Genomic DNA, 57015 nt, shown 5'->3' with positions numbered 1-57015 from the left:
GTTTTATTATGACTTAAGATAAGGGTGGGACGGTTGACTTGTTGGATCACATTCGCAATCGTAAACGTCTTGCCAGATCCGGTTACCCCCAGCAGTGTTTGGGATTTTTCGTTTTTGTTAATACCATCCACCAATTGCTTAATCGCACTAGGCTGATCGCCAGTAGGCTTATAGGAGGATGATAGTTTAAATTCCATGCATCAAAAGTACATAATCGGTAGGATTTATGGTGTACTTCCACTTAATTTTGGCTACTTAAAATATCTCCATGACGAAATTGATTTCCATTTTTGGTGGTGTGGCATTAGTGGCAACTTTTGCTTGTTCGCAAGCAGAAACTCCAGCCCCTGCGCAGCCATTTGTTCCTACGCCACCTGCCCCTCCTAAGGTGTATACGTTTACGGAAAAGCCAATTTGGGTGGATGAATTTGATATTCCCGGATTGCCAAACGATAAATTTTGGTCGTATGATGTTGGCGGTTCTGGTTGGGGAAATAATGAACTTCAATACTATACGAATGCAGATTTGGACAATGCCCATATTGAAAATGGTGTGCTTACGATTGAAGCGCGCAAGGAACCAACAGGGGCAAGGAGTTATTCTTCAGCCCGGATTGTAACCAAAGGAAAGCAAGATTTTTTATATGGAAAAGTGGAAGTTCGGGCCAAAATCCCAGCGGGCCGTGGAAATTGGCCGGCTATATGGATGTTGGCAAGTCAGTCGGATTACGGGTCGGCTTATTGGCCTGATAATGGGGAAATTGATATTTTAGAGCATGTGGGCTACAATCCGGGGGTCATGCATTTTTCAATTCATACCAAAGCGTTTAACCACGTGATTAATACGCAAAAAACGGCAACGACCCGGATGGATGATTTCGATAAGGAGTTTCATGTCTATACAATGGAGTGGACGCCTCAATATGTCAAGTCCTATATTGATGGAAAATTATATTTTACATTTGAAAATTCGGGGCGAGGTTGGGAAGAGTGGCCGTTTGATAAAAAGCAACATATCTTGTTGAATTTGGCGATTGGGGGAAATTGGGGAGGCCAAAAAGGGGTTGACGATTCTATTTTCCCTAATAAATTTTTAATCGATTATGTCCGCGTATACGGATTAAACCCATAAATATGAGATATCCAATAGCGGCGGAGGCCTTTGATCGATTGTTGTGTATGATGGATGATTTGCGCGAAAAATGTCCATGGGACAAAAAGCAAACCATGGATACGCTGCGCCATTTGACGATTGAAGAGACCTATGAGCTTTCGGATGCGATCATGGAAAATGATCTCACCGAAATCCGCAAGGAGATAGGGGATCTATTTTTACACCTCGTTTTCTACAGCAAAATTGGTTCTGAAAAAGGCGCTTTCGATGTGACCGATGTTTTAAACGGGTTATGCGAAAAATTGATAGGCCGCCATCCGCATATTTATGGGGATGTGGTTGCGGAGACGGAGGAGCAAGTGAAGGCCAATTGGGAAGCGTTGAAATTAAAGGAAGGAAATAAATCTGTTTTGTCAGGGGTTCCGGGATCTCTACCGTCTTTAGTGAAGGCCATGCGCATTCAGGAAAAGGCACGGGGTGCGGGTTTTGATTGGGAAGAAAAAGAGCAAGTTTGGGAGAAGGTGGAAGAGGAGTTGGGGGAGTTTAAGGAGACTTTTGTAGGCAAAGAATTAACGCCAGCTCAAAAGGAGGAGGCGGAAGGGGAATTAGGTGATTTAATTTTCAGTTTGGTGAATTTTGCGCGCTTTATCGATATTAATCCGGATCAGGCAGTTGAACGAACAAATCGAAAATTTATTTATCGTTTTCAGCATTTAGAGCGCCGTGCGGCCGAAATGGGTATGAATTTACAGGATATGACCCTCGCAGAAATGGATGTTCTTTGGAACGAAGCGAAGGTGACGCTGCCGGGGTCTTCAACCCCGGCAGCGTCTACCGGTGAACGCGAAAAATAATTACTTATTGCACAGAAAACTGATAAACTGTTTTCGATGTGTAGGTCTCCCCGGGACGTAGTACCGTCGAAGGAAAGTTAGGCTTATTTGGCGAATCTGGATAATGCTGTGTTTCAAGACAAAACCCAGATCTCTTCGTATAAACAGCGCCATTTTTACCCGTGAGGCGCCCATTTAAATGATTTCCTGTGTAGAATTGAACCCCAGGTTCAGTGGTAAAAACTTCCATAATTCGCCCAGAAATTGGATCTTCAACATGTGCGATTTTGCCATAAGCCCCAGGCGCTTTATCAAACGCATAGCAATGATCATAGCCACTGCCAAAAGCAATTTGCTCATCGGCAGCATTAATATCCAAGCCAATTTTTTTAGGAGAAGTAAAATCAAAAGGACCACCTTTCACCGATTTCACCTCACCTGTGGGGATTAGCACCTTGTCTACTGGGATAAAATGGGGTGCATTAAGTTGGATCACATGATCAAGCACATCGCGTTTAGCATTTCCCGATAAATTAAAATAGGAGTGGTTGCAAATATTTAGAACCGTTGCCCGGTCTGTTTTAGCGCTATAGTCCATCGAAATGGCATTATCTTCGCTCAACGTATATGTTACTTGAATTTCTAAATTACCCGGAAACCCCTCCTCTCCATCCACGGATAAATAACTTAAGGTAATACTGCCCTCTTTTTTACCGATCATTTTCCATACTTTTTTATCGAAACCTTTTAATCCACCATGTAGGTGTTGGCCATTATTTTGCGCCGCAAGTGTATAGCTTTTCCCATCGAGGCTGAATTTTCCTGCAGCGATGCGGTTCCCGTAGCGACCTACTATGGCACCAAAATAGGGCGAATCTTTGATGTAATCGGCCACATTTTCGAATCCGAGTACGACATCTTCCATGACTTCGTTTTTGTCGGGAACAATAATTTTGGTGATGATGGCACCGTAGTTCATGATGTGAACCTCCATCCCCTGCGTATTTTTCAACGTATAGAGCGTAACGGGTTCGTTGGCAGCTGTTTTGCCAAAGGGCTTTTCGGAAAGAAACATGTTGGTTTTGAGTGAGTTAGATTGCGCATTACCCATAAAAAAGGTGCAAGCAAAAATGGCTGTTGCAAGCCAAGAAACTGATTTTTTCATGGTAAACAGGTTATTGAACTTCCAATTTAAAGAATTTGCTTGAAAATAAAATAATTCCCCCTATCTTTGCACCCCAATTTAAAAATTGTTTAACACTTAATTTCAGCACGTTAGCCCAGCGCGTTGATGTATCTAGGGCAAGTACATATGACAAAAGTAAAAAAGGATTTCGACTGGGATTTAGTTGAAGGAAAAGGGTTCGGTGGTAACTATACTTCGGATCAAAAAGCACAAATGGAGGCAGCGATTGAAGCTACTCTAAACTCGGTAACTGAGAAGGAAGTTGTGAAGGGGGTTGTTGTGAGCAAAACAGACCGTGAAGTAATTATCAACATTGGATTCAAATCTGATGGTTTAGTATCTGCATCTGAATTCCGCGATATGCCGGATTTGAAAGCAGGTGACGAAGTAGAAGTGTACATCGAGAACCAAGAAGACGCAAACGGACAATTAACCTTGTCACGTAAGTTAGCTAAGGTAATGAGTGCGTGGACGAACATTGAGAAAGCTTTGGAAGAAGATACAATCATCAATGGTTTCGTAAAGCGTCGTACCAAAGGTGGTTTGATCGTAGATATTTTTGGAATCGAGGCGTTCTTGCCAGGATCTCAAATTGATGTGAAGCCAATTCGTGATTTCGATATTTTTGTTGGCAAAAATATGGAAGTTAAGGTGGTGAAAATCAACCATACAAATGACAACGTAGTTGTATCTCATAAAGTATTGATTGAGAAGGATCTTGAGGCACAACGCCAATTGATTTTGAACAACTTAGATAAAGGTCAAGTATTAGAAGGTGTGATCAAAAACATGACTAATTTCGGTGTGTTCATCGATTTAGGTGGTGTGGATGGTTTATTGCACATTACAGATATCTCGTGGGGACGTATCAATCACCCACAAGAGGTGTTGAAATTAGATCAGAAAATTCAAGTAGTTGTATTAGACTTTGATGAGAACAAGAAGCGTATCTCATTGGGTATGAAGCAATTGCAAGCACATCCATGGGAAGCTTTAGTAGCTGATGTGGAAGTGGGATCTAAGGTAAAGGGTAAAATTGTTAACGTAGCGGATTATGGTGCTTTCTTGGAAGTATTGCCAGGCGTTGAAGGTTTGATCCACGTTTCTGAGATGTCATGGTCTCAGCACTTGCGTAACCCACAAGATTTCTTGAAAGTAGGCGATGAAATGGAAGCAGTTGTGTTGACATTAGATCGTTCTGAGCGCAAGATGTCATTAGGTATCAAGCAATTGACTGAAGATCCTTGGAACAAAACAGATTTGTTGTCTAAATATGCAGTAGGAACGAAGCACAAAGGAACGGTTCGTAACTTAACTAACTTTGGTTTATTCCTTGAGTTAGAAGAGGGAATTGATGGTTTGGTTCACGTTTCTGATTTGTCATGGACAAAGAAAATTAAGCATCCATCTGAATTTGTTAAAGTAGGAGATTCTTTGGATGTTATTGTGATTGAGTTAGACGCGGACAATCGTCGTTTGGCATTAGGTCACAAGCAATTGGAAGAGAATCCATGGGATACATTTGAGAGTGTATTCACCATCGGTTCTACGCACAAGGCAACTGTTATTTCGAAGAGCGATAAGATGGCCACACTTGAGTTACCTTACGGTATCGAAGGATTGTCTCCGTTGAAGCAATTAACGAAAGCAGATGAGTCGGCTGCGGAAATAGGTGAGGCATTGGATTTTGTCGTTACTGAATTCCACAAGGACGAGCGTAAGATTATCTTATCGCACATGCGTACATTCTCAGGTGCGCCAGTTGAAGAAGTAAAAGTAGAGAAGAAGAAAGCTACAAAAACAACAGAGAAGACAGCTACAGCAACTGCGGAGAAGTCGACAATGGGTGATATCGGAGCTTTATCTGCTTTGAAAGAGCAAATGGAAGGCGTTGAGCGTGAGCAAGCGATCAAAAAGTTAGAGAAGAAATCTAAGAAAGCGGAATAGTTTTTCTTAGCGAAATAGTGAAAGGGGATTCGGAAACGAATCCCCTTTTTTGTATCCTGAGCTGGGCCTATAGACTTGCAAAATATCAAGAAAATAATTGCTTTTTTGGTGGTATTTTAACAACTTAGCGCCCTGACATTTCTAGGGTCTTTGGCCTAGTTAAAGTCAATCAAACTAAATCATTAAACAATGGGAAATAATTCACGAAGAAACTTTCTAAAAAAAGCTGGAATAGCTGCTGGAAGCTTTTATATCGTACCGCGTCACGTACTCGGAAAAGGGTATAAAGCTCCTTCTGACAAATTAAATATCATGGGTATCGGAGCTGGCGGTAAAGGCCAAAGCGATATTATGAGTTCATTCAACAAGGGCGCTGAAAATATCGTTGCGCTAGTTGACGTAGACGATCGCCGCGCAGCACAATCGCGGAAGAGTTTTCCCAATGCAAATTATTATAAAGATTTCCGCAAGGCATTAGAGAAAGAGGGCGACAATATTGACGCCGTTATTGTGTCTACGCCAGATCATACGCACACAACCATTGCGATGGAAGCGATGCGTCGCAAAAAGCACGTTTATGTGCAGAAGCCATTAACACACGACATTTATGAAGCGCGTATGATGACTGAGAAAGCCCGTGAAATGAAGGTGGTTACGCAGATGGGTAATCAAGGTTCATCAGGGGACGGCGTTCGGAAGATGACAGAATGGTTCGATGGTGGTGTGATTGGAAAAGTTTCTGAGGTTTTAGTTTGGACAAACCGTCCGGTTTGGCCACAAGGGATTTCATATCCAGCTGCCGGTCATGCGGTACCTGCGGAGTTAGATTGGGATTTATGGTTAGGACCTGCTAAATACCGTGAATTTAATCCTGCGTTTATTCCATTCAAGTGGAGAGGCTGGTGGGATTATGGTACAGGTGCCCTAGGTGATATGGGTTGCCACCTATTAGATCCTCCATTCAAAGTTTTGGGTATCCGTGATGCCTTGAACGTCGAATGTTCGGTAGGTTCCGTATTTTTAAATGACTGGGTTCCTGAGTGGATTCCAGAAGGATGTCCTCCATCATCGATGGTGACATTGAATTATGGTCCTTCCGCAAAAAATAAGTCCAATGTTAAGTTGACCTGGTTCGACGGTGGCCTTCGTGCTCCTCATCCAGCTGGAATTCCAGCAACTGAGATCATCGGAGATTTGGATGGAACTAACGGTGTTATTTTGATTGGAACAAAGGGAATCATGACGTGTGGTACGTATGGTATGTATCCAAAAGTTTTCAAAAATGGTAAGCGTGTGGATGAGGCAGAATTGCCAAAGGCAACATTGCCACGCGTTATTGGCGGAGATGGCGGTCACAATACCCAGTGGGTAGAAGCTTGTAAAGCTGGTTACGGTAACATGGAAGTTAGTTCTCCTTTTGATTATGCAGGTCCGTTTACGGAGTCTGTGTTGATGGGTAACTTGGCTATTCGTTCGTATATGTTGCGTGAAGGCGAAGGCCGTACGGCAAAATATATTGGGCGCCAACAGCTTGAGTGGGATGCTGCGAATATGCGTATCACCAACTTTGAACCTGCGAACCAATTCGTGAAGCGCGAATATCGTGCAGGTTGGACCATGTAATAAGTTTTCACAGGTTAAATCGAAAAGACGGGGGCCCTCTCCCGTCTTTTTTTTATTTTTGTCAAAATATTAAATATGCAGTTGGCAGAAAGTACCCCCACAGAAATTTTTAGTCAAGTAGAATCGTTTATACGTTCTCAAGGTTATCACATTGTTGATAAAGACCACAATCGTCCTTGGGGTGGATTTTTCGTCCTGCAAGAAGATCAAGCTGCCAAATTCGCGGCACAATTTTTCCCACACCTGTCCTTAGACGCCATTCAAATTACCCAAAAACTTAGTCCCAAGTTTCTTGTCGTAGCGCCATCGAAGCGCTTATCTTGGCAATACCATTTTAGGCGGGCTGAACTATGGACTGTGGTAAACGGACCAGTAGGGGTGGCGATTTCGCCAATAGACGATCAGCCAGAACCGGGGATTTACCAAGAGGGGGAATGCATCACCTTGCCCATTGGGCAGCGCCATCGGTTGATCGGTTTAGCTAACTGGGGCGTTGTTGCTGAGATTTGGCAACATACAGATAGCGAGTTTCCATCAGACGAATCCGATATCGTCCGCTTACAAGATGACTTCGGCCGTTAATACTTTTTTCTCGCCGGCCATCTAAAAATAATACAAGAAAACTTTGTAGTCTACAAAAGTTTCCATAGTTTTGCTACCCGATAAATCAACGGGTTTAGCAAATGAAATCACGTATTCTAGAAAAAGGAACGCAATTATTCTTTCGTTACGGCGTCAAGTCGGTGACGATGGATGCTATAGCGGCTGAATTAGGGATTTCTAAAAAAACGATTTATCAACATTTTCCTGATAAAGATTCGATGGTATATGAGGTCGTTAAAGCCTTCATAGAACAGGACGATATTAAATGGGATGAGCTCGACAGGCTATATCCAAACGTGATTGAAAAGATATTTCAGTCTTTTGAAATGACGAAGGATTTGTTTACGCAGATGAACCCACGTCTGCTGTATGAGATTCAAAAATACTTCCCGAATGCGTATCAACTTTTCGCAGAGCACGGCGAAAAATGCATTCATAAGAATTTGATTGCCGACTTTAAAAAAGGAGCCCAATTCGGGTATTTTAGAAAAGATATCGATTTTGAGCTGCTAGCTCGTTTACGGATGGCTGAAGTTAATCTCGCTTTTGACCCTGACTTTTATCCTACCAATAAATTATCCTTGTATGATACCCAACTTACGTTGATGGACATTTTCATGCGCGGAATTTTGACCGAGAAAGGTTTAACTCTTTATAATTCATACCAAAACAATTTACAATCATGATCCGCCTAAGAAAAATTTGTGCTGGTCTATTTTTACTTGGTTCGCTCAGTGCCAATGCGCAATCGTTTACGCTCAAAGAAGCAGTAGACTACGCCATTATACACCATGTTCAAGTAAAGAATAGCCAAATTGACTTGCAGAATGCAAGTGCCAAGATTAACGAGATTCGGGCCATTGGACTGCCTCAACTTAACGCAGGTGTTGGGTATGGCAACAGCCTTATTCTTCAGCGTGTGTTTATTCCCGCTAACCTTTTTAATCCAGCTGCTAAACCAGGGGAATTAATTGCGGCTAAATTTGGCGTGACCAATTCGGGTCAGTCAAGTGTTAACTTAAGCCAACTGCTATTCGATGGTACGTATTTGCTAGGCCTAAAAGCATCTGAAGTGTACAAAGATTTGTCGGTGAAATCCTTAACTCAGTCCAAGCAACAAGTGGCCGAAAATGTCATGAAAGCTTATTATGGGATTTTGGTAAACGAAAAACGCTTATCAATTCTGCAATTGAATGTAGGTCGCTTGGACACCTTATTTAAGGAAACTAAAGCGTTAAATGCGCAGGGTTTTGTTGAAAAGATTGATGTTCAACGCCTTGAAGTGCAAGCAAATAACTTGCGGACCGAATTAGAAAATGTGTACCGCCTGCAAGAATTAAGCTATTCTTTATTGAAATTTCAAATGGGCTACCCGATGGAGGAGCCCATGCGATTGAGCGAGACCTTAGAGCAGATTGAATTAAGCCAAAACTTACTTGTTGACCAAGATGTTCCCTTTAATTACGGAAACCGCATCGAGTATTCAATTCTTAAAACACAAGAAAATTTGGCTGAATTGGATTTGAAGAGCATTAAAGCCGGATACTATCCTCGTTTAGTGGCTGGGGCTAGTTATGGATATAACGCTGGTGCGAATAGCTTTGGCGACTTAGTAACTAAACCATGGTTTGATAATGCAACGATTAGTTTCTCCTTGCAAATCCCAATTTTTGACGGTTTCTCGAAGAAATACAAAGCCATCCAGTCGGCAAACAACCTACAAAAAGTACGTCAAAGCTTCGATTTGTTGAAATCATCCATTGACCTACAAAGATATCAGTCGGCAATTTCCTTGAAGAATTCCTTGGAGTCTTTGAAAGAGCAGAAGGCCAACTTAGATTTGGCGAATGAGATTTCACGTGTTTCACGCGTTAAATACACCCAAGGTGTGGGATCAAATCTTGAAGTATTAAATGCGGAGACATCGATAAAAGAGTCGCAAGCAAATTATTTTACTGCGCTTTACAATGCGTTAATCGCCAAAGTAGAGTTAGCTAAATCAAACGGAACCTTATATTCAGAACAATAATCATGAAAAAAATAACTATCCTCCTAAGCGCGATCATCTTATTTGCGGCATGCAATAAGTCGGTCGATAAGAAAACAGAATTGGCCAACTTGAAATCAGAAGCCAAAGAAATCAATGCTAAAATTGCTTCGTTAGAGAAGGAGTTAGGTGCAGGAACGGAGTCGGCTACGAGTAAAGTGGTTGCTGTGGCTGTAAGTCCAATGGCAGCAACAACCTTCAAGCACTTTGTGGAAGCACAAGGAAATGTTGTCGCTGAAAATACAGTGTTGGTAAGTCCACAAACAGGTGGTGCGATTATTACGTTGCCGGTGGTAGCGGGCCAACAAGTTTCCAAGGGACAATTAATCGCTTCATTGGATAACAGCATTTTGACTGAATCGATGGAAGAGGTTAAGCATCAGTTGGACTTAGCAAAAACATTATTTACGAAGCAAAAGACACTTTGGGACCAACAAATTGGAACGGAAGTACAATACTTAAGCGCGAAGTCAAACAAGGAATCGTTGGAGAAGCGTTTGGTGACTTTGCGTGCGCAATTAGGCTTGTCTCGCGTGGTGGCGCCTATCTCTGGAACGGTTGAATTAGTACGTCAAAAAGCAGGCGAAATGGCTGCTCCAGGTATGCCAATTGTACAAATTGTGAATTTAAGTAATTTGAAAATTGCCGCAAAGATTGCCGATGCGTATGTTGGTTCCGTTAAAGTAGGTGACCCGATTGTGATCAAGTTTCCAGACATCAACAAAGAAATTACAGCGCGTATCTCTTTAGTGTCCAAAATGGTTAATCCATTAACACGTACGTTTGATATCGAAGCTCGTATTCCAAACGCAGGTGGGGATTTGAAACCAAATCAATTAGCTGTCATCAACATCAATGATACATCGAAATCGAATGCATTAGTGGTCGATGAAAACATCATCCAAAAGACTGAAAAGGGGAATTTGGTATATGTAGCCGTAGAGGAAAATGGTAAAAAAGTCGCGAAAGCACGTTTTGTAACGATGGGTCTTTCATATAATGGTCAAGCAGAAATTGCCACAGGCTTACAAGCAGGTGACTTATTAATCACATCTGGCTACCAAGATTTAGTAGACGGACAAGCAATTTCATTCTAGGCCAACCATGGAAAAAAATAAAAAGAACGAGCAACTGCCCGAGGGGAAAGGCTTGATTTATAATATGGTCGGCTGGTTAGGCGAAAACCGTACCACTGTTTACATATTTACATTTATCATTTTTGTGGCCGGTTTAGGTATTTATTCAAGCCTACCGAAAGAGCAATTCCCGGATATCGTAGTTCCTCAAATGGTGGTACAAACGGTATATGCAGGAACAACGCCTGCGGATATTGAAAATACGATCAACAAACCGATTGAAAAACAATTAAAATCGATTACCGGAATTAAGAGTGTAAAGTCCAATGCATTGCAGGATATTTCTGTGATTATTGTTGAATTTAATACGGATGTATCTGTTCCTGTGGCGAAGCAACGTGTTCAAGATGCGGTTGACAAAGCCAGCAATGACCTGCCGAAAGACCTAACACGTGACCCAGCGGTTGCCGAGGTGAATTTCTCCGAGTTTCCGATTATGAACATCAACATCGCGGGTGATTATCCCTTAGATAAGTTGAAGAAATATGCGGAAGATTTGCAAGATGAAATCGAGGGAATGCCTGAGATTACGCGTGTAGATATCGTAGGAGCACTGAAGCGTGAGATTCAGGTGAACTTGGATTTATATAAAATGCAGAGTTATGGCTTGACATTTTATGATATTCAATCTGCTGTTCAAGGTGAGAATGTGAACATTTCTGGCGGTGATTTAGATGTGAATGGCGTGCGCCGTTCACTACGTGTGGTGGGCGAGTTTAAGTCGGTGGATCAATTAGCCAATCTGGTGGTGGGCTCATCCACAGGTGCGCGTGTTCGTTTGAAGGATGTTGCAGATGTGCGAGATGGATTTGAAGAGAAGCAAGATTTTGCACGTTTAGATAATAAGTCGGTGATTACCCTAAACGTAATTAAGCGCAGTGGAGCTAATCTAATTAATGCAGCTGATCGTATTGAAAAGACCATTGAGGAGTATCGTGCGAGTCGTTTCCCTGCAGGTTTAGTCGTTTCTGTCACGGCCGATCAGTCTGAGCGTACGCGTGGTGATTTAGCAGATTTGATCAATACGGTAATCCTTGGATTTATTTTTGTGGTCATCGTGTTGATGTTTTTCATGGGAGTGCGGGATGCGGCATTTGTTGCCCTTTCAGTACCATTGTCAGCCTTATTGACATTCTTATTCATGCCAGGTTTAGACTTCACGCTGAATACGATCGTTTTGTTTGCCTTCCTATTAGGCTTAGGAATTGTGGTGGATGACGCCATTGTGGTTATTGAAAACGCGCATCGTTTGTTCAATAACTTTAAGAAATTGACGATCACAGAGGCAGTCAAGTTGGCCGCTTCTGAAGTGTTCATCCCGGTATTGACGGGTACATTGACAACGATATCTCCATTTTTACCGTTGTTATTTTGGCCGGGAATCGTAGGGGAATTCATGAAATTCCTACCTATTACCTTGATCATTACTTTGTTTGCGTCTTTGTTTGTGGCCTATGTAATGAACCCAGTTTTTGCGGTTTCATTTATGAAGCGTCATGATGAGGAGGCGAATAACGTTAAGGATCCTAAGTTTGCGGATATCCGTCGGACAGTTGTGATTTTACTAAGTCTGACTGTCTTTGGATATGTGCTGGGCTTGGGATTAGGTCATTTTGGCTTTGGAAATTTCGGTTTATTGGCCTTAGTTCTTTATGTGTTTAACCACTTTGTCGTTACACCAAAATGGGTAGTTCCATTCCAAGAAACAACATTGCCTGCATTTAAAAATGCGTACCGCCGGGCTATTTCATGGGTATTGGAAGGTCGCCGACCGGTTTACGCTACTTTAAGTGCGTTTGGGTTGTTGGTATTAACAATTGTCCTGATGGGTATTGTTAAGCCGTTGGTTATTTTCTTCCCGGCTTCTGATCCAGATTACATTTATATTTATTCGAAAATGCCGATTGGTACAGATTCGAAAGTGACGGATTCGGTAACGAAAATTGTTGAGCAGCGTGTGTTTGCGTTCATCAAAAAGGAAAATGCAGGCAAGGCCGTTAATTCGGTGATATCGAATGTGGGTAAAAATGCTGGGGATCCGATGCAACCAGATCGTGGAGCGACTCCGCATAAAAGTAAAGTAACCATTGCTTTTTCACCTAAGCAGGAACGTGGTGAAATTTCTTCAGGTGTATTGTTGGAAAAACTTCAGAAAGAGTTTTTTGAGAAACCGATTCCAAGTGTGGAAATGGCGATTGAGCGCGAGGCGAAGGGGCCGCCAACAGGTAAACCGATTTCGATTGAAATTGCCGGAGATGACTTTGCTGTTCTTCAGGATTTGGAGCAAAAAGTTCGGAAGATCATTCAGAAGTCGGGCATTGAAGGAATTCAGGAATTGAAGTCTGATTTGGTGACGAATAAACCTGAAATCATTATCGATGTAAATCGCGAGAAGGCGAGTCGCGAAGGTATATCTTCAGCACAGGTTGCGATGGCGGTTCGTACGGGTTTATTTGGAGCGGAGATTTCGAAGTTCCGTGACGTAAAGGACGAATATCCTATTCAATTGCGTTTGAAAGGTGATTCTCGAAATCAAATTGAGAAGTTATTGTCGATGAATATTACGTATCGTGATATGAACATGGGGGGTGCATTGCGTCAAGTACCTTTGAATTCAATTGCTGATATTCACTATGCGACATCTTTTAGCCAGATCAACCGGAAGAATCAAGAGCGCGTGGTTACCTTAGGTTCCGATGTGGTTCAAGGGTATAATGCGAATGAGATTGTGGGTGAGTTGGAACAATTATTTGAGACGATTGACATGCCTCAGGGATATAAAATCCGTATGGGTGGCGAGCAGGAGCAGCAAAAAGAGTCAGGTGAATTCTTGGGAGTAGCCTTTTTGGCGGCCTTGGTATTAATCTATTTGATATTAGCTACGCAGTTCAATTCAGCGGTTAAGCCATTTATCATATTTGCGACGATTTTACTTTCCTTGATTGGGGTATTGTTGGGCTTTATGGCGTTTGGTATGACATTCTCAGTGATTATGTCGGGTGTGGGAATTATCGCATTGGCAGGTATTGTTGTGAAGAATGGAATTTTGTTGATTGAATTCATTGAGGAGTTGCGTTTCAAGCGTGGCTATGATTTGAAGGAAGCGATCATTGAAGGGGGTGGAATTCGTTTGACGCCTGTTTTGTTAACTGCTTCGGCGGCCGTATTGGGCTTGATTCCGTTGGCCGTAGGCTTGAGTATTGATTTTGTGGCGATGTTTACGGAATTGAATCCACATATTTTCTTTGGTTCGGAGTCGGCAGATTTCTGGGGAATTTTGGCGTGGACGATCATCTTCGGATTGACGTTCTCGACCGTATTAACCTTGTTGATTGTACCGTGTATGTATTATATCTCGGAGCGAATTAAGCAGAAGTTTTTTCCAAAAAGAGTTTAATTTTTGGTGGTTCAACTAGATTGTGAAAGCCCTCGAACAATGTTCGGGGGCTTTTTGTTTGGTGGATTCAGGTCAGAACTAGGGGCCTCAATTTTGTCAAAAGCGAAAAATCAGGTTAACTTAGATTTTCAAAAAAAATCATCATTTATGAAATATTTATTGGGATTGCTTTTACTGCCACTTGGGCTAATTGCCCAAGATCGCACCTATGGTAAACTATGGGCAACGCGCTCACAAGTTATGGCTCAAAATGGCATGGTTGCGACGTCACACCCCTTGTCGACGCAAGTAGCCCTGGACGTATTAAAAGCGGGGGGGAATGCTATAGACGCTGCGATTGCGGCGAATGCGATGGAAGGTGTGGTGGAACCACATGTAAATGGGATTGGAGGGGATTTGTTTGCAATCGTGTGGGATGCCAAAACAAAAAAACTTTATGGGTTAAATGGTTCAGGTCGTTCGCCAAAATCATTGACCTTAGCCGAGTTTAAAAAGCGTGGTTTGACGCATATTCCTTCCTTGGGGCCTTTACCTGTTTCGGTACCTGGTGCGGTGGATGCTTGGTTCGAGTTGCATAAAAAATTCGGTTCGATGCCTATGAACAAGGTGTTGAATTCGGCAGTTTCGTATGCACGGAACGGTTTTCCGGTGCATGGCGAATTTGCTTCGGCGTTAACGCGCGTGGAGGCAAATTATGGAAAATTCCCGAATGTGGCTCAGCATTATTATCCAACTGGGAAATCGCCTGTGGAAGGTGATATTTTCAAAAATCCGAACCTCGCAAATACGCTTGAAAAAATTGGTCGGGATGGTCGGGATGCATTTTACAAGGGAGATATGGCGCGGACGATGGATGCCTTCATGAAGAAGAATGGAGGTTTTTTGAGTTACGATGATTTGGCGACGCATACATCTACGTGGGTGGAGCCGGTTTCTGTGAATTACCGCGGATATGATGTGTGGGAGTTGCCGCCTAATAGCCAAGGGATTGCTGCCTTGCAGATGTTGACGATTTTAGAAGGCTATGATTTTTCCAAAATTAAGTTGGGTTCTGCAGAGCACGTACACTTATTTACAGAGGCCAAAAAACTGGCTTTTGAAGACCGTGCGAAATATTATGCGGATCCGGAGTTTGCCAAAATCCCAGTGGCAGAGCTGATTTCAGAATCGTATGGAGCTAAACGCCGTGCATTAATCAATCCAAACCGCGCGGGTCGCCATTACGAGGCGGGAAATCCGGCCTTAAAAGAAGGCGATACGATTTATTTAACTGTGGCTGATAAAGACGGCAACATGGTTTCGTTGATTCAAAGCAATTATCGTGGTTTTGGGTCAGGCATGATGCCGGATGGATTGGGATTTATGTTCCAGGATCGCGGAGAATTATATAATTTAAAGGAGGGGGAAAACAATACCTATGCGCCGGGGAAAAGACCATTTCAAACCATTATTCCAGCCTTTATGACGAAGGATGGGGTTCCGGTTATGAGTTTTGGTGTAATGGGTGGAGCCTTTCAGCCGATGGGCCACGTACAGATTGTTATGAATGTGGTGGATTTTGGGATGAATGTGCAGGAGGCTGGGGACTTTCCGCGGATGAATCATGAGGGGTCTTCGGAGCCAACGGGCGAGAAGATGGAGACTACAGGTGGTATGATTACCTTGGAACATGGCTATCCGTATGAGGTGATTCGGGAATTATTGCAAAAAGGACATCAGGTTGGGTATATAAATGGTACTTATGGAGGTTACCAGTGTATTCGTTGGGATCCAGTGCGTAAAGTTTATTTCGGAGCGACGGAGTCGCGGAAAGATGGGCAAGCCGCAGGGTACTAAACTTTCCCTTACCCCCTTACCTTTGGCAATCCTCCAAGGTTTGCCAAAGGTAGGTGAAAAAAAGTAATTTGAAGATGCAAAAACTGATATTCGAACGCGTGTATACAGGCCATGAATGGCTCTCAAATCAAGCGATATCCATCGAGGATGGTCTCATTAATTCACTGCATAACGAAGTTGGAGGAATCTCTGATGGGTTTCTAGTTCCGGGCTTCATTGACTTGCAAGTATATGGCGGTGGAGGTCTGCTTTTTTCAAATCACCAAACCGAAGCGGCCATTCAAGCTACTTTTGACGAACATGTAAAAACAGGAACGGTTGCTTTTCAAATCACTTTAAATTGTTCACCTAAGCAATCCATGTGGTCTGCTATAGAGGCATGCAAATCGTACATAGGTAAGGGTTTGGTGGGATTACATTTGGAAGGACCTTTTTTTAACCCAATTAAGCGTGGTGCGCATACGGAAGCATTTGTCCAGGAACCCACCAGGGAATTTGTGCAAGAAATTATAGATCGTACGCAAGGACTGCCCACGTACATGACCATTGCACCTGAAATGTTTGCGCCGGAAGATTTAAATTTATTGAAAAATAGCCACATCATGTGTTCAATGGGCCATTCAGATGCGACCTATGAACAAGCCCAACAGGCAGGCATATCTCGGATTACCCATTTATTTAATGCGATGTCCCAATGGCAAAGCAGGTCTTTGGGCTTAGTTGGCGCCAGCTTTCGCTCAGATGCCTGGACAAGTATCATCGCTGATGGACTACATTGTGATTTTGAATCTTTGCGTTTGGCAAAACAATTAAAGGGTGAAAAGCTCTTTTTGATTACAGACGCTGTGACGCATGATGAATCGGGTCCTTATATTTTCACTAAAAATGGTATCCGGTTTACCAATGAGGCAGGAGTCTTGTCTGGTTCAGCCTTGACGATGGATGAAGCGATTCGGAATTGTGTCCAAAAAGCAGGAATATCGCTGGAAGAAGCTGTTCGTATGTCAACAGTTTACCCAGCTGAAGTAGCGAATTTGGTAAATTTAGGATCAATTGGCGCCGGGAAAAGAGCTTGTTTTGTTCATTTTTCGGATGATTTGCACGTGAAGCAGGTTTGGTATGATGGGGAAGCTTTGATAAATTAGAAGATGATTAATTTTCCATCGAAACAACCTCAGGTTCAAACGACCATATTTACAAAAATGTCCCAACTCGCTACGGAGGAGGGTGCTTTAAATTTATCCCAAGGTTTTCCCGGTTTCGATTGTTCAGAAGAGCTGCAGGAACTCGTTAGATTTTACGCTAAAGGACACAATCAATACGCACCTATGACCGGTGTTCCAGTGTTCCGACAAAGTATTGCCAACAAAACTAACTCATTTTACGGAGTCACACTCGACGCAGACACCGAAGTTACCGTTGTTTCTGGGGCGACGGAAGCACTTTTTGCGGCAATTCATTGCTGTGTTTCTGCGGGGGATGAGGTGATCATGTTTGATCCATCATACGATGCATACGACCCCATCGTGCGTCTAGCAGGTGGTATTCCTGTGCATATTCCACTAAAATCATCCAATAGTTTTCAGATTGACTGGGAAGAATTAGGTCGTAAAATCACACCCAAAACTAGAGCGATTATGGTCAATTCGCCCCATAATCCCACGGGGGCAATTTGGTCCATGGAAGACCTTGAGGCATTCGCTTCCCTGGTTAAGGGAACCAATATTCTAATCGTTTCAGACGAAGTTTATGAGCATATTGTATTTGATGGGGCAAAGCACGCTTCCGTACTTTTACATCCTGAATTACGCCAAAGAAGCTTTGTTTGTGGGTCTTTCGGCAAGACGTATCACATTACTGGCTGGAAAATTGGTTATTGCTTAGCACCCCCATATCTGACCCAAGAGTTTCGAAAATTGCACCAATGGGTCACTTTTTCGAGTGCGACCCCTTTGCAATATGCATTGGCCGACTACCTAAAGACACCTGCGCATTACTTGGGTTTATCCTCATTTTACCAACAAAAACGTGATTTGTTTGCTTCCTATTTCAAAGGTTCCCGGTGGAAGATTTTACCTTCACATGGTAGCTTTTTTCAGTGTTTGGATTATTCGGAAATTAGTGATGAATCCGATGTGGATTTATCGGTACGACTAACCAAGGAGTTAAAAGTTGCCTCGATCCCTGTTTCCGTATTTTATGAAACACCCCCTGAAGACCGGATTTTGCGTTTTTGCTTCGCCAAAAATGACGATGTTTTGAAAGAAGCCGCTCAAAAACTTGCGCAATTATAAGTACTTAAGCGCTATTTTTTCGCCAATCACTTCTAAATAAGAAGCCGCATTAGCCATCGCGTCTGCTGTACTTTTAGATTCGCTCAGAACGCTATAAATATCCTTTGCATCCATAAATAGAGGTATTTTGTCTTCATCCTCAAACGTCCCACAAACCAAAATGGACTGTTTAAATTGCTTGTCGGCTCGCCCCACTACATTGGCCACTAATTTGCCCGACCATGTTTGTTGGTCTATTTTCCCTTCTCCCGTAATTATATAGTCAGCCTTGCGTATGGCGCGATCCAAATGTACTTTGTTCAGAAGCCACTCCGCTCCAGAGACTATTTTTGCCTCTAAGAAATAAACGGCACCTGCCCCCAATCCACCTGCAGCGCCAGCTCCAGGGATATCCGAGGGAAGCCATTTGGCTACATTAATTAGACCTTTATCTAATTGTTTAATCGATGTCGCACTTGCTCCTTTTTGTTTGGCAAAAATATGTGCCGCACCTTGTGGTCCATGTAAAGGATTGTCGACATCTGTAAGTACAATAAATTGGATTTGAGGGAATGGATTTTGTCCTTGTATTTGGGTGATATGGACTAAATTTTCACCAATTGGCTCTAAGATATTTCCGGCTTTATCAAGAAATTGATAACCCAGCGCAGCCGCCATGCCTATTCCCGCATCGTTCGTAGCTGAGCCCCCTATTGTTAAAACAATCATTTCGGCCCCTTTGTTAGCCGCTTGCTGAATTAACTCTCCTGTGCCAAACGTATTCGTTTTTAGTGGATTTTGTTCCTTTTTGCTTAGTAGTTGAAGTCCAGAACAACGCGCCATTTCAATGTAAGCAGTTTTTTGGTCGGCAAGCCACAAAAATGCTGCATTTACAGGTCTGCCTAGAGGATCTTTCACAGTATGCGTTTGCCAAGCCCCCCCATGAATTTTTTGTATCATTTCTAGCGTACCCTCTCCACCATCTGCGAGTGGAACGATTTGGATGACAGAATTTTTCCGTTTGGTTAAAATTCCTTTGGCTAATGCTTCTGCCGCTTCTTGAGCCGTTAAGGATGATTTGAATTTATCTGGACAAATTAAAATATTCACGCGCTGAATTTAATGGTTCAATTTACTGACATTTCTTTACTTTTGTGCTCTAACTCATCTATATGAAGTATTTCATTTTATTCATCTTTGCCCTATTATTTAGCGCTTGTACACATCAGCCAGATCTCACAGGTTTTGATGCGGAAGCATTTAAGCAAGATCGTGGGGCATGTGGGGGAAAGCGTGGCCAACAAGTCGCCTGGTTAAAAGCGCATAAAATGAATTTTCAAGGGGCTACCTCAAATAATATAGATGATATTTTAGGGAAGCCTGATTTGCAACAGCTTGCCGATAGGAATCAAGAATATTACATCTATTTTCTGGAGCCTGGCCAACAATGTTCACAAAAGCCTTCACAAGCAAAATCGATAGCTTTTCGTTTTAGCGCCATGGGTTTAGCCACTGAAATTACATTCCAAAACGGTGTTCCTTTGTAATTTATTTGGTTATCATCCCCACCACTGAATTTGTAAATCCAACTACGAAGCTGAAGATTAGAGGAGCAATGAATCCGCTTACCTTAAAGCCGGGTACATATACTTCGACCAAATACACCATTCCTACGGTAATTACCAGCGAAAATAGCCCTAGTGTCATAAAGGTTATCGGCAAACTGATAATTTTCAAAATAGGTTTAACGAAGGAATTTAAAAATCCCATAGCTAGCGCAACTACTAATGCCGTTGTAAACCCATCTACGGCGATTCCTTTCAAATAACGAGGTATAATCATGACCACTCCGGCAATAATGATATAGCGAATAATAAATCCAATCATGTTATTTCTGATGTCTAGCTTGTAATGTCTTAACGATTTCTTCTAACCCAATTCCTCGGTCTTCCAATAAAACCAATAAATGGAAAATTAAATCAGCTGCTTCCCCTTTGAACAAATCATCGTTTTTCATTAAGGCTTCTATGACCAATTCGACTGCTTCTTCACCAACTTTTTGAGCAATTTTGTGCGTGCCTGCATCGAATAAGGAAGCTGTATATGACGTATCTGCCGACGCATTTTTACGTGATCGCACAATGTGCTTCAAGTGATCTAACCACGCCGCATTATCTACATTTGATTCATTAAAACAGGTATCTGTTCCCGAATGGCAAGTTGGCCCTGCTGGCTTCGCTTGAATCAAAATGGTATCTTGATCACAATCAATGGATATATTGACCACATCTAAATAGTTTTCAGATGCCTCACCTTTAGTCCATAAGCGATTTTTTGAGCGGGAAAAAAAGGTTACCCGTTTTTCTGCACGTGTTTTGGTGTAGGCCTCTTCGTTCATGTACCCGAGCATAAGCACTTTTAGGGTGCTCGCATCTTGAATGATAGCGGGAACTAAGCCTTTTGAAAAATCTGGTTCTAAACTCATAAGGGTTAAATTAGTATATCCGCATGGGAATTCCTTTGTTCGCTAAGTATTTTTTCAATTCGATAATCTCAATTTCCTTGAAGTGGAATATGCTTGCTGCCAAACCGGCATCCGCCTTCCCCTCCGTAAAAACCTCATAAAAATGTTCCATCGTGCCCGCTCCACCCGAGGCAATAATGGGAATCGAGGATTGTAATGAAATCTGACTCGTCAAGTCATTTGCAAAACCTGCTTTTGTCCCATCAGCATCCATAGAGGTCAATAAGATTTCTCCTGCACCACGCGATTCCACTTCTTTGGCCCAAGCTAAGGTTTGAATTTCAGTGATTTTCCTCCCGCCGTGCGTATGTACCCAATTTTTCCCGTTTACAAAACGGGTATCAATCGCCACAATGATGCATTGAGAGCCAAATTGCATGGCTAATTCATCCACTAATTCAGGCCGACGAACCGCCGAAGAGTTAATGGAAACCTTATCGGCGCCAGCATTTAATAAGGCTGAAACATCTTCGATGCTACTTATTCCGCCACCTACCGTAAATGGAATATTCACATGGCGCGCAACTTCACGAACTAGATTGACTAAGGTCTTCCGGTTATCTACTGTGGCCGTGATATCCAAAAAGACTAATTCGTCTGCCCCTTGTTCCGCATACAAAGCCCCTAGTTCCACAGGATCTCCCGCATCACGCAAATCAATGAAGTTGGTCCCCTTCACAGTCCGACCTTCTTTTATATCCAAACAAGGAATAATTCGTTTCGTTAGCATAGAGATTCTTTGGCAAAAGTGGCTAAATCTTCAAGTGTAATGCGGCCTTCATAAAAGGCTTTGCCAACAATCACGCCGAATAAATTCATGGCGCGCAATTGTTCCAAATCCTGCATGTTGGCAACCCCACCACTCGCAATAATATTTAATCCAGGGTTATTTGTCTGGATTTTTTCATACAAATCAAAGCTCGGCCCTTGCAGCAAGCCGTCCTTCGCCACATCAGTTGAAATGACGTATTGAGCACCTGCAGCTTGATAATCGGTGAGAAAATCATAAATGGAAATATTTGAGTTTTCTTGCCAACCGGACACTGCGATTTGCTCGTTGTATGCGTCAGCACCCAAGATTATTTTATCGGTGCCATATTTTTTGAACCAACTATGAACGAGTTCTGGATTACGTACGGCAATACTTCCTGCGGTAATTTGTGCTGCACCGGCCGAAAAGGCTCGGTCAATCATTTCATCGGATTGTACGCCTCCGCCAAAATCAATGTGTAGCGATGTATTCGAAGCAATACGCTCTAAAACGGCTGCATTGACGATTTCTTTTGCTTTGGCTCCGTCTAAATCAACTAAATGCAATCGTTGGATTCCAGCTCCTTCGAATGCTTTGGCAACTTCTAAAGGGTCAGAACTATAGACTTTCTTTTGTTGGTAATCCCCTTGCGTTAACCGAACGCATTGTCCTCCAATAATATCGATGGCTGGAATGAGTTGGAACATAGATTAAAGCGCTAAGAAGTTTTGAATGATTTTTTGACCTACCAATCCTGAAATTTCTGCATGGAATTGTGCCGCGTAGAAATTGTCTTTCTGCATCATGGCAGAAAATGGTTGTACATAGGCACAAGTAGCTGATGTATATGGGTTTATAGGGGCATAAAATGAATGCACAAAATATACATATTCTTCTTTTTTGAGCCCTTCCATTAGGGTATTTTCACCACAAGCTTGAATGGAATTCCAGCCCACATGCGGAATTTTCAAATCAGTGCTAACAAATCGTTTAACAGAAACATCAAAAACCCCCATGCACGTCGTGTTATTTTCCTCAGAGTCACGACATAATAATTGCATACCAATACAGGTGGCCAAGACAGGCTGTTTTAATTTGGGAATCAATTGATCTAAGCCCTTTTCACGTAAATAGGCCATCGCCGTACTCGCTTCGCCTACTCCGGGAAAGATGACTTTGTCGGCAGATTCAATCACCCTTTCGTCGTCTGTCCAGGTGTATTTTACCCCAATTCTGTCCATGGCGTACATGACCGACTGCACATTCCCGGCATTGTATTTGATGATTGCGATTTCCATGGACGTATTTTTAATGGGCAAAATGCCCTGCAAAGGTAGGCAAAAGGGCTTGGATTATGAAAAGAAGCGTATCTTTGTTGGCCTTATGCCCATCAACCGTCGGATCTTTCTTGAAACGTTATACTTAATTTGGATGGGTGCTCTACCTGTTCTTTCAAGTATGTTGTTGGGTTATTTTGCCCTCGCTAACCCAAGTTTTTTTACCAATTTTTCGCTTTTTGAATTTGTGTTTTTCTGGATTAGTGCGGTTTTCATCATGGGACTTGCCTTATGCCCTACGACCTTTTTCGCCATGTTCACGGGTTATGTCTGGGGCTGGTCGGGATTATTTCCTTTGATTATCGCTTACGCCGTTGCCTCCATAATTGGGTATGCTTTGGCTAGAAAAATGAAAGGAGATACGCTAATTGAATTGATTCGTGTCAAGTTTAAAGCGGCTGATTTTCTTGAGAATGTACAGGCGCAATCCTTTGCTTGGGTATTTTTGGCTCGACTATCTCCGATTTTTCCTTTTGCAATTACAAATGCGCTAATGGCTTTTTTGGGAGTTCCCTTACGGCAATTTTTTGTAGGAGGCACGCTGGGTATGCTACCTCGGACGCTGATTGCCTTGTGGACTGGTATGCAGGCGGCTTCGTGGACCAACTTGCTTAATCACCCCGAAATGGTCCGTTGGCAAGATGTCGCGAGCCTCGGAATGTTACTCATTTCCGTCATCGGGATGTTTGTACTCGCAAAACGAAAAGCCTAATGTTTTAGGAATAGATAGAGAAAGCCCCACATAGCGGCAAGTTGGCCTATCCAAAATGAAAACATCCACATAATAAGTGCTTTTTCAGATTTAACCATCTTGATTTCTAACTCCATCAACTTTATGTTCAAATATTCCTTGGTCACCAACTCATCCGTTCGCTCCTCAATAGTTCCCTGAACTAGGTCTACAAATTCCATGGCATCTTTTTCCACTAAGTGGAGTTTTTTATGCGCTAATTGATACAATTGAATTGATTTCGCTTCCATGTTTCAAACCTACAAAAACACATTAGATGAGTCAATTCGATACATGAATAATCCGATATTTATCAGTTTTTTACCAGTAGAGATATCATCATAAAAGTAATAGCTACTTGCCCAATCCAAAGAATAAACATCCATCTGATCAATTCGCGCTCCATTTTCTCAAATGCCCGAATAACAAAGTCAACGCTTATGTGGCTCTCCTCCTCATATATGCCATCTCGCTCGCCCAAATGTAATTTGGCTCTAACTAATTGATATAATTTCCGGGTATGTGGTTTCATGTCCTAAATGTAGGGCCTCTCCATGGAAGTGTCAATTCGTTTTTTGACTAATTTAAATCAATTCGGAATCAATAACCTGAACTTTTCCCCATAGGTGTTTGTTGGCATCAATGAACTTCATGTGCAATGGATGGTATAAATATTCGGATTCTTTCGCCGCATTTTCAAACACTAAAACGACAGAAAAAGTATAACTTCCATCCGTGGCTCCTTTGTCGAACTCCGTAATGATCGGTCGGCCTACATGTGCCATTTGTATCATTGGCAAAGTGCCTAATTGTTTTAAAGCGGTCAATAATTGTGTTTTTTCTGCTTCATTGCCTGGGTTTTTAGCCCAAAACAAGACGTGGTGAACAAAGGTCATAGAAGTTTTTGCATTAGGTAAAAGGCTGCTCGCAGCTGTTGCCATTCCGGCTTGTTGGAGGAAATTTCTTCTCGAAGTCATAAATAGGTTTTAAATATTATTCAAGTCTACAATGGAAAATTTACAAAAGCAATTAATCATTACAGGAGCAACAGGTATGGTGGGCGAAGGCGTGTTACATGAGGCGATCAAATCCCCTTTTGTTAGCCAAATCTTGGTCATCAACCGCAAACCTTGTGGAGTGGATCATCCAAAGGTCAAAGAATATCTACTTACTGATTTTTTGAAACCTGAAGAAATGCGCGAAGCTATTAAAGGCTATGATGCCTGTTTATTTTGCCTTGGCGTTTCCTCTGTGGGGATGAATGCCGAGGAGTATAAACAAAAAACATATGACTTAACACTAGGATTTGCGCACGTATTACACGAAGAAAACCCGAATATGTCGTTTAGCTATATTTCGGGGGCAGGAACTGATTCGACAGAGCAAGGACGATTGGCGTGGGCACGTGTGAAAGGAAAAACTGAAAATGAACTATCGAAATTGGGTTTTGGAGACTATTATTCATTTAGACCTGCGATGATTAAGCCAACTCCCGGATTAAAAAATGCGTTACCATTTTATAAGTACATCAATTGGGTCTTCCCGATTTTGAATATGTTGGCTCCACATATAGCTTGTACGCTAAAAGAGTTAGGCGAGGCGATGTTGGAAGTTTCCATTTTCGGTTCGACTAAAAAAACCATTGAAGGGAATGATATTTTGGCATTAGCCAAGCAAATGCGCATGCGTTTATAGCTTTTTGGCTATTTTTGTACGATATACTAAATGATAACCTGTGAATAAGAAAGTTGTACTCATGATTTTAGATGGTTGGGGAATCGCTACCAACCCAAAAGTTTCAGCTATTGATGCGGCAAATACCCCGTTTATTGATTCATTATATACGAAATACCCACATTCAAAGTTGGAAGCATCTGGCGAGGCCGTAGGTTTGCCGGAAGGCCAAATGGGTAATTCCGAGGTAGGACACATGAACTTGGGTGCAGGGCGTGTGGTTTATCAGAATTTGGTACGCATCAACAAAGCTGTTCGCGAAAATACATTAGGTCAAGAACCTGAGTTAGCTAAGGCTTTTGAATATGCGAAAAAAGAAAACAAATCAGTTCACTTCATGGGCTTGGTTTCAGATGGAGGTGTTCACGCACACATTGAACATATCAAATCTTTATTAACTTCTGCATCTGAAGCGGGTTTGGCAAATGTTTTTGTCCATGCATTTACGGATGGCCGCGATACGGATCCGAAATCGGGGATGAAGTTCATGACCGATTTAGTTAATCATACCAAAAAAACAGGAACGGCCGTCGCCTCAGTGACAGGTCGTTACTTTGCGATGGACCGCGATAATCGCTGGGAACGAGTTGCATTGGCTTATCATGCCATGGTGGATGCGGAAGGTGCGCCAACTCAAGATATTTTAGGGGCTATTCAAGCAAGTTATGATGCTGGGGTGACAGATGAATTTATTAAGCCAATTATTGCTACGGACGCTACAGGGAAGCCATTGGCAAAAATAGCTTCAGGTGATGTGGTTATTTGTTTTAATTTCCGCACAGATCGTGGTCGTGAAATTACACAAGCGTTAACGCAGCGAGATTTTCATGAGGAAAATATGCACAAATTGGATTTGTATTATCTGACGATGACAGAATACGACAAAGAATTCCAACATGTGAAGGTGATTTTCAATGATTCGAATTTACCGATGACCATGGGAGAGGTCTTGGAAGGTGCTGGTAAAAAGCAAATTCGGATTGCTGAGACGGAGAAATATCCACACGTGACGTTCTTTTTCTCAGGTGGTCGCGAGCAATTGTTCAAAGGGCAAGAAAATATATTGCGCAATTCACCTAAAGTTGCCACATACGATTTGCAGCCGGAGATGTCGGCAGCTGATTTACGTGATGCCCTAATTCCAGAATTAGAAAAAGAAGAAGTTGATTTTGTTTGTTTGAATTTTGCAAATCCGGACATGGTTGGTCACACTGGTGTTTTTGAGGCGGTTGTTAAGGCAGTTGAAACTGTGGATGCGTGTGCGGAGGCTGTTGTAAAGGAAGGTTTGGCTCATGGATATTCATTTATCATCATTGCGGACCATGGAAATGCGGATGTAATGATGAATGAGGATGGTTCACCCAATACAGCGCACTCTACGAATTTAGTACCGTGTATCTTGGTGGATAACGAATTTCACCCGACATTAAATAATGGTAAATTAGGCGACGTATCACCTACTATTTTAAAATTAATGGGTGTGCCTCAGCCAAAAGAAATGACGGGAGTCTCGTTGTTTTAAACAATAAGCCCTTCAATAGAAGGGCTTATTTTATTCAATGGGTTGGTTTGCCTCGTCGACAATCACAAAGATGTCCTGTTTCGGTTTCTTCATGAGGTATTTTTCGCGGGCGTATTTTTCCAACAGGGCGGGATTCCCGATAACCATTCGTTTTTCCTTTTCTAATTCTTTGATTTTTTGTTGGTAAAAGGCTTTTTCAGCTTTCATATCACTTAACTCACTCCACAAACGATATTGTATAGTCAGGTCATTCGAATCCAAGACAAACATCCAAACAAATAGGACGCTTGTTGAAATCGAATAAAAGCGATATTCTCCCCAAAAAAGCCTTTTGACAAAATTCATTATTTCTTAGAAGTTCAATCCTGGGAAATAGGCATTTGCCCCTAATTCTTCCTCAATACGAATCAATTGGTTGTATTTAGCCATACGGTCAGAGCGAGACGCAGAACCCGTTTTGATTTGACCTGTATTCAGCGCAACAGCTAAGTCGGCAATTGTCGCATCTTCCGTCTCTCCTGAACGGTGCGACATGATGTTTTTGTATGAATTGCGTTTCGCTAAGTTCACCGTATCAATTGTTTCTGTTAATGAACCAATTTGGTTTACTTTAACTAATACCGCGTTTGCTACTCCTTTTTCGATACCTTCTTGTAAGCGCTTTACGTTTGTGACGAATAAATCGTCGCCAACTAATTGGCATTTAGAACCAATCAATTTAGTTTGCTCAGCCCAGCCAGCCCAATCGTCCTCAGCCATACCGTCTTCGATTGAAATGATTGGATATTTGTCTGCCCAAGTTTTCCAATATGCAGCCATTTCCATGTTGGTCAATTGCTTGCCATCCGATTTTTTGAATGTATAAAGGCCTGTTTTCTCATCATAGAATTCAGAAGCAGCGGCATCCATGGCGATGAAAATTTCTTCACCTGGCTTGTAACCCGCTTTCTCGATGGACTGCAATACGATTTCGATTGCCTCTTCGTTTGATTTGATGTTCGGCGCAAAACCACCCTCATCACCTACGTTTGTCGAATACCCTTTTGATTTTAACACACCTTTCAACGCGTGAAAAACTTCCGTACCCATACGCAACGCATGTGAAAATGACTCAGCTTTCACAGGCATTACCATGAATTCTTGGAAGTCAATTGAGTTGTCGGCATGTGATCCACCATTCAAGATGTTCATCATGGGAACTGGTAATGTATTGGCGTTAACTCCACCAATGTAACGATATAAAGGTAATCCTGCTTCTTGAGCAGCAGCTTTCGCAACGGCCATTGAAACACCTAAAATAGCATTTGCTCCTAATTTGCCTTTATTTGACGTACCATCTAATTCAATCATTAAACGGTCAATCATGTTTTGCTCAGAAACTTCTAAGCCCCATAATTCTTCAGCAATAGCTCTGTTAACATTCTCAACAGCTTTTAAAACGCCTTTGCCAACGTATACTGATTTATCTTCATCACGAAGTTCAACAGCCTCATGGATACCGGTTGAAGCTCCAGAAGGAACTGCTGCTCTACCAAAAGCACCATCTTCCGTCTTAATATCTACTTCGATTGTTGGATTTCCGCGTGAATCTAAAATTTGTCTGGCGTGTACGTACTGTATTGCACTCATCTTTTTATTGTTAGTGTGAATAAATGATTACGATGTAATTGCTTAAATTGCCTTGCAAAATAACGCAAAATCTGGATAATTTTAGATGAATTTGTGTTTAATCATGATTATATAACCTTGCTTCCTTCCAAAATGAAAAATTATTCCTTTCTAATCCTGTTTTTAACCATCTCTTGTTTTACTGTTAAAGCTCAAGTCGTTGATGTTGAATCCTTTTCAGCCAAAATCACTGAATTGCCCAAGGCCACATTGTTAGATGTACGCACGTCTGGTGAGTTTGGTGGAGGCCATTTACCTAAAGCGCAAAATATCGATTTTCGGTCTGATTCTTTTGCTCAGGAAATAGATAAACTGGACAAGAGCCAGCCTGTACTCATTTATTGCCTTTCGGGTGGGCGTTCTGCACAAGCTGCTGAAGTGATGCGAGCCAAAGGTTTTCAAGTAACCGAGTTACAAGGTGGATATTTGAAATGGACGACCAAAATGAAGCCATTAGAAGGAGTTCCAGCTGTTAAGCATGATGCTGCTTGGAGTTTGACTGATTTTGAAAAATTAGTCAAAGATAATGATTCGGTCGTAATTGATTTTTATGCCAAGTGGTGCGCCCCATGTTTAAAAATGATGCCTTTTGTGGATAAATTGGCAGGGGAGTTTAAAGGGAAAGTGACTGTCCTAAAAGTGGAGGCCGACGGCAATCAGTCCATACTTCAGGCGTATGGAATAGATGAAATCCCGAGTTTTATCGTATTCCGCCAGGGCAAATTACTGCAAAAAACATCGGGATTTCGTGAAGAGCCAAAACTCAAAGAATTATTTGTTCAGGCTACTGGGACCATTCAGTAGGCTGGCGATCCCATCGGTGAAGTTTTAATTTGTCGAGTAAATTTGTTGGCAAACCCTTTCCATCTGAACAGGCAATGTTATTTGCTGCGTGATTTATCTTGCGCATGCCCGGTATAATTGTTCCCACGTCTGGGTTTGATAAGATAAATCGTAGTGCCATTTCGGGCATATCCATTCCCTCAGGAATAAGCGGCTTTAGTGCATTCGCATGATCAACACTGGAAATTAAATTTTCAGGAACAAAATAGGTCGACCTCCAATCGTCTGCGGGGAATTTAGTGTCATAGTTCATGGTTCCCGTTAAAGTGCCCTCATCAAAGGGTACACGTGCAATAATGGCGACGTCTAATTCTTTGCAAAGAGGGAAAAGTAAATCCTCTGGGTTTTGATCGAAAATGTTATAAATCACTTGTACGGATGAAATATGACCTGTCTTCAATGTTTGTAAACAATTATTTGGCTCCCACCGATTCACAGATATTCCCCAATGAGCAACTTTCCCTTCTTTTGTTAGCTTTTCAACCGCTAATTGCCACTCATCCTGATTCGCCCACGCATCTTCCCAAACATGGAATTGCTGTAAGTCAATCTGCTCAACCCCTAGATTTTTTAAGCTTTTCTCCGTGTATTCAATAATGTGATTTGCCGGGAAGCAGTCTTTTAAAAGAAATCCAGATTTAGAAGGCCACGTAAAATTCTTTGGAGGAATTTTTGTTGCAGCATATATTTTGGTGTCTGAATGACGCTTAACCAATGCTCCTAAAATTTGTTCACTTTTCCCTTCTGCGTACCCCCAAGCTGTATCGAAGAAATTACATCCAAGTGATACAGCATGGTCTAATGATTTAGTAACTTCTTCTATATCTGAGCCCGTCCATCCTGCCAGTCCCCACATTCCGTAGCCCATTTCACTTACGTTCCATTCTGTTCTTCCAAATCTCCTTTTTTTCATATATTTATGGCTGTTTTTCTGCCTTTAAATGTAGCATTTTAATCGTTAAATAATTGTCCCGTTTAATACGTTTTTGGCTATATTTCTATCATATTTTTACCTATTCTAATTATGTTTCATTAGGTATAATTGTGTTTATACGCATTATGAAAATATTTTACATTACCTTTTAATAATCGATTTTTTATATTAAAAACAACAATAACACAAATAACGCAAATCTTATAATTTCCCTTATTACTTTAAACTAAATTTGATCTAAATATAAGCGTTTTGTTAAGCTATGGAGGTCAACGAAAAAGAAGGTTTAAGTACAATTTTATTGGGCACTATAAGCATTCCCTCCTCTGATATTTTATTCATTCGCGGAGAAGGAAATTATTCTAATTTTTTCCTGAAAGACGGCCGTAAAATTCTTTCTTGTCGTACACTAAAGTATTTTGCGAATTTGCTAAGCGAGGATGGTTTTATTCGCCCTTCTAAATCTGCTTTGATTAACCCTTCTGCTATTGTACACATTGATTTCAAATCACAAAAAACGATACGCTTAGTTAATGATGAAGTGATTTCAATTTCACGAAGACAAGTTCGACCATTAAAAGAATATTTTCAAACGCTCGCATAATTAGCGAATGTGTTTTTGCCAGAAGCTTGGGCTATATTTTTCCCACGCATGACACCCAAATGGCAAAGAGCCCCCAAGCAATTTTACACCAATTTCTGGATTTTTTTCAATAGAGAACGCGAGTGCATCCTGCCAACTAGGTAATTTCAAAAGCCACCTGAAGGGATAGGAGCGACGTTGTGCGAACGAGAACATGGCATCTTCGTTAGCTTTCCATTCATTGAAAAAATATCCATAGTATCTTATGTAGCGAAGTAGTGATTTGACATTTCGCAACGATAATCCTCCATTCATTAGTATTGGCTCATGTAATAGGGTACTGTCACCTGTAAAATGGGCCTTTTTTAATTTAGGTGCTCCTATATAGTCATACCCTTTCTGGCACCAGGCAAGTAATTGATCTTCAAATACATAGGCATCTAATTGGTAAATCAGTATATATTCAAATTCGATTAATGCTTGATAAAATGCCTCACTAACCAGTAAATGATTATAGGTCTTTGGGCTTACGAAGTAGGTGTCAGGGAATCGAATAACAGTGTAGGCGTCGATGTATTCAGTGAGAAAATCTGTATTTAGTTGGTGTGGCGCAACAATAATTAATGGATGTTTTCCTAAAACTCGTTGGCACTGACGCAACGAAATCTGCTCATTTATGGAAAGCTTTGCTTGATAGACAGGTATGACGATTGCTACTTGTTGCATGCTATTCAAATAAATCACCTAAAATGGGTCTCCACCATTTACCGCCCTCTAATTTTCTATATGAGCCTGCTAGTACATATTTTAAAATTGGGGATATTCTTTTCAATCGATTTGCTGGTAATTGTGCACGCATGGAATAAAATTCATGTCTATGTTCAATTTTTTCGATTACGTCAGCAGGGATATTAGGTAATGAGGAGATATATAAATAGAGCGCTTTTGCATCCTGATATTTTTTCTCAATCCGTGTTAATTTATCAACTCTGGTTCGAGTGAATCGATCTAATAAAGAAACGCGTTCATTTTTCGCCTTCAATCCGACTTGCTGGCTTTCATGTTCCCGATACTGAATCAAAGGCTCAGCTATATACCCGATTTGATTATGTATCGCTAATTTAAGCGCCATCCATCCATCATGGATTAACTCGGGGATAATATCTGGAACGGGTATCAAATCGGGCAAACAACTTTTTCGTATAGCCATAGTAGCTCCCGTGACTACATATCCTTTTAACAGGATTTCAAATGATCCACCTGCAAGCCATTTGGCCTGTGCCTCCTGATTAAATTCTATTTGATTAAATGACGTATGCCCGGTTTTTAGCCCGCGTTGATCAATTATTTGAGCATTCGAAAAAACGGCATCCTGAGAAGGATTTTGCCGAAAGTACGCGCGCATTATTTCTACTTTGTTTGGCATCCAAACATCATCTTGGTCACATAAAAAAATGATTTCTCCTGAACATTTTTGGAGGCACTGCTCAAAATTTTTACTACTTCCTAAATTGCTGCTATTTTGGTGAATGTGTACGGGAAAAGGAACAGAGTCTTTGAATTTCTCTAATATCGTAAGCGTCGCGTCGCGTGATCCATCATCGCAAACGATAAGCTCATGCACTTGGCATGTTTGTTGTTTGATTGAATCAAGTTGTTTGGGTAGAAATTCTTCCCCGTTATACGTACATAAAGCTACTGAAATTGACTCCATATCAATAAATTACATGGGAACGTATACGAGTTTTTTCGTTTCAAAAAATGGTTCTTCGAAATAAGAAGGAAGTTTGACAACTTTTGTTTTGCGTTCTAATTCCTCAATTTCTTCTTTTAAATCGCCTCCTTTAAGCAAGATTAAACCGTTTTTTTTCGAATGGAAATGGTTGGGACTAATTTTATTTCGTACCCAATTGTAAAAAGGGCTTAGGCGTGTGACGGCCCGACTAACAATAAATTCAAAGTCTTGATCTACATCTTCTGCACGGATATGTTGGGCCTGTACATTTGTTAATCCAAGTCCTTCTGTGACACCTTCGACAACTTTTATTTTTTTACCAATACTATCAACTAGCAAAAATGTACATGCAGGAAATAGGATTGCTAATGGGATACCGGGAAATCCACCTCCAGTACCTACGTCTAATATTTCCGTGCCTGGTCTAAATTGTAAGAATTTGGCGATTGCCAATGAATGCAACACATGATGCATCATTAAGTTATCGATGTCCTTACGGGAAACGACGTTGATTTTTTCGTTCCATTCTTCATATAAGGGGAACAATTGTTCGAATTGCTGGAATTGTGTTTCCGTAATTTCGGGAAAATACTTTTTAATTAATTCCGCTTTCATAGTCGATTTTCAGCCCCAAAGATACGTAAATATCGTACCTATTTTTGCCTTCTTCTTGCCTTTTTTGATTCTGATAGGAGCTTTTTTGCTTCGGTATGTTGGGCTGATTTTTTATCTGCCTTGTCTAATACTTCTTTACAATAGCTGACAGCTAAATCATAATTTGATTCTTGAAAGGCGATACGTGCAAGGCCCAAAACGGAGGCCCAATAGTAGCCCGATTCCATTCCTTCCGTTTGCTTGCTGAATTCCAGGCATTGCAAAAAGCGTTTTTTCGCTTCAATCGTGTTTTTAAAAACATATAAATTATAATATCCAAGGATATAGCTGGCATATCGTCCGGAGACTCCTTCATAGCCAACTTGGTGTTTTTCGATGCGATCAAGGATTGATTTGGCTTGTTCCTCAGCTTCGTCTAATTTGCCCACCATAAAAGCTGCCCGCGCGTGATATCGATGAAAAAATGGATTTTCCGGAAAATTTTCGTGCGTGTATTTAGCCATGTCATATGACTTATCTGCCATATTTTCCATGGCATAAATTTGCAATAAGAAATAACGCGCTTCGGTTCGGGTATAAAAAGCTTGGTAGCTTACTTGTTCTAATTGTTTGATTCCCTGTAGTTTATTGGCTTTTGGAAATAGCCAAAGTACAGGCCTTAACAAGGGGAAATTTTGCTTAATAAAATGATAATAATAATTATACAAGCCGTCACCAAACATGAGCTCAGGACTGAAGTCGGCAAAATTTCGTGAATATTCGAGATATTTCAAGGCATTTTTGGCGGCTAATGTAGCTCGAGTCCAATTCTTCCTTTCTGCATGTAATCGTCCTTTGAATCCATAAGCTGCCGCCATAAAAAAAGCGGCTTCAGGATTTTCTGTTTCGTCCCAAATAAGCTCTGCTTTTTCAATGCTACTATCCATGTATTGGATTAGTCGCTCATCGTATACTTCACTTTTGGTGTTGGGTACAATTTTCCACCATTGCATAAGGCCGAGAAGGAAATCGGGTAGGGGATGTTTGGGGTATTTGACTTTTAGGTAATTGAATTCGCGTTCAGCTTCGGGGAAGTGAAAGTTGTACATTTGATTGATGGCAGCGGTTGCCTCAATTTGCACTTCGGCGGTAAGAAGTAGCATCCCTTTGGAACGTTCTTTTTCAGCCTCTTCAGTTAATTTCCACCATTGACCTTGCATGTTGAAGGCCAATGGTAGTAAACTAATCAGTAGTAAAAAACACTTAAGATGATATTTCAATTTCATCTCCATTTTGGTTTAAGAATTTAAATTCTGTAATGCCAAATGAGGAGTCTTCCATGATGGAGATCCATGTTTTGTATTTCAAAAACCAATTCATCCGAATCGATGGGAAACCTTTGGTAAAGTAAGCCGACAAGAATGGATGAGCCAATAAGGTTAATTTTTTCTCATTCTGCTTTGTTACAAGATGCTCGACATGCTGGGCGATAATCTCAGAGACAGCAATACTGGCCGTAATACTTCCAGTTCCCGCGCAACTTGGACAAGTTTCATGCGTAGACACGTTCATTTCAGGACGAACCCGTTGGCGTGTAATCTGCATCAATCCAAATTTGGTTAATGGTAAGATTGTGTATTTTGAACGGTCGCCACGCATTTCATCGCGCATGATGTCTTGGATCATCTTGCGATTATCCGCTTTTTTCATGTCGATGAAGTCGATAACAATAATGCCACCCATATCACGTAAACGTAATTGCCGCGCAATTTCTTTGGCTGCTTCTCTATTTACACTTAAAGCAGTGGCTTCTTGGTCATCTTCTGAATTTGATTTGTTTCCAGAATTCACATCGATTACATGGAGTGCCTCTGTATGCTCTACGATAAGGTACCCACCAGCAGGAAGTGAAACAGAGCGGCCAAACAACATTTTAAGTTGTTTTTCAATACCTACTTGTTCAAACAATTTTGTTTTTCCGGTATGGAGCTTAACGATTTTCTCTTTTTCTGGAGCGACGTTGTGGACATATTCTTTGGCCTCATTGTATAAATCGGGGCTATCCACAATGACATTATCAAAATCATTATTCAATAAATCGCGTAACATGGAGGTAGCCCGACTCATCTCTCCGATAATCCGGTCGGCCGGTTTTGCGTCTACCAATTTTTTGATTCCGTCCTCCCATTTCGCGATAGACTCTTTCAAGTCACGCTCCATTTCTTCAACGGCCTTCCCTTCGGCTACGGTCCGTACAATGACACCATAGTTTTTTGGTTTAATGGAGCTCATGAGCTTTTGCAAGCGATTGCGCTCCGCTTTGGACGTGATTTTTTTCGATATGTTCACTCCGTTAGAGAAGGGAACAAGCACAAGGAATCTTCCTGCAATGGAAATATCGCAAGATAACCGAGGACCTTTCGTGGAAATCGGTTCTTTAACCACTTGAACAAGGGCTAACTGACCACGAGTTAATACTTTCTCTACTTTGCCTAATTTGTCAATTTCCTCTTCTAATTTATAATTCTCAATCCGAACATTTTTACCTTTTTTGGTTAAAACATCCCGAGTGAATTTTTGAAGGGTAGCTAAATTTGGCCCAAGGTCATGATAGTGCAAGAATGCATCTTTTTCATAACCTATATCAATAAATGCGGCATTTAATCCCGAAACCAATTTCTTAATCGTACCTAAATAAATATCTCCAACGGAGAATTGTGGTTCCGACTGTTCAATGTGGTATTCAACAATCCTTTTGTCATGCAAAAGGGCAATTCGATCACCCTTGGGTGTGGAATTTATGATTAGTTCATTACTCACAATGTTTGACGAGAAGAATGTTCATTCAGGCGTAAAACCCAAATATATAATATACAGGTAAGCAAACACCAAAAACAGGCTATTTATTGCTAAATAAAATGCCTGTCTTTGGGTATGTCTTACAATCTAAAAATGAAGAATGTTAGCTGTTACTATTTCTTCTTGTGACGATTCTTACGAAGACGTTTTTTACGCTTGTGTGTTGAAATCTTATGACGTTTTCTTTTCTTTCCGCAAGGCATAGCTTTTAGCGTTTAAGTTTTTAATAATTTACCAAGCTGACTTTCAGCTTTTCTATTTTTTGAGAAGTTCAAATAAATGAACTCAACAATGTTTAATGCTGCATTTCTGTCAGCAATTCTTTCGCGGCTTTGATCTCTTGCGCATCTTTACTTTCTGTAAGAACACGTTTTAAGATCTTTTTTGCCTCGACTTCTTTATCTAACTGGGCTAAACAAAAACCGAGATTTAAAGCGGCTTTAAAGTTAGTAGGTTCCAGCTTCAATATTTGTGTGAATCGTTCTTGGCCTTTGCCAAACTGATTCGATTTAATGGCTAATATCCCCAAATTGAAAATTGCCGGCACAAAAGTCGGCTCTTGTTCAATTACTTCTCTCAGAAGTGTAATTCCCTTCATCGGTGTAGGTGTATCTACATAAGTCATCGCCATGTTCGTCTTAACCAATAGGTTATTCGGATCTAACGTTAACGCTTTTTCAAAATAATTTCGGGCTTTCTCCCCCATTAATTTCCCTTTGGATACATTAATGGCAAACGTTTGTGCTTCAAAATACAATTGTCCCGCACGCAGAACGTTCGACAATTCGGGATGCTGGTCCGCAAACTGAGCAGCATAATAAGCTGCACTGTCGTATTTGTCAAGCTGAATAAAAGTTGTTGCCAACTTCTCTAAAGCACCTACTTGAAGGGCTTCAGTTTTTGCTGTTGTCAAATTAGCTTTTAACTGAGCTATTTGTTTCTGCTGGCTTGGGGTCAGTGGAGTAGCGTGAGCTTCTTCCTCGACTTTAGCTTTTGGAGCATTTACTGCGTCACGATTTGCTTCGCCAGAGGCAACTTGCCCAGTTTTATTACTCACATTCCCCTTGGGTAATTGAAATATGAGGACACTTAATCCCAGGCCAATACATAAAATGAGCGCAAGCGTTTTATTCATTTTATTGACCTAACTTAATAAATTAAGCTTTTGCAGGGTCAGTGCTTGTTTTAACTTGTTCAATAAACACCTTTGCCGGCTTAAAGCTTGGCACGAAATGCTCTTCAATAGTAATAGACGTATTTTTAGAAATATTACGAGCAATTTTTTTAGCCCTTTTCTTATTTATAAAACTCCCAAATCCACGAACATAAATGTTTTCCTGATTCGCTAAATTGTCTTTTACAACCTGAAAGAAGTTCTCTAACGTTTCAGAAACATCTTTCTTATCAATCCCTGTTTTGCTGGAAATCTCAGCAATTACATCTGCCTTAGTCACGGTAATGAATTCTTTAAGTTAATCGTTGATTGAATTTTACGCTTTCCTCTTATTCCAAAAGGGACACAAAAGTAAGGCTTTTCTTTAACAGAGGCAAATGAAAAGCTCGAATAAAAATTAAAATTTTGAATGTAGCCCGTATATTTGAGTCAGATGATGAATAAAGACGCACTGCATCCCTTTTCTGAGAGTTTGTTAGCCTGGTATCCTGCAAACGCGCGCGAACTTCCTTGGCGTCAAACGCGCGATCCTTATGTGATTTGGTTATCTGAGATCATACTCCAGCAGACGCGCGTGGCACAAGGGTTGCCCTATTTTCATAAATTATTACATGTATTTCCGACCATTAATCATCTTGCCAAAGCGGATGAGGCATTATTGTTTCGCAATTGGCAGGGTTTGGGGTATTACAGTCGGGCGCGGAATTTGCATAAAACGGCTCGTTTAGTGGTCGAAAAATTTAATGGCGAGTTCCCGCAGACGTACGAGCAGCTTGTGCAATTGCCCGGAATTGGTCCGTACACCGCCGCAGCTATCGCCTCATTTGCTTTTGATGAATCAGTCCCCGTTGTGGACGGGAACGTTTTTCGTATTCTTTCACGCTATTTTGGTATTGAGACAGATATCATGCACTCTTCCGCTCGGAAAGAATTTACAGAGATAGCCCAAAGTTTAATCCCACGAGCGTATGCGGCAACTTTTAATCAAGCCATTATGGAGTTTGGTTCCTTGCAATGTAGTCCAGTGCCTGCTTGTGAAACATGCCCACTTCGAGTTTCATGTGTGGCTTTCGCGACCAATCGGACGCAAACATTGCCAATCAAATCGAAAGGGAAAGCCCCCCGAAATAGATATTTTAATTATTTCATTGTTGTTCAAAAACATAAAGTTCTGGTGCATATGCGCCGCGAGAAAGATATTTGGCAAGGACTGTGGGAGTTTGTCCAGCATGAAACGAGCCAACTTTGTGAGCTTCCTGAAGCCATTGGCCCTTTCGGAGATTTGCTGGCCTTCCCCACCACCGAACTGAGGTCTCCGGGTAAGCATCTATTAAGTCACCAACGAATTTTTTCGAGGGCCTGGTTAATCCAAGTTCCTGATTTTGTTGACCTAGCCTTGTTCGGGGATTTTCAGTGGATGGACGCACAGGACTTCGAAAAATGCGGAAAACCTGTTTTGATTTTAAATATGATAACTGATAATTTGGTTTTACATGAATTGCTTGTTTAATAGAAGCGGTACATTTGAGCCATCAATTTCACATAAACCTAACCTTTAAATAGTATAACCATGGCAGGAGTAAACAAAGTGATTATTTTGGGCAATTTGGGTGCGGACCCAGAAGTACGCGCATTGCCTAGTGGAATGAAAGTTGCGAATATCAACATCGCAACTTCAGAATCTTATACCGGAAAAGATGGCCAGCGGGTCGAACAGACGGAATGGCATCGTGTTGAATTATGGGACAATTTGGCCAATATTGCTGAGCAATACCTAAAAAAAGGTAATCAGGTTTACATTGAAGGTAAAATTCGCTCAGAGGAATGGCAAGACAAAGCTGGTGCAACAGTAAGAGGGTATAGAATTCGAGCTACCTCACTTAATTTAATTGGCAGTCGGAACGATCGACCTGCCGGAGAAACACCTGAATCCCGACCACGGCCAGAACCTGTTAATCTGGGAAATGCCGTATCAGCAAGTGGAGCTGCCTTTCCGCCGATGATGGAAGAGGGGGATGTTTTGCCATTTTAAATTTTATGTAAGAAAAAGGGAATAATAGGCGACTCTATTCCCTTTTTCTTAAATTTGCATCAAATGCGCATTTTATAACATGGACGCCGACCCCTATACGATTCAATTAGTAACCATTCTTGAGCCTCAGCTCAACTACACATCGGTATTCGTCATTGGCCTAATTTTACTTGCCTTACTTGGCCTCTCTGCTTTGTTGGCCGGCTCAGAAGTAGCTTTTTTTTCCTTAAATGCTGACCAGCGTATTGCTTTGCGGGAAAGTGATAAATCTGCGGAAAAGGCGGTCAGTATCCTCTTGGATAAGCCTCAGCAGTTACTCGCAACACTTTTAATTGCTATAAATTTTGTAAATATTATTTTTATTACACTGTCTAATTATTTGACAGAAATGATTTTGGGCCCACAATCTGTCGGAACATTAGTCGTCACTTTGTTTTTGTTGTTTGGGGTTACATTTATAATTACATTTTTTGGGGAATTGATTCCCAAAGTTTGGGCTCAGCAGAACAACCTTAAGTTTGCCCTTTTTACCTCTCCATTTATTGAATTCTTTACGTTGATCTTTTTGCCTTTAGCAAAATCTTTGTTGGCGATTTCAAATTTGATTGAAAAACGAATCGAAAAGAAATCATATACGCTCACGGCTCATGAGTTAAATCATGCCTTAGAGATTACCACGGACGAAAATACAACCGAACAAGAAAAAGATATTTTACGTGGTATTCTGAATTTCGGTAATACATCAGTTAAATCTGTCATGCAAGCGCGTCGTGATATTGTTGCTTTTGACACGGAGATGGATTTTCATGAGTTGATGGATAAAATCAATAAGAATGGGTACTCTCGAGTTCCTGTTTTTAAGGACACAATTGATAAAATTGAAGGCATTTTATACATTAAGGATTTACTGAAGCACGTTGATAAAGATGAAAATTTCGATTGGATTTCATTATTACACCAACCATTTTTTGTGCCGGAAAACAAAAAAATAGATGATTTGTTGTACGATTTTCAAGAGAAACGCGTTCACATGGCAGTTGTTGTGAATGAATACGGCGAGACGGAGGGACTCGCAACGATGGAAGATATTATTGAAGAGATTGTGGGTGAGATTAACGACGAATTTGATGATGAGACGAAAGATTATAAGCGTATTGACGAATCAACCTATATTTTTGAGGCAAAAACATCACTCAATGATTTTTGCAAAGTTTTTGATTTAGAGAGCACTTATTTCGAAAAATCACGCGGGGAGAGTGAGACGTTGGGAGGGATGATGATCGAACTATTTGCCAGAATTCCTAATGCAGGGGAAGAGGTTGTGTTTGAAAAATTTGTGTTTAAAGTACAGAGCGTAGATATGCGTCGGGTTAAAAAAGTGCATGTTAAAGTAACCACACAAGAAAAACAGGATGAAGAAGCGACTAATTAAAATCAGCCTATTATGTTTTAGCTCTTTGTGGCTAAACGCGTGTGACATTAGTCTAGTTCCTGTTGCGCCTGACACAGCAAGTTCAACATTTCTTTCATCAATTGACCTGGGAGATGTAGAAAATCCAGGACTTTCAGAGGCATCTGGCTTAGCTGCAAGCCGCGTGAATCCAGGATATTTTTGGTCACACAATGACTCAGGAAACCCTAACGTACTTTATTATTTTGATGATAAGGGTAAAGGCCTTCGTGAATTTGAATTGGTTGGTACCCAAAACCGCGATTGGGAAGATATGGCCATTGTGGGAGAATCGGATGGATCAGCAACCGTTTATGTGGCTGATTTCGGCGATAATAATGCTGCATACACAGATTATACGATTTATTGGTTTAGAGAACCAGTTGTAAATGCGAGTACTTTGTCAAAAATAAGTAACGTTAATTCAATTAAGTTTAAATTACCCGATGGCGCCCGGGATATGGAATGCCTTTTGATTGATCAAAAAACCAAAGATATTTTTATTATTTCCAAACGTGAAAATAATAAGCGCTTATATAAAATTCCGGCTTCCAGTGTTACTCCTTCGGCCAATGTGCAAGCTGAATTTGTACAGGAACTAACTTTTTCTACTCCGATCATTTCAGATCCGCGTGTTATTGCGGTTAATTTTATTTCTGGTGGTGCAGTTTCTGCTGATAATTCGGAGATATTAATTAAGAATTATTTCGAAATGCATTATTGGAAGCGCAGTTCAGGAGAGTCAATACCTTCGGCATTGAAAAGGCCGCCTATAAAAGTTACTTATGCTGGGATTAATTCAGATGGAACGGGCCAAGAAATTCAGGGAGAGGCAGTTAGTTTTGCAGCTGATGGATCGGGCTATTATACTCTTGGAGAAGGAGTCGCAGCTCGTTTATTTTTTTACAAGAAAAAGTAAGCGAGGGAGTTATTCTATTTTTCTATAAATTTCTCCTTTTAGAAATACATTCTCTAGCATTAAATAATCAAATTCTTTTAAATGATTTCCTTCTGGGAATGGCGGGATTGACTTCGTATTTATTGTTTTTAAGACTAATGCATTCGTATAATAGGCGTTAAGTATGGACAAGCAAAAATTAGTAAAAAGTCGGTTCTCCTTCTTTTGAAAAAGATTAATTAAACTTATTTTATCTTCATTTTCTAGTTTTCTCCAATCATTATTGAAAGAGGAAATACCTAGTTCCTGTATTTTGTGAAGTACAGAATTTGCTAGGAGATTGAATTCTATAGTCAAATTAGCAGAATTCTCTAAAATAATAGAAGCACTCGGCTTTAAATATTCATCTGATGATGGAATGATTAAACCCAAAATATCATAAAGGATCTGTAATTGTTCTGAACTAAATCTTTCTTCTTTCATTCAACAGAAAATTATGGAACAATTAAATTGTTTCTATTTTTTATGATGTGATTCGTAATATAAAGGGATAGTGCTTGTAGCGTCGATGCTGGGTTAACACCTCCAGAAGTAACAAAAATGCTACTGTCTACGATAAACAAGTTGCTTACATCATGTGAGTTTCCCCATTTATTTACTACTGATTTGTTTGGATCATTGCCCATTTTGGCTGTACCCATGAGGTGCCAGCCTGTATTTTTTACTGGGCCAAACTTAAGTGTTTTTTTCGCTCCGGCGGCTTCCATCACTTCAACACCTTTGCCCAAACCATGTGCGAGCATTTTTTTACTATTATCGCTTAAGGTGTAATTTACTTTAGGTGCCGGAATGCCATTCGTATCAGTTAATTCCGGATCTAATGTGACGTTATTGTGCGTTTCTGGCAGGTCCTCAACAATGATTCCCATGCCAATTGTACGGCCTAATTTGGAATCAAATTGCTCATGATGTTGATGACCTATTTGAATTTCTTTTCTTAATAATCCTGAAGTAGCGGTTTCTACAGGGCCTGGACCACGTAATATTTGCATGGTATACCCCCTAACAAATCCTCTTTCTGCATTAGTTTCATAAAATTCTTGACTTTGTATGCAGCATCCATGGGGACCTATATTTGAATCTAACATTTCATCAAATGTCCCTTCTACATAACCAAGTGGATGAAGCATTAGGTTCTGACCAACTAAGCCGGAACGATTTGCTAAACCATTTGGGAATAACTTACTTTTTGAATTAAGCAATAGTCGTGGTGTTCCTACACCATTGCAAGCGATGATTACAATTTTTGCTTTTTGGATGCATTCCTCACCTTTTGCATTGTAATAAATTGCACCAGTCGCAAGTCCTTTGTCATTAACCGTAATTTCTCTCACTCGAGATTGTGTCCGCAATTCAACACCATTTTTTAATGCGATGGGCCAATACGTTACATCCACGGAAGATTTAGCTCCTTGAGGACAACCCATATTACAAGGCCCTAAATTGATACATTTACCTCGACCTTGTATTTCTCGTGTAATTATTGCGCTGTATGAAGGCCACCAATGCCAGCCTAATTTATTGAAACCATTACCCATAGTTTCTCCTAATTTACCTAGTGGGATGGCTTGTTGATATATTTCTATTGGTGGATATGCTGGATCGCCAGAAAGCCCCGAGACCCCAGTCATTTTATCATTTAAGTCATAAAATGGTTCTAATTCATTATAGTCTAACGGCCAATCATCAGCTACGCCATCAAGTGATTTAACTTTAAAATCTGATGGATGAAATCTAGGAAAATGACCTGAATATAGAATTGTAGATCCCCCCACTGCATTATAATTAGCAATAGAAATAGGAGAACTGGAATCATTAATTGGATAGTCTGATTTTAGTTTACGAACATTTGGACTTACGTGATATTCGTTATTCTTGAATAATTCCCAACCTATTTTTGTACTTGGATAATTTGCTGGATTGGTATGTTCTCCTTGCTCCAGGCATACAATTTTTAAATTTAAGTTACTTAAATTCCATGCTGCAGCTGCTCCTGATGCGCCAGCGCCAATTATTAATACATCAACTTCGGGGGCCATTTTGGTATATTTTTATTTGCTACTTTTTGGCAAATATTGGTCAAGAATTTCAGGGATTGTAATTAACATATCTGCCTCACAAGCAATTTCGCCGTCCGTATAACCCACACCTCTTCCCTTACAAATTCCTCGCTTCCATGAAATAACGGTTGTTTCAATTTTTAATGTTTGACCCGGTAGCACTTCCTTTCTAAATCTAACCGTATGTTGCAGCGCATGTGTAACTTTTCCTTGAAGTCCCGGTAAAGTAGTAATTGCAACTGTCAGCATTTGAGCTAATGCCTCTAATTGCAATGCCCCCGGCATATTAGGCGCGCCTGGAAAATGTTTAGGAAAATACCATTCATTTAATGTCAAATTTTTATGCCCCTTTGCTGATTTCCCAGGTATAACTTCTTCTACATGGTCAATCATTAAAAAAGGATATCTATTTGGTTGATATTCTTGTAGTTCTATAAAGTTTAGGCTAAATCCTTCCATAATTATTCTATTTTATTCTTGCGTTATTCAGTCGCGATTACTCTTGATAATGTGTTTATTAAGTCATATCCATCCCAAGTTAGCCCAATTTCCAATGCTTTGCCAACAGGGACAATACGATCAACCCCAATTAAATTATTATTTAGTATAAAATTTAAGATCTCTTCCTTATTCAAACCAAAGTAAGTTATTGTTTGAATTTTTGTTTCAATAAGCGGGGCTAACTCGTTCAATTCAGCAATATCTACTTCATAAAAATATCCAGAATTACCCGAAAGGTTTACGATGGTGTTTGGGACTGAAGCTAATTTAATTTGATGCAAATAATTCGAGGTCATGGTTACCTGATTAATCGGATGATTAATGACATCTGAGCAAAGTAAAGTTAATTTATCAATAACACGAATGGAATCAAGTTCGTATTTTTTCTGAGCAATCTGATGTACGGCCTTCCAGAATTTATCTTTCTCAGCCTTGGCATCTGATTTATCTGATTTTTTCCATACGATTAAATGTGGAGATGAACATGCGTTTTGATCCATCAAATAGGTATCGTTATAAAATTTTTCAGCAAGTCTGAAAAGCTCCTTTTCGGTACATGTTTTAATGGAAGTTGGATCAATAATCGAAAAGGAATACCTATCTGCAAAGCCGATATCTAAACTCCTAGCGGGTATCTTACTTTCTCGTATTTGATTAATTGTGGAATCGCCTCCCCAAACAATTCGAGCATTGCATTTAGTAGAGAAAAAGCTATTGATTTCTTTACTATGTGGATATTTGACCAATAAGGTGTTTTGTGCTATATTTTTAAATCGATCCTCTCTAAATAGCTGCCTGATTGCTTCGCATATAATGTCTATTTGTTGATAATTTTTTGAGGGGATTCTAATTACATTTGAATTACCAGCCAATAAGGAGAAAACAAATGAAAATGCGAAATTAACGGGTACGTTAGCTGGAGTGATATGAAAAACAAGACCTAGACCAATCCTGTTTTTAACATGAATATATTCTTTAGAAAGTTTTGTGATGTTTGACTTTCTACACCAATAGGCAAATGTGATTACATCAGGGAAGTTGCGAGATTCTTTTGTTTTTATAAGGGCATTAGAAAGCTCGCTTAAAAACAAAATAACGTCTTCATTAAATGGTTTATTTGGGCGCATAGTGTCCAATTGGGATAATTCCCCAATCATACATGCGATCTGTGTTTCATTTATAGAAGTCATTAATTATTATTTTTGAATCGTATCACTACAACCTCTAATTTCCGCATTTTTAATTCGACCAAAAATTTTAAAGTATTTACCTTTTCTTCCACATGGACAGGTATCTACACCAATTAGCTTACCAATATCTTCTGTTAGTATCGAATGACCTGGATAACTGTGTGGTAAGAGCGATAACAATTGAACGATACCTTCTTGCCCTATTTCACAAACTGAAAAATCTTCTGGTTTTCTAAATATGATATCTGAATAAATGGATGCGTGAAGATTTTCATTTTCACATTCCATAAAAATAGACCCTGTTTGCTCTACTAAGCCATAGTAATTAAATACGCGGCTAATTCCACTCCATTCCTTAATGAGGGCCTTAAAAGATGAATTGTCCATGGCATTTTCCGCTAGTTTTTTCCAACCACCCCCATGAATTAATAGACTGTTGTTTAACTTCAACTTCGTATTTGACGCTTGTAATTTCTTTATAAAATTCTCAAATACCACAAATGTAAATCCGAAAATTAGGATTTGCTCATGTTCATGTTTTTGCAAAAATTCATTTATCTGTTCAATATCGATATTCATGTCATCATCAAGCGCATAATGAATATCATATCCAAAAATAGAGAATCCTAAAATGCCTGCACCTCTAGCTGAAAAATTGTTCCGATCTTTTAATACTGACTTTGAATCAATAATAAGCATAGGAAGTCTTTTCGTGCCAATGTATGAATTAACAATTTTGGTTAAAACCTTAGTTTGAAGTTGTGCCGTTTCTGAATTTAAATAAATTTTAGAAGGAGAACCTCCAGACGTCCCAGAAGAGGTCATGGTTTTCCTAATCTCAGATTTATCAATGCTTAGCAAATCAAAATCTTTAAAAAGTCTAACTGGAATAAATGGCAAATCTTCTACTTGACGTAAATCTTTATTGCCAATAAGGCTAGAAATTTTTTCAAATTCAGGGCAATTTTGCAGATGACTTTGATGTAGTGTTTTGATCGCCGGGAAAAAATAGGTCTCCTTTTGCATTTGATTGAATGCAAAAGGAGAATTTTCGAAAAAAACGTCAAAGTTTAACACAATCCTATAAATTAATTAATCGATTCAATTCGTTGTATAATACTTTCCCAGATTCATTTCGAGGTATTAAATCAATGTGTTTTACCGAAATTGATGTTGGATGAATTTTAGTTATTTTGGAAATAGTCTGTTTTAACGGTGTTAGTACATCATTATCCTCTGTCACAATAATTAACTTATCTTCTTTCCCTGTACAGACACATTTGAACCCATTTTCAATTGCAATTGATTCTATTTCATCCAAACTTACTCTATTTCCAAAAACTTTGATAAATCTTTTTAAACGGCCTTTAATATAATAAAAACCTTCCTCGTCAATCATGGCAATATCCCCAGTATGCAAGATTCCATTATTTTCATCACCTTTGGATAGGTCAAATGAATTTTCAGCATATCCCAAGCAAACATTTGGCCCCTCATAAATTAGTTCACCTTCCACGTTTGGGATTTTAATTTTATTGCCCTCGGAATTAATTAGGTGGAAATGGCCACCTGAAACTGCCTTGCCAATACTACCAGCTTTTGAAATTGAATACGAATTCGGTAAATATGACATTCGTGCCGTAGCTTCTGTTTGGCCATACATAACAATAAACTCAATTCCTTTGGTCGCGCAAATTTGACTGAATTTAAGTGACAATTCTTTTGTCAATTTGCCGCCCGCTTGTGTAATTTTTGTAATTGACGGTAAATCCATTTTCTCAAATCCAAATCTATCTAACATCTGATAGGTATAGGGAACGCCTCCAAAAGTAGTGGCTTTCTTTTGGATTAATAGATTCCAAAACTCTTTATTTACAATACTACTGTCAGTAAATATCAGTTCACAACCGGATGCTAAATGTGAATTTATGATCGACAAACCATAGGTATAGTTAAAAGGTAATGTCGTGATTGGCTTATCTAATTTGTCAATTTTTAAAGCATTAATTATCGAATTCGTATTTGAATCAATATTATTATGGGAGAGTCTAACTAATTTGGAACTACCTGTTGTTCCTGATGTCATCAACAATAAAGCTAGATCGTCATGGAAATTATGATCAATCCCAATATCCGCTTTTTGTAAATTATAATTCCCCCAAGAGAAGATACTTGAAAATGAATGATTAGTTAATTGGGTCCCCCAAATGTAATTTGGTTGATAATGTAAGATTAAATTAGCTAATAATTTTTCGTCTAAATGCTCATTTATCAGTAAAGGAATAGATTTTGATTTTAAGCAGGCTAAATAGCCAATCAATGTTTCTTCATTGTTGCCACAAAGCAAAAAAACCAATGATTTATTTACAAATAGACTTGCTAAAGATTCACTAAACTCAATTATTTCAGCATATGTATAGCTATTGTTTTGCGTAGTTACACATGGCCGAGTAGAAAAGGAATTCAGATTAGTGATAAAATCCATTAATTAATCTGAAATTAAATTGTTACATCATATTTGGCTAATAATTCAATTCCTTTTGTAAAGGATCCGAAATCAATTATATCGTCGGTTTCCATCATTATATCAAAAGTTTCTTCCAAGCTTGCAATCATTCCCATGTGTCCAATCGAATCCCATTCCGGAACACATTGGTATACAAAATTCTCGTCAAGTTGATCAGGATTTACTGAGAAGGAATCCACAAATACCTGTACGTATTTTTCTCTATTTGTCATTTTTGTTTTAATTTATTAATAATGTTTTCCGCAATTTGCTCTGCTACAAGACCATATTTTTCTAATAAATAACGGTATTCGCCTGTTTTTATAAATTCATCAGGGAGGCCAATTGTTAATTGAGCAGGGGTATTGCTGAATTTTGAAATATATTCTGAAATGGCACTTCCTAAACCACCGATAACCGAATGTTCTTCAACAGTTACGACAAGTTTTGATTTGGCCAATGCTAAATCAATGGCATCGGAATCTATTGGTTTTATAGTGTGCATGTTGATAACGGTTGCCGATATCCCATTTTCATCTAATATTTTGGCGGCCTCCAATGATTCATAGACCATGCTACCAGTTGCAAAAATAGTAATATCTGTTCCAGTCCTTAGGCAAATGCTTTTCCCAATTTCAAAATCATAATCTTCTTTATAAACGACAGGATTATTCACACCACCCGTAAGTCTAATGTACATAGGACCGTTAAATTCTGCTGCAGCGAATACTGTTTTGACAATTTCAGCGCAATCTGATGGACAAACTACGGTAAGGTTAGGAATCGAGCGCATGATAGCTGCATCTTCTAATCCAAAATGTGAATTACCTAAAAAAGCCATTGAAACCCCGCTTCCAATTGCGACCGCTTTCACGTTCAAATTCATATACCCTAAGTTCATGCGAATTTGCTCTGCAGCGCGCATTGAAACAAAAGGAGCGAATGAGGTGGCAAATACCTTGTAGTTTTCTTTAGCTAATCCAGCGGCAATACCAATCATATTTTGCTCAGCAATACCAACATTAAGAAAATTAGATGGATAAGCGTTGCAAAATCGATCAAGACCAGAGGATTTTCCCAAATCGGCGGATAAAACCATTAAATTTTCTTCTTGCTCGGCTAATAGCAATATAGCAATTCCAAATGTGGCCCTAGAACCCATTCTAGACCAATTTCGGTTTTCTTTTTCTGTTATTGCGATCATTGTAAACTAAACTAATTCTGACATTGCCTTGTCGTAAAAACCTTGCGTAAGTCTATTGTGGTGCCATTCATTATTATTCTCCATAAAAGAAATACCTTTCCCTTTGGTCGTTTTAGCTATTATTATTTTTGGCTTAGAAGGATCAGATTTATGATTTAAACTAGCATGTAATTTTGCGATATTGTGACCATCAACCACATCTACTTCCCAGCCAAAACTTAGCCACTTACTTTTAAAATCTCCTGGATTTAAGACGACTTGAGAATCGCCATCACTTTGTAACCCATTGTAATCTAATATTGCAACGAGATTATCTAGTTTAAAATGTGCTGCAGACATAGCCGCTTCCCATACAGAACCTTCATTACATTCCCCATCCCCTAGTACAACAAAAACTCGATTGGAGCGCATTTTCTTTTTAGATGCGATAGCTATACCTACACCCATGGAAAGGCCATGTCCTAAACTTCCATTGGAAGATTCCATTCCAAGAGCCATATTCATCACGGGATGCGCGATTAAATCACTTTCATTCTCTTTGAAACTAAAAAGTTTTTCATCTGAGATTATTCCTGCCAGATTAAGTGCGGTAAAATAGGGTAATACGCCATGTCCTTTGCTTAGAATAAATCGATCTCTTTCATCCCACTCTGTATTTTTAGGATCAAATTTCATAACTGATCCATATAATGTGGTTAATATTTCAACAAGCGAAAGTCCGCCTCCTAAATGAGCGCTGTTTTTACATGCTAAAGAAATTTGTAGAATTTTCTTTCGCATCTCAATTGCCATTTTTTCAAGATGTACAATATCCATAGGACGTATAAAAAGTAGCTTGTAACTAATATGAATCGGCAAAGGTAGTCAAAATAATCAACTCTTAAATACTCTTTTTTCAGTATTGCGTCTCATGGGACGGGCTGGATTTCCGAGCGCAATTACATCCGATTCAATGTTATGATGAACAACTGCCCCCATTCCAATAATGGCATCTTTACCAATGCGCAAGCCATCTTTAATTTGAGCATTCATTCCTATGTAAGTCCCAGTATCAATTTGGCAAAAGCCACCAATATTGACCATACTCGACAATATTACATGGTCTTTTATCTCAATATCATGCCCAATAATTGAATGCACATTAATTGCTACGTTATGCCCAATTTTTGAATTGCTTGCAATGATACAAAAGGATGCAATGATAACTCCTTGGCCGATTTCTGCACTAGGTGATACAATGGCGGTAGGATCTTGAACCCGACCGAAATGGTATCCAGCTTGCTCTACTTTATTAAATAAAACTTGTTTATGAAATGGCTCTCCGTTTGCAATGACAATTTCTAAGTTTGATTTGTCAAATTTAGCCGTTAACGAATCGAATTTATAAGATTTGGTCAAATACACATCTGAATCATCTGATGCAAAATCGTCAATAAAAATTATTTTTTCCCACTGCTGAGAAATACCATTTTGCCTAGATGCGATATCAAACACTTCTTTTCCAAACCCTCCAGCACAATATATCCCTAAGATCATATATCTGTCATTTGTTAGTTGATAAACCCACCATCAATTCGTATCGTCTGCGCATTAACAAATGATGACATATCACTTGCCAGAAATAAAACAACATTGGCGACTTCAATTGGTTCACATGCTCGTTTCAAGATGGAAGATTGAATCAGGTTATCACGTGACTTCTCATCCATTTGGTAATACATTTCGGTTTTAGTTACGCTTGGGGCAACTGCATTGACACGGATATTGGATGCCCCTAATTCTGCGGCAATTGTCTTTGTTGCAAATATCAGAGCAGCTTTACTTGAGCCATAGCTTAACGTTCCTATATCGCCTAATATACCAGCTGTAGAGGCAACATTTACAATAGAACCAATTTTATGTTTCGACATGAGGCGAGATATACCTTGCGTGAAATAAATTTGAGAAGTAAAATTAACCTGAATCATTTTTTCAAGATCACGCATCGGAGTCATTTGAAAAAATGAACCTGCCGCTATCCCAGCATTATTTACCAATATGTCAATCTTAATTTTTAATGCAGCTATTTTGCCAATACAGGATTTGATCTCATCCAAATTTTCAAGATCGAAATAGAATTTATAAACCTTGATTTGATATTTCTTCTCAATTGTGTCAATAAATAAATCAAAATCTTCTGATTCCCTTCTGATGCATGCAATTATATCGGACCCATTTTGGGCGAACAATTCTAAAATTGCTTTCCCTATTCCTTTATTGCAGCCAGTAATAATTGAAGTTTTGTTCTTCAGAAGCATTTCTTTGATTTATAAAGATTCATACAAATAATCTATAAAATTAAGTCAAATTGACTTATTCAGACTAAAATGTGGAATAAATTTAGTAGCCTTTTAATAATTATCTTATTAATAGTATGTTTTCAAACATAACTATTTATCAACTTGGCTACACAACAATCATCAATTTCGCGAAACTTAACAAAAGCGTTTTTTCTCCCACACCTTGTTCAAAGTTTATGTGTGCTTTGCGTTCTGCCCCATTGACCTCCAATTTAGTGATCATTCCAAAGCCGAATTTTTGATGCTCGACCCGCTGTCCTTCTTGCAAACTCATTGGATCTGATTGCTTGAAATCAGCCGAGGGAACGTGTTGGTAATTTGTATTTTGCTTAGGTTTCTGAATCAATTGAGCCGCTGAGACATTTGTCGATTTTTCAACAAACCCCGTTTTTTGTACTGGGCGATAATTAGACACATCCTTTTTCCCAGGTGTTTTAGCCATCTTTAAATAGGTGCTATCTAATTCATCTATAAACCTGCTAGGTTCACAAGATTTTAATCGGCCAAACTGATACCTCGATTCCGCATAGGAAATCATCAGCTTTTTCTCCGCTCGCGTGATCGCAACATAGAACAATCTACGCTCTTCTTCTAAGTCGGCCTGACTTTGAAGCATCATTTGACTTGGGAAAAGGTCTTCTTCTAGGCCAACTAAAAACACGTGTTTAAATTCTAATCCTTTTGCAGAATGGACGGTCATTAATGTGACCTTATCTGTGTCATTGGGGTCTTCTGTCGTATCTGCATTAGTCAGCAAGGAAACAGATTGTAAAAAGGTGGCAAGTGATTTGTCTTCATTTTCTTCGGAGTCGACAAATTGCTTGACGGCATTTAGTAATTCTTGAACGTTTTGATAACGAGCAAGGCCTTCTACCGTTTTGTCTTCATAAAGTTCACGCACTAAACCAGATGTTTTTGCTACATGACTAGCAACTTCATAGGCATCTTTTCCATCCACTTCCACCATTAACTTGTAGGACTTAATCAAGTCGGCAAATTGCTCAATCGGTGCCGTCCCACGTACCCCTTGAAATTGTTGAATATTAGACACAATGTCCCAAACAGAGGTATTTTGCTCGGCTGCAGTAATGGCTATTTTTGCAATAGTTGTATCGCCAATCCCTCGTTTAGGTAAATTGATAATACGTTTAAACGCTTCTTCATCTTGTTGATTGACAACAAATCGCAGGTAGCCCAACACATCTTTGATTTCTTTTCGTTGGTAAAAAGACAAGCCTCCTACAATTTTGTACTTGATATTTAATCGGCGCAGGGATTCCTCAAAAGAACGCGATTGGGCATTTGTTCGATAGAGAATAGCAAAGTCCGACCAGATCAGTCCATCACGCTGCCGCGTTTCTAGAATAGTCGATGCGATGATTCGCCCTTCCTCATTATCACTCCCTGCTCGAATGATTTCAATCTGGTCGCCATCTTCGTTTGACGTAAATACGTCTTTTTTTAATTGCGTTTTATTTCGTGCGATAATCGAGTTTGCTACCGCCACAATCGCTTTCGTTGACCGGTAATTTTCTTCTAATTTAATCATTGCCAAATCAGGGTAATCCCGCTCGAAATTCAGGATATTTTGAATATCCGCTCCTCTAAATGCGTATATACTTTGCGCATCATCACCTACCACGCAGATATTTTGATTAACAGCTGAAAGTTTCTTCGTGAGTAGATATTGAGAGACGTTAGTATCTTGAAACTCATCTACCATCACATGCTTAAACTTATGCTGGTATTTATTTAAAACGTCTAAATGATCCCTAAAAAGAATATTGGTTTGAAATAAGAGATCATCAAAATCCATGGCGTTTGCCTGAAAACAACGCTGACAATACATTTTGTACACCTGACCCAGCATCGGAATTTTGGCAAAGCGATCCTCCTGCTCTAGGACCGAACTAGCCATGTATTGTTCTGGACCAATTAGCCTATTTTTTGCATTGGAAATTCGATTAAGGACTAAATTAACTTTATAAATTTTGTCATCTAAATTCTGTTCCTTAATCAGCGCACGAATTAGCGATTTTGAATCGTCCGTATCATAAATAGAAAAATTGGATGTATACCCCAAACGCGCACCTTCGAAACGTAAAATTTTGGCAAAAACGGAGTGAAAAGTTCCCATCCAAATATTTTTGGCTTGTGAACCGATCACAGTCTCTATCCGATGGCGCATTTCGCCGGCTGCTTTGTTTGTAAATGTTAGCAAAAGAATGCTAAATGGATCGACACCCTTCTCGATTAAATGGGCAGTTCGGTAGGTCAGGACACGGGTTTTTCCAGAGCCCGCACCAGCTATAATCATTAACGGTCCATCGATATGTTCAACTGCTTGACGCTGGGGCTCATTAAGGCCGGCCAAATAATCCATTGGGTGATTTTTAGTGTTCAATTGGGGAACAAAAATAGGAATTTTTTGGCGCTTTATGGGCTGCTAAACTGATAATTTGTTACTGCGGAAAACCAAATAAGGCGTGTTCCTTAATTTGTTTAGCTACTGATTCAGGGACTAATTTTTCCCAATCTCCAGGCCCTTGCTGAATCATCGCTAGAACTTGGTCTGTGCGGATATTCATCAACTTTTCATCCGACTTTTTGATATCTTCCAGCTTTTTGTTGTCGAGCAGATAGTGCAACAAGCCACGAAGGTGTGGAACAGTTTTGAAGGTCTTTAAATTCAAAACCGCTCCTTTATCGTCGATTGTGGGATATAAATACAACTTGATATTATGGCCAAACAAATTAGCAAACGCGGTTAAAATACCACCATCTACTTGCGCATAATGTTTCTCATCAAATATATACTCCAAGTTTGGCATACCCATGATTAATGCCATTTTCAATGGTGAAAACTGGGATAGGTAGGCAACCAACTTAAAATACTCGTGGAAATTTGAGATGAGAACGGTTTGACCTAAAGAACATAAAATGTCTACGCGATCTAAGAAATCTTTTTCATTTATATGATGGGACCCATCTTCTAAATTACGTAATGTCAGCTCTGATAACACGCAAATTTTATCATCATCTACGTCGGATTCTTGTTCAAATTGCGTTTGGCCTTTCTTCAACATATCCAAAAATATGTTAGTCACTGGCCTAAATCTGCCACGAATAGCTATAATGTGTTTTTTAGATAAGGCATTATAAGGTTGCATCACCGTTCCATCAGGTCCGAAAACGGCAGCCTGTGTAAATCCGTGTTTAACCAGATATAAGGACATCAGGCGATTGTCAACATCCGCAAAATCATCGCCTTCAAAACGAATCATATCAATCTCTATACGGTCAGTTGACAAGTCATCCAACAACGAACAAAGTAATTTTTCTGGATCTCCATGCAAGAAAAAACATCCATACAATAAATTAACTCCGATAATTCCAAGCGCTTGTTGTTGTAAAATATTGTCGTTATCCAGCATATTCACGTGGATAACTAAATTGTTTACCGGCCCATTTGGTTTTAGTTGAAATCGCAAGCCAATCCAACCATGCGCATCGTTCGTTTTTTGATAATTTAACGCCGAAACAGTATTCGCAAAAGCAAAAAATCGTTTTTCATCTGCTGTATCAGTCAAGCGAACCTTCAACAATTTAAATTCACGCGTGAGCATTTTCATTAATCTTGGCTCACAAACATATTTACCTGACTCTTCCTCTCCGTAAATAGCATCCGAAAAGGCCATGTCATACGCGGAAATTGTTTTTGCAATGGTTCCTGAGGCACCCCCAGCTTTGAAAAAAATAGCAGCTACATCTTGCCCAGCTCCAATTTCAGCAAATGACCCGTAGATACTACGATCTAAGTTGATGTTCAATGCTTTTTGTTTCGTCCCAATGGACTTCAGAGAAGCTGTCATGCGTGTTTTGTTGATGGTGTTTAGGCGATGTGCAATTTAAAAAATTATTCCGGAAGCTCGGTTCATTTTCTTGTAAAAATCCTAAATCAATTTTTTGTGAAAAAGCGTAAGCCCGGCCATAGGAGCCTCACTAATGATTCCAACACGTAGGCCAGAATTCGTTACAACCCGTTTTAGAATGTCTGAATAATAAAATGCAACCGAGCCCGTAAAGTGCACAGGCACCGTTTTTGCAGAATCATACTTAACAAGATACAATTGACAAAAATCTTGAAATGCCTTTTCTATTAGCTCATAACAAAAGGGATGTTTGCGGTGGTCAAACAGAAATTTAGAAAAGCTTGCGAACCAGCGATTGGGGAATTCTTTTTGATAGGCGTGTTCAAATATATCTAGCCTACTTAATATTCCAAATCGTTTAATAAATAATTCACGTAAATCAATCGGTAGTTCATGATGTAAATAAGTTAGCACGAGCCGCTTACCGAGGTTCGCCCCGCTACCCTCATCTCCCAACCAAAATCCGAGGGGTGGAATTTGCTCTTTTAGCTTTCCTTCCTCAAAATATCCCGAGTTGGCACCTGTCCCCAAAATACAAGCAATTCCGGACTCATTTCCACACAACGAGATGCCTGCGGCAATTAAGTCATTCGCTACCGAGATTTGGGCATCTCCCACAAATGGTCGAAGTACTTGATTGATTATTTCACTTTTACCCTCATCCGTGATACCCGTTCCATAATAAAATACATACTGGATAGATTTTTGGCTTAGTTTTTCCAAAGTAGGTCGTTGGGCCGCGGTGATGTCGGCGGCCAACTGGTAATACGGATTTATACCGTCTGAAAAGAAGCTTTCATAGGCTTGAGTAGGGCCGGAAATGTAGCGCCATTCGGTTTTTGTCGAACCACTTTCAACGATTAAAATCATATTAATTTCCCGATTGGCGTGAATTTTTCAAATACGTTTGCCGTGTGCGGAGCGTCAGCCAACTCAGACGTTAAGTCTTGTCCTGCCCAATGCTCATAATGTTTGCCATTTTTCCACAATTTTGATGTGGTCATGTCGTAGACTAGGCCTTGAAATGCAATCCAAATTTCAGGTCTATCTTGCCCATTGCGAAGGGATAATTGTGATTTTGTGAAATTAGGAAGCTCAGTTGGCACGGTTATGTTAATTTGCACGAAACTAAATAAAAAGTGCCAAACCCCGTTTTATTCCTAAAGATTTTTAATTTTACAGCGTAAATAAATGAATGATGAAAAATTTTATTTGGATTGCGGTTGTGGCTTTCATGTTTTTTGGATGTAGTAAAGATGAGCCAACACCAGTTTCGGAATTGATTAAAAAATCTTGGTCTGTTAGTTCCGCACAGTGGGATGGAACCACACAATACACCAAGGGAGGTAGTTCTAATTTAGTTAATGGGTATGCACAATTTAAATTAGACCTAAGTGTAGTTGGCTCGGTAACTTTGACCGAATTTGATGGAAAGCAATTTACGGGAACATATTTGTTGGCATCGGATAATACTAAAATAACGTTGAGTAATTTAAAAGGTTCTGAAGGGGCACCTACTGGATCAAATGGTACGTTGGAATTTCGAATTGTAGGAATACCCACGGCAACAACGTTAGGCTTAGAGACAACATCAACTTATATTAAGGCAAGTAATAAGCGTGTTGGATTAACATTGGTTAACCCATAAAAATATTATTTTGAATGATTAGCCGTCTATTAGGACGGCTTTTTTTATATATGGAAAACAGAACAGAAATAGGCAGTATTGGGGAGTTTGGATTGATTAATCGTTTGGCCGAACCATTTAAGACTCACCAAGGGTGGACTTCTGTTGGTATTGGTGATGATGCAGCGGTATTGAATTCAGGCGGTAAATTAACCGTTACGACCACTGAATTA

Annotated in this window: 60 protein-coding genes (2 of these 60 only partly in view); 24 read left to right on the top strand and 36 right to left on the bottom strand. The window is 39.9% G+C overall.

What is annotated here, in order from left to right:
* Positions 1 to 197, bottom strand: the 5' end (the start) of a protein-coding gene (uvrB, locus tag ACIQ6T_RS00815) for an excinuclease ABC subunit UvrB (protein WP_395783234.1). The gene continues 1825 nt to the left of window position 1, outside the view; 197 of the gene's 2022 nt are visible here — the first part of the coding sequence; its start codon is at positions 195 to 197; the stop codon falls past the left edge of the window.
* Between the two features lie 71 nt (positions 198 to 268).
* On the opposite strand from uvrB, the gene ACIQ6T_RS00810 reads away from it, so the two are divergent.
* Together ACIQ6T_RS00810 and mazG are read left to right on the top strand one after the other, a co-directional pair.
* Positions 269 to 1132, top strand: coding sequence for a family 16 glycosylhydrolase (locus tag ACIQ6T_RS00810; protein ID WP_395783232.1), 864 nt, complete (start codon positions 269 to 271; stop codon positions 1130 to 1132).
* Positions 1133 to 1134: 2 nt separating this feature from the next.
* A complete protein-coding gene (gene mazG, locus ACIQ6T_RS00805; protein WP_395783230.1) occupies positions 1135 to 1968 on the top strand; it encodes a nucleoside triphosphate pyrophosphohydrolase in 834 nt (277 codons plus the stop codon).
* 4 nt (positions 1969 to 1972) lie between these two features.
* Here the strand turns inward: mazG and ACIQ6T_RS00800 are convergent, their stop codons facing one another.
* Positions 1973 to 3112, bottom strand: a complete 1140-nt coding sequence (locus ACIQ6T_RS00800) for an aldose epimerase family protein (protein WP_395783228.1) — start codon at positions 3110 to 3112, stop codon at positions 1973 to 1975.
* 147 nt (positions 3113 to 3259) lie between these two features.
* Here ACIQ6T_RS00800 and rpsA point away from each other — a divergent pair, with 147 nt between their 5' ends.
* From rpsA to ACIQ6T_RS00750, 10 genes are all read left to right on the top strand, one after another.
* Positions 3260 to 5080, top strand: coding sequence for a 30S ribosomal protein S1 (rpsA, locus tag ACIQ6T_RS00795; protein ID WP_395783226.1), 1821 nt, complete (start codon positions 3260 to 3262; stop codon positions 5078 to 5080).
* Between the two features lie 189 nt (positions 5081 to 5269).
* A complete protein-coding gene (locus tag ACIQ6T_RS00790; RefSeq protein ID WP_395783224.1) occupies positions 5270 to 6703 on the top strand; it encodes a Gfo/Idh/MocA family protein in 1434 nt (477 codons plus the stop codon).
* Positions 6704 to 6778: 75 nt separating this feature from the next.
* On the top strand, positions 6779 to 7285 hold the full coding sequence (locus ACIQ6T_RS00785) for a phosphoheptose isomerase (RefSeq protein WP_395783222.1): 507 nt from the start codon (positions 6779 to 6781) through the stop codon (positions 7283 to 7285).
* Between the two features lie 101 nt (positions 7286 to 7386).
* A complete protein-coding gene (locus tag ACIQ6T_RS00780; protein ID WP_395783220.1) occupies positions 7387 to 7992 on the top strand; it encodes a TetR/AcrR family transcriptional regulator in 606 nt (201 codons plus the stop codon).
* Positions 7989 to 9335, top strand: coding sequence for a TolC family protein (locus ACIQ6T_RS00775; RefSeq protein ID WP_395783218.1), 1347 nt, complete (start codon positions 7989 to 7991; stop codon positions 9333 to 9335). Before ACIQ6T_RS00780 ends, ACIQ6T_RS00775 begins: the two co-directional genes overlap by 4 nt.
* A gap of 2 nt (positions 9336 to 9337) precedes the next feature.
* Positions 9338 to 10450: an efflux RND transporter periplasmic adaptor subunit gene (locus ACIQ6T_RS00770; protein ID WP_395783216.1), complete on the top strand. Its 1113-nt coding sequence runs from the start codon at positions 9338 to 9340 to the stop codon at positions 10448 to 10450.
* 64 nt (positions 10451 to 10514) lie between these two features.
* Entirely contained in the window at positions 10515 to 13886 is a 3372-nt protein-coding gene (locus ACIQ6T_RS00765) for an efflux RND transporter permease subunit (protein WP_395783370.1), read from the top strand.
* A 147-nt stretch (positions 13887 to 14033) separates the two neighbouring features.
* A complete protein-coding gene (gene ggt, locus ACIQ6T_RS00760) occupies positions 14034 to 15722 on the top strand; it encodes a gamma-glutamyltransferase (RefSeq protein ID WP_395783214.1) in 1689 nt (562 codons plus the stop codon).
* A 74-nt stretch (positions 15723 to 15796) separates the two neighbouring features.
* Entirely contained in the window at positions 15797 to 16867 is a 1071-nt protein-coding gene (gene nagA / locus ACIQ6T_RS00755) for an N-acetylglucosamine-6-phosphate deacetylase (protein ID WP_395783212.1), read from the top strand.
* Between the two features lie 3 nt (positions 16868 to 16870).
* Positions 16871 to 18016 (top strand): methionine aminotransferase, encoded by a 1146-nt coding sequence (locus ACIQ6T_RS00750; RefSeq protein ID WP_395783210.1) that lies wholly within the window; start codon positions 16871 to 16873, stop codon positions 18014 to 18016.
* Here ACIQ6T_RS00750 and ACIQ6T_RS00745 read toward each other — a convergent pair.
* The gene (locus ACIQ6T_RS00745; RefSeq protein WP_395783208.1) at positions 18011 to 19105 is read right to left on the bottom strand and encodes a glycerate kinase; all 1095 of its coding nucleotides are present in this window, start codon (positions 19103 to 19105) and stop codon (positions 18011 to 18013) included. The two genes, ACIQ6T_RS00750 and ACIQ6T_RS00745, sit on opposite strands and share 6 nt — an antisense overlap.
* Before the next feature lie 62 nt (positions 19106 to 19167).
* Here ACIQ6T_RS00745 and ACIQ6T_RS00740 point away from each other — a divergent pair, with 62 nt between their 5' ends.
* Positions 19168 to 19542 (top strand): hypothetical protein, encoded by a 375-nt coding sequence (locus ACIQ6T_RS00740; protein WP_395783206.1) that lies wholly within the window; start codon positions 19168 to 19170, stop codon positions 19540 to 19542.
* Between the two features lies 1 nt (position 19543).
* On the opposite strand, the gene ACIQ6T_RS00735 is transcribed toward ACIQ6T_RS00740, so the two are convergent.
* The 5 genes from ACIQ6T_RS00735 to hisH are packed head-to-tail and all read right to left on the bottom strand — an operon-like array spanning position 19544 to position 22568.
* On the bottom strand, positions 19544 to 19882 hold the full coding sequence (locus ACIQ6T_RS00735; protein ID WP_395783204.1) for a phage holin family protein: 339 nt from the start codon (positions 19880 to 19882) through the stop codon (positions 19544 to 19546).
* Position 19883: 1 nt separating this feature from the next.
* Complete coding sequence (gene hisIE / locus ACIQ6T_RS00730; protein WP_395783202.1) at positions 19884 to 20480, bottom strand: bifunctional phosphoribosyl-AMP cyclohydrolase/phosphoribosyl-ATP diphosphatase HisIE; 597 nt, start codon at positions 20478 to 20480, stop codon at positions 19884 to 19886.
* A gap of 10 nt (positions 20481 to 20490) precedes the next feature.
* Positions 20491 to 21249 (bottom strand): imidazole glycerol phosphate synthase subunit HisF, encoded by a 759-nt coding sequence (gene hisF, locus ACIQ6T_RS00725; RefSeq protein WP_395783200.1) that lies wholly within the window; start codon positions 21247 to 21249, stop codon positions 20491 to 20493.
* On the bottom strand, positions 21243 to 21977 hold the full coding sequence (gene hisA / locus ACIQ6T_RS00720; protein WP_395783198.1) for a 1-(5-phosphoribosyl)-5-[(5-phosphoribosylamino)methylideneamino]imidazole-4-carboxamide isomerase: 735 nt from the start codon (positions 21975 to 21977) through the stop codon (positions 21243 to 21245). Before hisA ends, hisF begins: the two co-directional genes overlap by 7 nt.
* Before the next feature lie 3 nt (positions 21978 to 21980).
* The gene (hisH, locus tag ACIQ6T_RS00715; protein ID WP_395783196.1) at positions 21981 to 22568 is read right to left on the bottom strand and encodes an imidazole glycerol phosphate synthase subunit HisH; all 588 of its coding nucleotides are present in this window, start codon (positions 22566 to 22568) and stop codon (positions 21981 to 21983) included.
* Here hisH and ACIQ6T_RS00710 point away from each other — a divergent pair.
* Positions 22567 to 23319, top strand: a complete 753-nt coding sequence (locus ACIQ6T_RS00710; protein WP_395783194.1) for a TVP38/TMEM64 family protein — start codon at positions 22567 to 22569, stop codon at positions 23317 to 23319. The two genes, hisH and ACIQ6T_RS00710, sit on opposite strands and share 2 nt — an antisense overlap.
* Here the strand turns inward: ACIQ6T_RS00710 and ACIQ6T_RS00705 are convergent.
* The 3 genes from ACIQ6T_RS00705 to ACIQ6T_RS00695 all read right to left on the bottom strand — a co-directional run bounded on the left by ACIQ6T_RS00705 (position 23316) and on the right by ACIQ6T_RS00695 (position 24314).
* Complete coding sequence (locus tag ACIQ6T_RS00705; protein WP_395783192.1) at positions 23316 to 23588, bottom strand: hypothetical protein; 273 nt, start codon at positions 23586 to 23588, stop codon at positions 23316 to 23318. The two genes, ACIQ6T_RS00710 and ACIQ6T_RS00705, sit on opposite strands and share 4 nt — an antisense overlap.
* A gap of 62 nt (positions 23589 to 23650) precedes the next feature.
* A complete protein-coding gene (locus tag ACIQ6T_RS00700; RefSeq protein WP_395783190.1) occupies positions 23651 to 23869 on the bottom strand; it encodes a hypothetical protein in 219 nt (72 codons plus the stop codon).
* A gap of 52 nt (positions 23870 to 23921) precedes the next feature.
* The gene (locus ACIQ6T_RS00695; protein WP_395783188.1) at positions 23922 to 24314 is read right to left on the bottom strand and encodes a Dabb family protein; all 393 of its coding nucleotides are present in this window, start codon (positions 24312 to 24314) and stop codon (positions 23922 to 23924) included.
* Between the two features lie 31 nt (positions 24315 to 24345).
* On the opposite strand from ACIQ6T_RS00695, the gene ACIQ6T_RS00690 reads away from it, so the two are divergent.
* Positions 24346 to 25032: an NAD-dependent epimerase/dehydratase family protein gene (locus ACIQ6T_RS00690; protein ID WP_395783186.1), complete on the top strand. Its 687-nt coding sequence runs from the start codon at positions 24346 to 24348 to the stop codon at positions 25030 to 25032.
* Between the two features lie 40 nt (positions 25033 to 25072).
* Entirely contained in the window at positions 25073 to 26593 is a 1521-nt protein-coding gene (gpmI, locus tag ACIQ6T_RS00685) for a 2,3-bisphosphoglycerate-independent phosphoglycerate mutase (protein ID WP_395783184.1), read from the top strand.
* Between the two features lie 30 nt (positions 26594 to 26623).
* Here gpmI and ACIQ6T_RS00680 read toward each other — a convergent pair whose 3' ends face one another.
* The gene (locus ACIQ6T_RS00680; protein ID WP_395783182.1) at positions 26624 to 26938 is read right to left on the bottom strand and encodes a septum formation initiator family protein; all 315 of its coding nucleotides are present in this window, start codon (positions 26936 to 26938) and stop codon (positions 26624 to 26626) included.
* 6 nt (positions 26939 to 26944) lie between these two features.
* Complete coding sequence (gene eno / locus ACIQ6T_RS00675; RefSeq protein ID WP_395783180.1) at positions 26945 to 28222, bottom strand: phosphopyruvate hydratase; 1278 nt, start codon at positions 28220 to 28222, stop codon at positions 26945 to 26947.
* A 132-nt stretch (positions 28223 to 28354) separates the two neighbouring features.
* Here eno and ACIQ6T_RS00670 point away from each other — a divergent pair, with 132 nt between their 5' ends.
* Complete coding sequence (locus ACIQ6T_RS00670; RefSeq protein ID WP_395783178.1) at positions 28355 to 29065, top strand: thioredoxin domain-containing protein; 711 nt, start codon at positions 28355 to 28357, stop codon at positions 29063 to 29065.
* Here ACIQ6T_RS00670 and ACIQ6T_RS00665 read toward each other — a convergent pair.
* On the bottom strand, positions 29046 to 30017 hold the full coding sequence (locus ACIQ6T_RS00665) for an aldo/keto reductase (RefSeq protein ID WP_395783176.1): 972 nt from the start codon (positions 30015 to 30017) through the stop codon (positions 29046 to 29048). The genes ACIQ6T_RS00670 and ACIQ6T_RS00665 overlap by 20 nt on opposite strands.
* 283 nt (positions 30018 to 30300) lie before the next feature.
* Between ACIQ6T_RS00665 and ACIQ6T_RS00660 the strand changes: the two genes are divergently transcribed.
* Positions 30301 to 30642, top strand: coding sequence for a LytR/AlgR family response regulator transcription factor (locus ACIQ6T_RS00660; RefSeq protein ID WP_395783174.1), 342 nt, complete (start codon positions 30301 to 30303; stop codon positions 30640 to 30642).
* On the opposite strand, the gene ACIQ6T_RS00655 is transcribed toward ACIQ6T_RS00660, so the two are convergent.
* The 7 genes from ACIQ6T_RS00655 to ACIQ6T_RS00625 form a co-directional block, all read right to left on the bottom strand.
* A complete protein-coding gene (locus tag ACIQ6T_RS00655) occupies positions 30643 to 31347 on the bottom strand; it encodes a DUF5672 family protein (protein WP_395783172.1) in 705 nt (234 codons plus the stop codon). It lies immediately after the preceding gene.
* A gap of 1 nt (position 31348) precedes the next feature.
* The gene (locus ACIQ6T_RS00650; protein WP_395783170.1) at positions 31349 to 32335 is read right to left on the bottom strand and encodes a glycosyltransferase family 2 protein; all 987 of its coding nucleotides are present in this window, start codon (positions 32333 to 32335) and stop codon (positions 31349 to 31351) included.
* Positions 32336 to 32344: 9 nt separating this feature from the next.
* Entirely contained in the window at positions 32345 to 32971 is a 627-nt protein-coding gene (gene rsmG, locus ACIQ6T_RS00645) for a 16S rRNA (guanine(527)-N(7))-methyltransferase RsmG (protein WP_395783168.1), read from the bottom strand.
* A gap of 38 nt (positions 32972 to 33009) precedes the next feature.
* Positions 33010 to 34236, bottom strand: a complete 1227-nt coding sequence (locus ACIQ6T_RS00640) for a tetratricopeptide repeat protein (RefSeq protein WP_395783166.1) — start codon at positions 34234 to 34236, stop codon at positions 33010 to 33012.
* Positions 34214 to 35770, bottom strand: coding sequence for a ribonuclease E/G (locus tag ACIQ6T_RS00635; protein ID WP_395783164.1), 1557 nt, complete (start codon positions 35768 to 35770; stop codon positions 34214 to 34216). Before ACIQ6T_RS00635 ends, ACIQ6T_RS00640 begins: the two co-directional genes overlap by 23 nt.
* 334 nt (positions 35771 to 36104) lie before the next feature.
* Positions 36105 to 36944 carry a tetratricopeptide repeat protein gene (locus ACIQ6T_RS00630; RefSeq protein WP_395783162.1) on the bottom strand — a complete coding sequence of 280 codons (840 nt, stop codon included), beginning with the start codon at positions 36942 to 36944 and terminating at the stop codon, positions 36105 to 36107.
* Between the two features lie 22 nt (positions 36945 to 36966).
* Positions 36967 to 37263, bottom strand: coding sequence for an HU family DNA-binding protein (locus ACIQ6T_RS00625; RefSeq protein WP_395783160.1), 297 nt, complete (start codon positions 37261 to 37263; stop codon positions 36967 to 36969).
* A 153-nt stretch (positions 37264 to 37416) separates the two neighbouring features.
* Between ACIQ6T_RS00625 and mutY the strand changes: the two genes are divergently transcribed.
* The 4 genes from mutY (at position 37417) to ACIQ6T_RS00605 (ending at position 41384) form a co-directional block, all read left to right on the top strand.
* Positions 37417 to 38493: an A/G-specific adenine glycosylase gene (gene mutY / locus ACIQ6T_RS00620; protein ID WP_395783158.1), complete on the top strand. Its 1077-nt coding sequence runs from the start codon at positions 37417 to 37419 to the stop codon at positions 38491 to 38493.
* Between the two features lie 60 nt (positions 38494 to 38553).
* A complete protein-coding gene (locus ACIQ6T_RS00615) occupies positions 38554 to 39015 on the top strand; it encodes a single-stranded DNA-binding protein (protein WP_395783156.1) in 462 nt (153 codons plus the stop codon).
* A gap of 79 nt (positions 39016 to 39094) precedes the next feature.
* Positions 39095 to 40447: a gliding motility-associated protein GldE gene (gldE, locus tag ACIQ6T_RS00610; protein WP_395783154.1), complete on the top strand. Its 1353-nt coding sequence runs from the start codon at positions 39095 to 39097 to the stop codon at positions 40445 to 40447.
* On the top strand, positions 40428 to 41384 hold the full coding sequence (locus ACIQ6T_RS00605) for a hypothetical protein (protein WP_395783152.1): 957 nt from the start codon (positions 40428 to 40430) through the stop codon (positions 41382 to 41384). Before gldE ends, ACIQ6T_RS00605 begins: the two co-directional genes overlap by 20 nt.
* A gap of 9 nt (positions 41385 to 41393) precedes the next feature.
* On the opposite strand, the gene ACIQ6T_RS00600 is transcribed toward ACIQ6T_RS00605, so the two are convergent.
* From ACIQ6T_RS00600 to ACIQ6T_RS00530, 15 genes are all read right to left on the bottom strand, one after another.
* Positions 41394 to 41846 (bottom strand): hypothetical protein, encoded by a 453-nt coding sequence (locus tag ACIQ6T_RS00600; protein WP_395783150.1) that lies wholly within the window; start codon positions 41844 to 41846, stop codon positions 41394 to 41396.
* 11 nt (positions 41847 to 41857) lie between these two features.
* Complete coding sequence (locus ACIQ6T_RS00595) at positions 41858 to 43462, bottom strand: GMC family oxidoreductase (protein ID WP_395783148.1); 1605 nt, start codon at positions 43460 to 43462, stop codon at positions 41858 to 41860.
* A gap of 12 nt (positions 43463 to 43474) precedes the next feature.
* Entirely contained in the window at positions 43475 to 43942 is a 468-nt protein-coding gene (gene fabZ, locus ACIQ6T_RS00590; RefSeq protein ID WP_395783146.1) for a 3-hydroxyacyl-ACP dehydratase FabZ, read from the bottom strand.
* A 23-nt stretch (positions 43943 to 43965) separates the two neighbouring features.
* Positions 43966 to 45111 carry an acyl-CoA reductase gene (locus ACIQ6T_RS00585; protein ID WP_395783144.1) on the bottom strand — a complete coding sequence of 382 codons (1146 nt, stop codon included), beginning with the start codon at positions 45109 to 45111 and terminating at the stop codon, positions 43966 to 43968.
* A gap of 69 nt (positions 45112 to 45180) precedes the next feature.
* Complete coding sequence (locus ACIQ6T_RS00580) at positions 45181 to 46251, bottom strand: acyl-protein synthetase (RefSeq protein ID WP_395783142.1); 1071 nt, start codon at positions 46249 to 46251, stop codon at positions 45181 to 45183.
* A gap of 4 nt (positions 46252 to 46255) precedes the next feature.
* Positions 46256 to 47659: an AMP-binding protein gene (locus tag ACIQ6T_RS00575; RefSeq protein ID WP_395783140.1), complete on the bottom strand. Its 1404-nt coding sequence runs from the start codon at positions 47657 to 47659 to the stop codon at positions 46256 to 46258.
* A gap of 14 nt (positions 47660 to 47673) precedes the next feature.
* Entirely contained in the window at positions 47674 to 47913 is a 240-nt protein-coding gene (locus ACIQ6T_RS00570) for a hypothetical protein (RefSeq protein ID WP_395783138.1), read from the bottom strand.
* Complete coding sequence (locus tag ACIQ6T_RS00565) at positions 47910 to 48884, bottom strand: transketolase family protein (RefSeq protein WP_395783136.1); 975 nt, start codon at positions 48882 to 48884, stop codon at positions 47910 to 47912. Before ACIQ6T_RS00565 ends, ACIQ6T_RS00570 begins: the two co-directional genes overlap by 4 nt.
* 6 nt (positions 48885 to 48890) lie before the next feature.
* Entirely contained in the window at positions 48891 to 49700 is an 810-nt protein-coding gene (locus ACIQ6T_RS00560; RefSeq protein ID WP_395783134.1) for a transketolase, read from the bottom strand.
* Positions 49701 to 49757: 57 nt separating this feature from the next.
* A complete protein-coding gene (locus ACIQ6T_RS00555; protein ID WP_395783132.1) occupies positions 49758 to 50420 on the bottom strand; it encodes an acetyltransferase in 663 nt (220 codons plus the stop codon).
* 14 nt (positions 50421 to 50434) lie between these two features.
* Positions 50435 to 51181, bottom strand: a complete 747-nt coding sequence (locus ACIQ6T_RS00550) for an SDR family NAD(P)-dependent oxidoreductase (RefSeq protein WP_395783130.1) — start codon at positions 51179 to 51181, stop codon at positions 50435 to 50437.
* A gap of 148 nt (positions 51182 to 51329) precedes the next feature.
* A complete protein-coding gene (locus ACIQ6T_RS00545) occupies positions 51330 to 53606 on the bottom strand; it encodes an ATP-dependent helicase (protein ID WP_395783128.1) in 2277 nt (758 codons plus the stop codon).
* Positions 53607 to 53685: 79 nt separating this feature from the next.
* Positions 53686 to 55095: a TonB-dependent receptor gene (locus ACIQ6T_RS00540; protein WP_395783126.1), complete on the bottom strand. Its 1410-nt coding sequence runs from the start codon at positions 55093 to 55095 to the stop codon at positions 53686 to 53688.
* An 81-nt stretch (positions 55096 to 55176) separates the two neighbouring features.
* A complete protein-coding gene (locus ACIQ6T_RS00535) occupies positions 55177 to 56025 on the bottom strand; it encodes an N-acetylglucosamine kinase (RefSeq protein ID WP_395783124.1) in 849 nt (282 codons plus the stop codon).
* Positions 56022 to 56279, bottom strand: coding sequence for a cytochrome b5 domain-containing protein (locus ACIQ6T_RS00530; protein WP_395783122.1), 258 nt, complete (start codon positions 56277 to 56279; stop codon positions 56022 to 56024). Before ACIQ6T_RS00530 ends, ACIQ6T_RS00535 begins: the two co-directional genes overlap by 4 nt.
* A 74-nt stretch (positions 56280 to 56353) precedes the next feature.
* Here ACIQ6T_RS00530 and ACIQ6T_RS00525 point away from each other — a divergent pair, with 74 nt between their 5' ends.
* Positions 56354 to 56803 (top strand): hypothetical protein, encoded by a 450-nt coding sequence (locus ACIQ6T_RS00525; RefSeq protein ID WP_395783120.1) that lies wholly within the window; start codon positions 56354 to 56356, stop codon positions 56801 to 56803.
* A 50-nt stretch (positions 56804 to 56853) separates the two neighbouring features.
* A protein-coding gene (thiL, locus tag ACIQ6T_RS00520; protein WP_395783118.1) for a thiamine-phosphate kinase crosses the window boundary here: on the top strand, positions 56854 to 57015 show its 5' end (the start). Its footprint extends 861 nt past the window's final position; only the first 162 of its 1023 coding nucleotides appear in the window; the start codon lies at positions 56854 to 56856; its stop codon lies off the right edge, out of view.

Source organism: Aquirufa sp., from assembly GCF_044377215.1.
Lineage (GTDB): Bacteria > Bacteroidota > Bacteroidia > Cytophagales > Spirosomataceae > Aquirufa.
Note: the sequence above shows the minus strand (reverse complement) of the source record. Positions and strands in the feature narration are given on the sequence as shown.

Excerpts from the sequence above, each read along its gene's own strand:
- ACIQ6T_RS00810 (WP_395783232.1), top strand. The coding sequence starts at position 269 with ATGACGAAATTGATTTCCATTTTTGGTGGTGTGGCATTAGTGGCAACT.
- mazG (WP_395783230.1), top strand. The coding sequence starts at position 1,135 with ATGAGATATCCAATAGCGGCGGAGGCCTTTGATCGATTGTTGTGTATG.
- ACIQ6T_RS00800 (WP_395783228.1), bottom strand. The coding sequence starts at position 3,112 with ATGAAAAAATCAGTTTCTTGGCTTGCAACAGCCATTTTTGCTTGCACC.
- rpsA (WP_395783226.1), top strand. The coding sequence starts at position 3,260 with ATGACAAAAGTAAAAAAGGATTTCGACTGGGATTTAGTTGAAGGAAAA.
- ACIQ6T_RS00790 (WP_395783224.1), top strand. The coding sequence starts at position 5,270 with ATGGGAAATAATTCACGAAGAAACTTTCTAAAAAAAGCTGGAATAGCT.
- ACIQ6T_RS00785 (WP_395783222.1), top strand. The coding sequence starts at position 6,779 with ATGCAGTTGGCAGAAAGTACCCCCACAGAAATTTTTAGTCAAGTAGAA.
- ACIQ6T_RS00780 (WP_395783220.1), top strand. The coding sequence starts at position 7,387 with ATGAAATCACGTATTCTAGAAAAAGGAACGCAATTATTCTTTCGTTAC.
- ACIQ6T_RS00775 (WP_395783218.1), top strand. The coding sequence starts at position 7,989 with ATGATCCGCCTAAGAAAAATTTGTGCTGGTCTATTTTTACTTGGTTCG.
- ACIQ6T_RS00770 (WP_395783216.1), top strand. The coding sequence starts at position 9,338 with ATGAAAAAAATAACTATCCTCCTAAGCGCGATCATCTTATTTGCGGCA.
- ACIQ6T_RS00765 (WP_395783370.1), top strand. The coding sequence starts at position 10,515 with ATGGTCGGCTGGTTAGGCGAAAACCGTACCACTGTTTACATATTTACA.
- ggt (WP_395783214.1), top strand. The coding sequence starts at position 14,034 with ATGAAATATTTATTGGGATTGCTTTTACTGCCACTTGGGCTAATTGCC.
- nagA (WP_395783212.1), top strand. The coding sequence starts at position 15,797 with ATGCAAAAACTGATATTCGAACGCGTGTATACAGGCCATGAATGGCTC.
- ACIQ6T_RS00750 (WP_395783210.1), top strand. The coding sequence starts at position 16,871 with ATGATTAATTTTCCATCGAAACAACCTCAGGTTCAAACGACCATATTT.
- ACIQ6T_RS00740 (WP_395783206.1), top strand. The coding sequence starts at position 19,168 with ATGAAGTATTTCATTTTATTCATCTTTGCCCTATTATTTAGCGCTTGT.
- ACIQ6T_RS00735 (WP_395783204.1), bottom strand. The coding sequence starts at position 19,882 with ATGATTGGATTTATTATTCGCTATATCATTATTGCCGGAGTGGTCATG.
- hisIE (WP_395783202.1), bottom strand. The coding sequence starts at position 20,480 with ATGAGTTTAGAACCAGATTTTTCAAAAGGCTTAGTTCCCGCTATCATT.
- hisF (WP_395783200.1), bottom strand. The coding sequence starts at position 21,249 with ATGCTAACGAAACGAATTATTCCTTGTTTGGATATAAAAGAAGGTCGG.
- hisA (WP_395783198.1), bottom strand. The coding sequence starts at position 21,977 with ATGTTCCAACTCATTCCAGCCATCGATATTATTGGAGGACAATGCGTT.
- ACIQ6T_RS00710 (WP_395783194.1), top strand. The coding sequence starts at position 22,567 with ATGGACGTATTTTTAATGGGCAAAATGCCCTGCAAAGGTAGGCAAAAG.
- hisH (WP_395783196.1), bottom strand. The coding sequence starts at position 22,568 with ATGGAAATCGCAATCATCAAATACAATGCCGGGAATGTGCAGTCGGTC.
- ACIQ6T_RS00705 (WP_395783192.1), bottom strand. The coding sequence starts at position 23,588 with ATGGAAGCGAAATCAATTCAATTGTATCAATTAGCGCATAAAAAACTC.
- ACIQ6T_RS00700 (WP_395783190.1), bottom strand. The coding sequence starts at position 23,869 with ATGAAACCACATACCCGGAAATTATATCAATTAGTTAGAGCCAAATTA.
- ACIQ6T_RS00695 (WP_395783188.1), bottom strand. The coding sequence starts at position 24,314 with ATGACTTCGAGAAGAAATTTCCTCCAACAAGCCGGAATGGCAACAGCT.
- ACIQ6T_RS00690 (WP_395783186.1), top strand. The coding sequence starts at position 24,346 with ATGGAAAATTTACAAAAGCAATTAATCATTACAGGAGCAACAGGTATG.
- ACIQ6T_RS00680 (WP_395783182.1), bottom strand. The coding sequence starts at position 26,938 with ATGAATTTTGTCAAAAGGCTTTTTTGGGGAGAATATCGCTTTTATTCG.
- eno (WP_395783180.1), bottom strand. The coding sequence starts at position 28,222 with ATGAGTGCAATACAGTACGTACACGCCAGACAAATTTTAGATTCACGC.
- ACIQ6T_RS00670 (WP_395783178.1), top strand. The coding sequence starts at position 28,355 with ATGAAAAATTATTCCTTTCTAATCCTGTTTTTAACCATCTCTTGTTTT.
- ACIQ6T_RS00665 (WP_395783176.1), bottom strand. The coding sequence starts at position 30,017 with ATGAAAAAAAGGAGATTTGGAAGAACAGAATGGAACGTAAGTGAAATG.
- ACIQ6T_RS00660 (WP_395783174.1), top strand. The coding sequence starts at position 30,301 with ATGGAGGTCAACGAAAAAGAAGGTTTAAGTACAATTTTATTGGGCACT.
- ACIQ6T_RS00655 (WP_395783172.1), bottom strand. The coding sequence starts at position 31,347 with ATGCAACAAGTAGCAATCGTCATACCTGTCTATCAAGCAAAGCTTTCC.
- ACIQ6T_RS00650 (WP_395783170.1), bottom strand. The coding sequence starts at position 32,335 with ATGGAGTCAATTTCAGTAGCTTTATGTACGTATAACGGGGAAGAATTT.
- rsmG (WP_395783168.1), bottom strand. The coding sequence starts at position 32,971 with ATGAAAGCGGAATTAATTAAAAAGTATTTTCCCGAAATTACGGAAACA.
- ACIQ6T_RS00640 (WP_395783166.1), bottom strand. The coding sequence starts at position 34,236 with ATGAAATTGAAATATCATCTTAAGTGTTTTTTACTACTGATTAGTTTA.
- ACIQ6T_RS00630 (WP_395783162.1), bottom strand. The coding sequence starts at position 36,944 with ATGAATAAAACGCTTGCGCTCATTTTATGTATTGGCCTGGGATTAAGT.
- mutY (WP_395783158.1), top strand. The coding sequence starts at position 37,417 with ATGATGAATAAAGACGCACTGCATCCCTTTTCTGAGAGTTTGTTAGCC.
- ACIQ6T_RS00615 (WP_395783156.1), top strand. The coding sequence starts at position 38,554 with ATGGCAGGAGTAAACAAAGTGATTATTTTGGGCAATTTGGGTGCGGAC.
- gldE (WP_395783154.1), top strand. The coding sequence starts at position 39,095 with ATGGACGCCGACCCCTATACGATTCAATTAGTAACCATTCTTGAGCCT.
- ACIQ6T_RS00605 (WP_395783152.1), top strand. The coding sequence starts at position 40,428 with ATGAAGAAGCGACTAATTAAAATCAGCCTATTATGTTTTAGCTCTTTG.
- ACIQ6T_RS00600 (WP_395783150.1), bottom strand. The coding sequence starts at position 41,846 with ATGAAAGAAGAAAGATTTAGTTCAGAACAATTACAGATCCTTTATGAT.
- ACIQ6T_RS00595 (WP_395783148.1), bottom strand. The coding sequence starts at position 43,462 with ATGGCCCCCGAAGTTGATGTATTAATAATTGGCGCTGGCGCATCAGGA.
- fabZ (WP_395783146.1), bottom strand. The coding sequence starts at position 43,942 with ATGGAAGGATTTAGCCTAAACTTTATAGAACTACAAGAATATCAACCA.
- ACIQ6T_RS00585 (WP_395783144.1), bottom strand. The coding sequence starts at position 45,111 with ATGCGCCCAAATAAACCATTTAATGAAGACGTTATTTTGTTTTTAAGC.
- ACIQ6T_RS00575 (WP_395783140.1), bottom strand. The coding sequence starts at position 47,659 with ATGGATTTTATCACTAATCTGAATTCCTTTTCTACTCGGCCATGTGTA.
- ACIQ6T_RS00570 (WP_395783138.1), bottom strand. The coding sequence starts at position 47,913 with ATGACAAATAGAGAAAAATACGTACAGGTATTTGTGGATTCCTTCTCA.
- ACIQ6T_RS00565 (WP_395783136.1), bottom strand. The coding sequence starts at position 48,884 with ATGATCGCAATAACAGAAAAAGAAAACCGAAATTGGTCTAGAATGGGT.
- ACIQ6T_RS00560 (WP_395783134.1), bottom strand. The coding sequence starts at position 49,700 with ATGGATATTGTACATCTTGAAAAAATGGCAATTGAGATGCGAAAGAAA.
- ACIQ6T_RS00555 (WP_395783132.1), bottom strand. The coding sequence starts at position 50,420 with ATGATCTTAGGGATATATTGTGCTGGAGGGTTTGGAAAAGAAGTGTTT.
- ACIQ6T_RS00550 (WP_395783130.1), bottom strand. The coding sequence starts at position 51,181 with ATGCTTCTGAAGAACAAAACTTCAATTATTACTGGCTGCAATAAAGGA.
- ACIQ6T_RS00545 (WP_395783128.1), bottom strand. The coding sequence starts at position 53,606 with ATGGATTATTTGGCCGGCCTTAATGAGCCCCAGCGTCAAGCAGTTGAA.
- ACIQ6T_RS00540 (WP_395783126.1), bottom strand. The coding sequence starts at position 55,095 with ATGACAGCTTCTCTGAAGTCCATTGGGACGAAACAAAAAGCATTGAAC.
- ACIQ6T_RS00535 (WP_395783124.1), bottom strand. The coding sequence starts at position 56,025 with ATGATTTTAATCGTTGAAAGTGGTTCGACAAAAACCGAATGGCGCTAC.
- ACIQ6T_RS00525 (WP_395783120.1), top strand. The coding sequence starts at position 56,354 with ATGAAAAATTTTATTTGGATTGCGGTTGTGGCTTTCATGTTTTTTGGA.